Below are 55,939 nucleotides of genomic sequence, written 5' to 3' on the forward strand. Positions count from 1 at the left end.
GCGGTTTTGGCCCGTATAAGCGGAGGCTATTGTAAGTAAGGCCAATCATTGTTGCGCCCTTCGTCTATCGGTTAGGACGCCAGCTTTTCAAGCTGGAAAGAGGGGTTCGATTCCCCTAGGGCGCGCCATTATTGACAAAAAACCAGAAGCTTATTCAACGGGTATCATTTTCCTATTCTTATCTGCCAATCCATATTCTGTTGTACTCCACATGGAAAAGAAGCAATTTCTCACTTACCGCTAAATCTTCTTCTTTTCCATAATTTACCCTGCCAGTATAATTCCCCAGACGAACATTGCGTTGATAAAGGACACCAACACCATAGCGCTACCTGTATCTTTTGCCCTTTTTGACAGAGCATGTTGTTCAAGAGAAATTCGATCCACCACGGATTCGATTGCACTGTTGGCCAGTTCCGCTATCAATATGAGAAAGATGCTGCCTATCATCAATGCCGTAGCAACAGTATCAACCTCTAACCAGAACACCAGAGGAATAGAGACACCCGCCAATAGAACTTCCTGCCTGAAAGATGTTTCATGTGTGAATACCTCCTTCAAACCATCCAATGCATGGCCAAAAGCACTTAATATCCGCTTGAGGCCGGTATCCGGGTTTTTCTTATTCATGGCACTGTCCTCCTTTTGATAATTATTTTTTAGGGACTAACACACGGCGGAAAATGATTATGCCGTTATATTGAACATGACATTGCGTATAATTAACCGTAACTCCGCTGGGATTTGAAGCGCGTCAACTACGGCACGCTATTTTCAGACAGGTTTTTGTATGACTCATGGCGTCCAGTGTCGGGGAAGCCATTCCCGTGCCCGCACGATACCTGCAATCCGGGTATCCAGAGGCAAAGCCGCTTGTATCTGTTTTATCTCTTCCTGCGGGCCGGGGATAATGCCCAGAAGACGGTGTATGGGGTTTTCATTGTAGATTTCAATCCACGTTGCCGCAGATAAAGGGTTGTCGTCAGGGCCAAGGCCTGCAGCATAAAGACGAATGAGCGTGTCCTGAGCCTGAAACAGATTAGCATTGGCGGCACGACTGATCCACACTATGCCTTCCTGAAAGTTAGGGTTTTCATAGAGTGTTGCGCGTTTGGGGTGAGTGTGCATGGCATCGACATTCAGACCGCTGGTGGCCATGAGCGATAACCCTAAAGTGTGTTGAGCAAGTTCATAACCCTGGCCCAGTTGAGCTATAGGGCGTAGATTTTCAACGGCTTTTGTGGGGCGGCCTTTGCGGTAATGAATGAAGCCTTCCCAATAGTCCATATCATTGAGGCGCTCTGATTGTAAGACTCTGCGGCGCACATTTATATGACCCGGCTCGCGCTCAGGAAGAGATTCCTCCTGTCCATAAACGGGATGAGGAAAAGAAGACAGCATGGTGGGTAGCATTAAACCAGTTACAACAAAAGCGGCTCCTAACGCCCACAATAAAAAAAGCCGTTCGGTAGGGAGTGAGGGAGGCATCCCGGGAGATACTACCAATGGCCGGTATTGGGCATGGAGACCCATGGCTCGCAAGGGGGAAGGGGTTGCCCTTGTTGTAGTAATTCAACGGAGATATTGTCGGGCGAGCGGACAAAGGCCATACGTCCGTCACGGGGAGGCCGGTTAAGGGTAACGCCCCGATCTACCAGTTTTTGGCAAGTTTCATAGATATCGCTTACCTGATAAGCCAGATGACCAAAGTTACGGCCTTCTTCCAGAGGTTCCGGGTCCCAATTATGAGTAAGTTCAATTTGTGCGTCTTTCTGGCTCGGAGCGGAAAGAAAAACCAGAGTGAAGCGTCCTTCGGAACTGTCAAAACGCCCTTGTTCTACAAGCCCCAGTTTGGTGCAATAAAAATCAAGAGAGGCTTCAAGGTTACTCACGCGAACCATGGTGTGCAGATATTTCATGGGTGATATCCTGTTTGAGGGCCAGAGTAGTATCCGAGGTTACGATTTGATATTTTAGGGTGGAAAGCAACTAAAGTTAAGAGTAGTGCAAATATCTCATGAGTGCCACAAATGACAAATTGCGAACGCTCATCAAGAATTGTGAGCGGATGGTCGTGTTTACGGGGGCAGGGGTTAGCACGGAGTCAGGGGTACCTGATTTTCGTAGCCCGGGTGGTATCTGGAGCCGGATGAGTCCTATAGATTTTCGTGAGTTTGTAAGCTCCGAGGAAGCCCGCCGTGAGTCTTGGCGGCGCAAATTCTCCATTGATAACACCATGGACAAAGCACTCCCCAATGACGGACATAAAGCCATTGCCCGATTGGTAGAGGCAGGCATTGTTAGTGCCGTTATCACTCAGAACATTGATAATTTGCATCAGGCATCCGGGATTATACCCGATAAAATTATTGAACTTCATGGAAATGCCAGCTATGCCGTTTGTCTTTCTTGTGGATTGCGCCATGAGCTGGAGGATATTCGGCCACGCTTTCTGGAAACCAACGAACCACCCGGCTGCCGGGCGTGTGGGGGTATGGTGAAATCGGCTACGATTTCTTTCGGCCAGTCTATGCCAGAAGCGGAAATGGCACGTGCCGAGCAGGAAACGTTGATGTGTGATGCATTTCTGGTTGTCGGGTCATCTCTTCAGGTGTATCCGGCAGCAGGATTTCCTGTATCGGCGCAGAGGAATGGTGCGCATCTGGTCATTTTGAACCGGGAGCCAACCGAGTTGGACCATTATGCCGATATGGTGATTAATGCAGAAATTGGTCCCGTATTAAAAGAGGTTACGGATTTCTTGTGATGTCTTGAGAAAGAGATTGCAACCTTTCTTCTGTATCTATATCCGTCAGGGGTGCATCATCCTCAAAAGGAACCTCCCAGACCTCGTCTTCGTGAATATTCAGCATCGTTCGCGCGCCCTGATCACCGGTCAGGGACAGGATTTCCGGCCAGAACTGCGCTCCCCACAATACCGGGTTTCCCCGCCGTCCCCGTACCGTAGGTACACAGATGGTACGGCCGTCTACCGGGTTGAATTGGCTTATCAGATGGTCCAAATGAGCCGGAGTAATGAGAGGCATGTCGCCAAGGCATACAAGAACTCCGGCGGCCTTTTGGGGCAAGGCCTGAAGTCCTGCAACAAGAGACGTGCTCAATCCCTGTTGATAGTCAGGATTGTGAATGAAAGTAACGGCTAACCCCTCAAGAGCCTTTGTGATAGCAGGAGCATCATGGCCGGTTACCACCACAACAGGGTGAGCCTGACTGGCAAGGGCAGCTTCAGCTACCAGCCGCACCATGGGAGTGGTTTGAGGTAATTTCCGTACAGAAGAGAGCAATTTATTGGTCGTCCCCATGCGTCGGGATTGCCCGGCGGCCAAAACAAGGGCCGCAATGGGAGCGTGCGGGGTAGGTTTGGGACGATGGCGGGGTTGGGGGCGTGAGGGTATTTCTTTGAGCAGGCCACCTGCACCCATGGCCATAATATCGGTGGGGGAGATATCTATATCTGCCATGAGGCGCTCAAGAACCCAGTCAAATCCGTTGAGTTTTGGTGAGCGGGCACATCCGGGCAGACCAATGATGGCGCATGCCTGATGCCGTGCCAACAGGAGAAGATTGCCCGGGTCAACAGGCATACCAAAATGCACAATCTCCCCGCCGGCCTCTTTAATCCCCAAAGGAATAACGTCTTGCCTGTCGGTGATGGCAGAAGCCCCGGCAATCAAAATAAGTGTGTATCCGTTTTGGACCGCTTGAAAAATGGCCTCTGCGACGGCTGCTTTGTTGTGGGGGATGTTATCTTGTCGGGTGAGATGTCCGCCAAGGGGGGTCAGACGGTTTTTTGTGATGGTGCTCAATTTCTCCTGAGGCTTGGTGTTGTTCTGACCTTCGTCGTGAGTGGTGCTGATGAGGGCAACATGGCGGGAGCGAAACGGTTTGACGGTGATAAGAGGGGTTGGGTGATGGGCGATATGTTGCGTTGCTTCCACAATAGTTCGTGCACAAGCAAAAGGAATGAGTTTGATGGTTGCCAGTATTTGTCCGGCGCGAACCCGGGCATAAGGGGGAAGAGTTGCAAGGGTCATGGCTTCATCAACGCTGTTGAGTGTCTGTATCCGCTCAGGGTTGAGCAGGACGATGCCGTCGGTTTCAGAAAATATATTAGCCCGTCCGGTAAAACTTGTGTCCGTACGGGTCAGGGGACCGGAAGCCGCTTGGGCTACGGTAGCGGCGGCTTCATTTTCAGGTACGTCATCTGCTTCCAGTTGGGCCACGCTTATCTGATTTATGCCGGACTCTATCAGCAGTTGCACCGTGGCAGCCTCCAGAACCGTACCTTTTTTTAAGGTACGGTCACCAAGAGTCAGACTATGAGCTAAAATAGCACCCACGGATTGATCAGGGCTCAGGTCATGAAAAATCACGTCCGCAATACCTCCGTCATTTGCGCCAGAATGGAGATGGCAATTTCCGCAGGGCTACGCGCTCCCAGAGCCAAACCCGCCGGACCACAAATACGCGCCAGAGCCTTATCATCATGTCCGGTCTTCTTTAAGCGCTCAAGACGGGCCTGATGAGTCTTCCGGCTACCGAGAGCGGCAATATAAAAGCATTCTCCTCCAAGAGCCTGACTTAAGGCCGGGTCATCAAGTTTGGGGTCATGGGTTAAGGTCACCAAAGCGGTCCTGTGGTCAGGGGCTACAGTTTTAAGAGCCTCGTCCGGCCATTCATTCATCAATCTGGAGTTGGGAAACCGCTCCTGCGTGGCAAAGGCTTCTCTGGGGTCAATAATAATGACCTCATAACCTGTCAGGGCCGCCATGGCACTTAAGGCTTGGGCAATATGAACTGCCCCAATAATGACAAGGCGCAAGGGCGGGTTAAGAGCCATGGTGAACCATTGCCCACCGGTACTATCGGCGGTGAGAGCGGTATCGGTCTTCAGGGTTTGGGCGGCCTGAGTTGTTATCTCATTTATTTCTTTTGTTTCAGTAGGATATATGAGTTTTTGGGTATGGTCGGTTAGATTCGTTGCCAACACCACAGGCCGTCCATGTTCCTTATCACTCACAATCTGCTTTAGTAAAGACCGTCTCATGGGCAAGGAATCCGGCTTAGTCTTCCGTAACAGGCTCAATGTAAACTGCAATCTGTCCGCCGCAGGCCAGTCCCACCGCCCAGGCAGCAGTATTGCTCACGCCATAATCTTGTAAGACAGCTTTACCCGTTGACATGACCTCTTGAGCGCGGACGATAACGTCACCCTCAATGCAACCACCGGATACAGAGCCAACAAAGGAACCATCATCCCGCACCGCCAACTGACTACCTGCAGGACAAGGTGCTGACCCCCACGTCCGGGTCACCGTAGCAAGAGCTACGCGGTGGCCTTCCTCCAACCAGTCAAGAACTGCCCGCAAAGGTTCCTGTTGAGGATCAGGAGAATGGTGGCCAGAAACCATAGAGACGTTTACAAAGTTGCCGCTACGGCCCGTTTCGCCATAACAGTGATCAGATGAGCACGATAGGTGGCATCTCCATGTATATCTGCCGTCATCAGGTCAGGAGATGGAGTAAGAGTAGCCACGACCTCCGGCGACCAGTTTGCAGTCAGCGCCTGCTCCATATCATGAGCGCGAAAAACACCATCAGCACCGGCTCCTGTTACTGCTACCCGAACGCCATCCGGTCCTTGTGCTACAAAAACACCGGCCATGGCATAGCGGGAAGCAGGGTTGGGAAATTTCATATAGGCTGCCCGTGCGGGGTGAGGAAAGGTGACATGAGTGATGATTTCATTGTCTTCCAGAGCGGTTTCAAACAGGCCGGTGAAGAATTCACCGGCATCGATGATGCGGTGGTTGGTATGGATTTTAGCATCCAGCGCGAGACACGCTGCGGGGTAATCTGCGGCGGGGTCGTTGTTGGCGATAGAGCCTCCCAATGTCCCTTTGTTACGCACATGGGGATCTCCGATATGAGTTACCAATTCTGCCAGCGCTGGTTGAAGACGCTGAACCTCTGCGTGGGTTGCAACATCGTTATGGCGCGCACATGCTCCAATCACGAGAGCCTCTCCTTCGGCACGGATGGTTTCAAGTTCAGCAATCCGGCCTATATCAATGAGGCATTCGGGAGCCGCCAGACGTTGCTTCAAGGTGGGAATAAGCGTTTGCCCTCCGGCCAGCAGTTTGCTCTCCGGCGTTTCCGCTAACAAACGCACTGCCTCCTCAAGAGATGTAGCGCGACGATAAGAAAACCCATACATGAGATTATACCGCTTTACTTTTAGCCGCCGCCTCAATGGCATCAACGATATTGTGGTAGCCGGTGCAGCGGCATAAGTTACCTTCCAGTTCACGGCGTATGGTGTCGCGGTCGCAATCAGGAATACGGCGAATAATATCTATTGCCGTCATAATCATGCCGGGTGTGCAAAAACCGCACTGTAAGCCATGATGCTCTCTAAAAGCCGCCTGAACCGGGTGCAATGTACCATCATCTTGTGTCAGACCTTCTATGGTGACAACATCGCAACCTTCCGCCTGTGCAGCCAACATGGTGCAGGATTTTACCGCGCAGCCATCTACATGAACAACACAAGCTCCGCATTGACTCGTATCGCACCCGACGTGGGTTCCTGTCAATTTTAGCCGCTCTCTGATATAGTTAACCAGTAGGGTGCGCTCTTCAACATCTGCTTTAACGGGGTCGCCGTTGATGGTCATGGAGACAATCATGGGTTACCTTATTGTTTATGTTCTTTTGTAGGCCTCAATCTGTAATAATATAGGTTATGCCTAACAGCGCAAGTGCTACGGCGGGTCCCCATATCCATGGAGAAAGGCCGGATGGCGTTGAAGTGTTGCTATCGGGCGTTGCCTGAGATGACCCTCCCATCAGCTGATTAAAATTTTCAAAGAAAGCAGTGGACATCTTGGCCGCTGCACTATCTATAAAGCGCTGGCCAATCTGCGCCAGTTTACCACCCACAGTGGCATTGACCTGATAGGTGAGCAGGGTGTGAGAACCATCCTCAACAAGGCGTATTGTCGCCGAACCCTGAGCAAACCCTGCAGAGCCGCCTTCACCTTTACCTGTCAGGGTGTAGCCGTTAGGCGGGTCAATATCAGACAGGCTAACGGTGCCCCGAAATCTGGCATTAACCGGTCCTATTTTTACACGGGCTATGGCTGAAAATTCCGTATCGCTTGTGCGTGCTACCGATTCAGCGCCCGGGATAATCTGTCGGAGAACCTCAGGGTCATTGAGCGCATCCCAGACAGATTGACGCTCGGCGGGGAGGCGGTATTCACCGGATAAATCCATGAGGAGAGTGCCTTTCTGTTAGAGAGCATTAAGCGCAAGGGTAGCGGTTAGCAACAATGCTATAATAAGCACCATAAAACCAGGCCGCCACGTGCGGGCAAAACTACCGTTAGAGCCAAGTATGGAATGGTAAATAGTCTGATTCAAGGTCTCGACTCTTTTTGTCACCCTTTGCGTTATCCCTGCAAGGGAAGCGGAGGTTTGTCCGTAGCGCACACGTCTTATAAACCCGGGGATGAGGCGGCGGTAAAGCCAATCGCTATCCAGATTAACTGAGCGCAACTCAGGCGGATAAAGCCCCATCTTCATCAACACACCAAACGCCAGTGCCGAAAAGAGCAAGAGTTGCATCTGGGCTATCACATGGTCTGTCGTGTAAGGGTGATAATCTACCGGGTAAGGCAGAAGAGCATAAAGAGGGTCAGGAAAAACACCGATAGCTATACATAAGGCAGCCGTTAATCCCATAGCCAGTAGCATATTCCATGGGGCTTCCTTGCACCGGATTCCGCTATCGTGGGCGAAGAAAGCAACGTAAGGAATTTTGATGCCCACCTTCATCAATGCGCCGGCGGAAGCAAACAATAAAACAAACCAGACCCAGACGTAATGATTGTCTGCGGTAGCACTTAAAATCAAACTCTTGGCAATGAAGCCTGAGAATAAAGGGAAGGCTGAAATAGAGGCGGCTCCTATGATGCAAAACACCATGGTCCAGGGCATGGACTTATAAAGCCCACCAAGTTCCGAACCTTTTGTTGTCCCTGCCCGAAACAACACCGCGCCCATGCTCATGAACAACAGCGATTTGTAGAGAATATGACAGAAGGCGTGAGCGGCGGTTCCATTGAGGGCGAGGGGAGTGCCGATACCGATGCCAACCACCATAAATCCCAACTGATTATTGAGGCTATAGGCGAGTACCCGCCGCAGGTCATTTTCAATGACGGCATAAAAGATAGGAAAGAGCGCCATGATGGCGCCGATATAAATGAGCGCTTCCGTTCCCGGAAAAGTCCGCGCTAAAGCATAGACGGCCAGTTTGGTTGTGAAGGAAGATAATGTAACCGCGCCGGTAGCTGTGCTGGCGGGGTAGGCATCCTGAAGCCAGTTATGGAGCAGGGGAAAGGCACATTTAATACCAAACGCAAAGAAGATGAAAAGAGCACCCGGTGCGGCGAGGTCTAACCGGTCAAAAGAGATAGAGCCGGTAGAGCGTAAATAAAGCGCAGCCCCGGCCAACAAAAGAACACCGGAGGTTATTTGTATAACAAGATAGCGCAGGCCGGTGTAGTATGCTCCGGGTGTGCGTCGCGCCCATACGAGAAAAGCCGAGGCAACGGCTGTTATCTCCCAGAAGATAAAGAGCGTTATCAGGTCACCTGCAAAGACAGCCCCAATTGTAGCCCCCGCATAAAGCAGGGTTGTAATATGCTCGACACTATCGCGCACATGCCAGGCGAATATGATAGACAAGAACGCCGCAAGAGAGAAAATCAACCCAAACATCTGGCTAAGCGCATCAACCCGCATCAAAATGAGGTTTTGACCCATGAACGGAACGACTCCATACGTATCCGGCGTTATAGTCCAGAAATGCACCGCCGCGATCACCGGTATGGAGAGCATAAAAAGAGAACGCAGACTCCCTTTGGGAATAAACAGTGTTAAGGCTGCCCCCAGAATATAAATGAGTGCGGGGTTAAACTCCGTCATGGGGTGTTATCTCTCAAAGGGTTTTCCGGCTCTTCCGTATCTGTTGTGTATGGGTGGTAATAATCTTCAGGCCGCTTTAGGATGCGCCGTAAAAATTTGGACACCAGCACCAATAAGATGCACATGATAAAACCGAAAAGGCCGTAAAACCCTATGACGGATTCTATGGCGTAGTGCCCATGGAGGCTGGCAACATATCCGGCGATGACAAATCCGATGGCAATAACAAACAAACCGTACAGTATACGGTCCGGTGTTTTTTTATGGTCAATCCACAAGAGTTTGCGGCTCAACCATGGCAGGGAGGATGTATCTTTTGAGGAAGGAGCAGGCGTGTTGTGGGTCATCTGAATGCTTATTGCGGAACCGTTTCAGGGATTAAAATAGGGGCGAGAAAAGTTTCAATATCGTGTGCGTAAAAGAAGAGAGCAAAACAGCCAAGAGCGGTTAAGCACAAAGGGACAACGCAAAACAAAGGTGCTTCTTTTATGCCGGAGGTTTGAAGTTTTTCAGGAGCGGGCATGAAAAACGCTCTTGCCACAGGCATAATAAGATAAGCGGCGTTGAGCACTGAACTGATGACAAGCACTAAAATAACGACGATATGATAGCCCTCGGCTGCTCCTTCCAGTAGACGCCATTTGACCAGTGCTCCTCCCAGAGGTGGGATGCCGGTCACGCTAAGAGCACCGATGAAAAATGCCGCAAAAGTAAACGGCATAACCCGCCCAAGGCCCGCGAGCTTGTCGACTTCGTTTTCATGGGAGGCTACATAGATAGCCCCCGCGCTCATAAATAGAGTGATTTTGCCCATAGCATGCATGGCGATTTGCATAGCTGCTCCTAGAACAGCAAGAGGACTTGCCAGTGCCATGCCAAGGGTCACATAAGCCAATTGGCTAACGGTGGAATAGGCGAGCCGGGCTTTGAGATTGTTTTTGGTTAAAGCGATGAGGGAGGCAATCAGAATAGAGGCGCATGCAACCCAGATCAGCCATTGAGAGGCTCCGGTTTGTTGTAAAAACTCTAACCCAAAAATATAAACACCCACTTTGAGTATGGTGAAGACACCGGCTTTAACGACGGCTACTGCATGAAGCAGGGCGCTGACAGGTGTTGGGGCTACCATGGCAGACGGTAACCAGCGGTGGAAGGGCATAAGAGCTGCCTTGCCGATGCCAAAGGCATAAAGGCCAAGTAGCAGAGCTACAAACGGTCCGTCTATGGAGTCATGTAAAATACCTCCATTGGTGAAGTTCAGCGTGCCGGTAATAAGCCATGTCCAAATAATGGCGACCAGTTGAAAGCAGATACTGGTACCAAGCAGTAAAATAAGATACGTACGCCCCCCCTTGCGTGCCTCTTCCGTTCCTTTGTGAGTAACAAGAGGCCAGGTCGAAAGGGTTAAGGTTTCGTAAAACAAAAACAACGTCAACATATCAGCAGCAAAGGCAATCCCCATAGCGCTGCCAATGGCAATAGCAAAGCAAATATAAAAACGCGTCTGGTGAGTTTCATGAGTGCCACGCATGTAACCGATGGAATAAAGAGAGTTGACAATCCATAAGCCGCTGGCAACAACAGCAAACAACATGCCAAGAGGTTCTACGGAAAACCGCAAAGCAAAATCCGGCGTAAGGGTAACCAGCACAAGAGATGCTCTTGTTTCGGCAGCGCCGGCATTGAGTAGCCAGAGAACCGTTGCAAACAAGGCGCAGGCCGCAAACAGAGTGATGGCCTCTCGTACGTTGGGATGTCGGCCCGTAAGGCCGATAAACACAGCAGCCCCCAGAGGGATGCCAAGAGTAAGCCACAAAGCAACAGTCATGGTTGAAGGCTTTCAATAGCAGGGGAGAGGTCTGTCATCAGAGCTACGGTTGCTTGTCGGGCCGCTTCAACAGGAAATGTTCCGTCAAGACCAAACCATATATTAGCGAGGGCAAGAATAAATGTCGGCATGAGCAAACTGAAAGGTGCTTCCTTTACGGGAGGTGCATTGTCCGGCGCCTGACCAAACCATGCGGCTTCTACAATGCGGCCAACATAACCAAGGGCTATCAGAGATGATAAGCCAATAGCAAACACCAAAGGCCATGCTCCGCTATTGAGCGTAGCCTCAATCAAATACCATTTGCTGATAAACCCCGCTGTTAGGGGAACACCAATAAGGCTCAAGCCTCCCACAATAAATGCAGCCATAGTCCAGGGCATAGAACGTCCGGCACCGGAGATGCTTTCCAGGGTTACAACTCCCAGCCGGTAGACAAGACATCCTGTGGCTAAAAACAAAGTGCCCTTCATGAGAGCGTGATTAAAAAGATGCAAAATAGCCGCTGTGAGGCCCGCAGGTGTGGCAAGGGCAATGCCAAGCAGGATATAGCCAATTTGTGCAATACTGGAATAAGCCAGCATGCGCTTTATGTTGGTTTGGAAAAAAGCAACGGCTGACATAATCACCATGGCGACGATGGCCAATGATCCCAGCATGACATCAAGAGGGATGGTGATAAAAGAAAAGTCAATTCCAAAAACATTAAGGATAAAACGTAGCAGCACATAAAGGGCGGCTTTTGTTGCGGTAGCCGCAAGAAAGGCGGAGACGGCAGAGGGCGCATAGGCATAAGCATTAGGTAGCCAGCCATGAAGGGGAAAGATGGCCACTTTAAGTCCTAACCCTATAACAATGAAGGCGAAAGCTACGCTGATTGTACGGGTTTGAGTGGTCTCAGGAATTAAAAGCGCAAGGTCGGTAAGGTTCAGGGTTCCGGTTACAGCATATAGAAAACCAATACCAATAACGAAAAAAGTAGTCCCTACCGTACCTAATATAAGATAATTATAGGTGGCGGTTAGAGCTCGTCGGTTATTTTTTTCACCGGTAGCAATCAGGATGTAGGTGGAGAGGGATGAAATCTCTAAAAAAACGAAAATGTTAAAAGCATCTCCCGTGATGACAACACCCAGCAAACCCGCCAGACATAAGAGAAAACAAGTATAGAAAAGAGGGCGTTGTCGGGCGGCGATTTCTTGCTCGACACTGCGTCGCGCCCACAGAACGATAGGCAGACTTACACCGGAAATTAAGAGCAAGATGAGGGCGTTCATGGCATCTATGCGATATTCAATACCCCAGGGCGGAGCCCACCCGCCCATGTCGTAATGAATGGGACCGTTCTCAATGACGGAAATATACAAAAGGATAGAAATAACAAACGCAGCAAAACTGGCAAGGAGAGTAATAAACCACGGTCCTCGTCCGCGCCCTAGCAGCGCACTAAGAGGCGCGGTAGCAAGGGGAAGCAATACCTGCATGATGGGCAGGTGAGACCATAAAGCCGCGCTTACCATCGGGTCGTATCGCGGGCTTCTTCCGCATCCATGGCGTGTTCAATGACCAAAATCTCATCTTCTTCGATGGTGCCGTATTCCTCGCGAATACGTACCACAAGCGCTAACCCCAGAGCGGTTATTGAAATACCGACAACAATGGCCGTCAGGATCAACACATGGGGCAGGGGATTGGAGTAAATCTCACCTCCATTGTCAGTCAAAATAGGTACGGTGCCTCCGCTCACTTTACCCACGGATATGTAAAGCAAAAACATGGAGGTCTGAAATAAAGTAAGTCCGACAATTTTTTTAATAAGATTGCCATGAGCGGCAATTACATAAATACCGACCATCATCAGAACGATAATCATCCAATAATTGTAATGAGCCATGATATAGGTGATGAGGGTATCTGACATTTCTATAACCGCCATTTCTACCATTCTTCGTCAGGGAGGTGACGTGTGCGTGCGGCGAAAAACAGGTAACAGGCAATCATCACGGCTGTGACAGTTATGCCAACGCCGAGTTCTATGATCAGAATACCAATATGCTGACCGGCCTGGGGGTTGGTAGCCAGAACGGAATAATCTAAAAATGTGCCTCCTGCTATCATGGATGCAACACCAACGGCCATATAAAGCAGAACACCGCAAGAGGCTACGGCCACGATTAGCCATTGAGGCATGAGCCGTTGAGCATTTTCAATACCGAAAATCAGCCCATAGAGGATAAACCCGGCGCCAAAAATGACACCGGCCTGAAAGCCACCGCCCGGTCCATAATCGCCGTGGAATTGTACATAAAGAGCAAACAGCAGAATGGGGGGAATGAGAAGCTTAGCAACCACCCTGAGGATAAGATGATGGTGCATCATGCATCTCCCGTGTCTACGTCGGGGGATGTTGGAGAATGGTGTCTTTCCGGACGTCTTTTTTGTCCGAGAAGCATAATGACGCCTATACCGGCGGTGAATATCACAACCACCTCTCCCAGAGTGTCATAGCCACGGTAACTGGCAAGGACAGCGGTAACGAGATTGGGTATGGCGATATCGTCAGGTGTGTGGGCAATATAGTCGGCACCTACGTGCAGTTGTGCCGGAGCATTAGGGTCGCCGAAAGCAGGAATGTCCAGACTACCATAAATCAGAGCAGCCCCCAGAACCGTGACAATCACAAGGGCCGCCAGAGGAAAACGCTGTGGTTGTTTCTCACGGTGAACGGTTAGTGCTATGGCGGCGAGCATAAGGATGGTTGAAATGCCGGCTCCCACGGCAGCTTCGGTAAAGGCTACATCGGCAGCGTCCAGCGATAACAACAACAAAGCCACCAGCAGACTATACGTGCCGGTAAGCATGGTGACAGTAAACAAATTCCGTGTTCGCACAATCGCAAGGGCGGTGATTAAAAGTAGTGCAAAAAGGGCAATGTCAATGAGTAGGGGCATGAGTCTATGAACTACGTTTTGGGCCGGAGGTGTTGTGGGGTTCCGGGCGCAATCCGGTCACATAGGCTGCATTGGCAATAGCGTGTGCGGCTGTAGGGGAGGTGAAGAATGTAATCAGTCCGATTAGCAGCAGTTTTACGGCATCAAGACTGAAGCCCGCCTGGGTGATAAGACCCAGAATAAGGAGTTCTGCGCCGAGGGTATCGGTTATGCCTGCGCCGTGAAGACGGGCATAAAATCCGGGTAGACGAATGAGTCCCAGCGCACCGGTGAAAATAAAAAAAGCGCCGGCCAACATAAGTCCCCAACCGGCTGCATGCACAAAGAGCAGGAGCATTGAGGTCATCTATCCGCTCCCCATCGTAACGGGCGGGTTTGTATCCGGCCAAAGCTACGATAGCGAAAAAATTTTAATACGGCTATGGTGCCTATGAAGTTGAGCAGCGTATACATCAAGGCTACATCCAGCAGGAACAATCGCTCGGATAAAAACCCCATAACGGCAATTATAAGAACTGTCTTGGTGCCAAATGAGTTGACCGCCAGCACGCGGTCATAGACCGTAGGTCCGGTGAACAGTCGCACCAGCACAAGGCACATAGCGACCAGTAGAGCAATGGCGGCGGTAATCATCATAGTCATGATGCATGCGAGCCTTCAAAAAGTGTGACTTTTTGGTCCATGGCAGAGAGAGCCGCTTCATCGGCGGCTTCGTCTGTGAGAGCGTGAACCAGCAGAGTGTTTTCTTCTACTTCGACGGTTATGGTGCCGGGGGTCAGGGTTATGGAGTTGGCCAGAATGACTCTGCCCAAATCAGTTTTCTGGGATGCTTTGACGCGTATGATACGTTGGTTGGTTTTGATGGTTGGCGAGAGAATGATCCGGCTTACGGCAATGTTGGCTTTGAATATTTCATTGAGTAGCCATGGCCAGTAGAAAAAGCTGCGTCTGAGGAGGTGCAGAGGCCATCCTTCGCGGTCTAATGTTTTCATGCGTCCCGCTACGATGGTAACCAAAATGCTGGAGCCAAGACCAAGGCCGATAAAGAGCGGCGTGAACATACCCGATAGCAATAACCATAAACCGAATAGCGCAAGGCAAAGGGATAGGCTGTGGATTACGGATTTCATGAGTTGGGTATTATTTTTATGCTACATCAGTAATTGGGGGATAATAAGAGAGCCGGACGATAGAGTAAACAAGCGATAGGATTAAAGAGAGATGCTAACCCTTGCGTGTGATATGTCCTCAGTGTGGCAGAATTGTGTAAGCACTGGCGGGAAGTGGTTTTTGAATAAGGCCTTGTTTGGCTAGAAAGATAGCAAAATGTTCGTAGCGTTTTGTGTCGATGGCGGCGGGTCTGAGCGCTAAGCGGGGTAGAGTATCACGCCACGCCCGACGGTTGAGTTCATCATCGAGTTCCGGTTTCAGGTTGGAGAATAGCTCCCAACTTTCCTCCGGATGATTAATGGTATAGAGCACGCCACGTTCCAGAGCACGCACAAAGGCGCTCATAGCCGGTTGGTTTACCTTATCGGTATGAGCTACCACAATAAGTTCGTCATAGACTGGCACACCTTCTTCTTCAACATAGAAAGCGCGTCCTGAGGCATTGTTGAGGGCGAGCTGGTTGAGTTCGAAATTACGGAAGGCTCCAATCACGGCACTTACTTGTCCGGATAATAAAGCGGGCGTTAGAGAGAAATTGACGTTAACCAGTTCAATGTCATCCAGAGAAAGCCCGTGGCGCTCTAGCATGGCACGCAGGAGAGCATCTTCAAACCCACCGACGGAAAAACCCACTTTTCTTCCGGACAGGTCGGCAATGGATTGCACCGGCCCATCATCCAACACCACCAGAGCATTTAAGGGTGTTGCTACAAGAGTGGCAATACGCTTAAGGGGTAATCCGGCATCTACATGCAGATGTAACTGTGGCTGATAAGAAATGGCAAGGTCCATGCGTCCTGCGGCCACAAGTTTAGGGGGGTCATTGGGGTTTGCCGGCTCAATAATTTCTACGTCCAGACCTTCGTCGGCAAAGAACCCTTTTTGTTGAGCAATAATAATAGGCGCATGGTCAGGGTTGATAAACCAGTCTAATGCCAAAGTTATTTTTTCAGCACTCGTGGCGGGGGTGGGTGCGCTTACTAAGAGCGCTACAAGGGCGGAGGTTATAAGACGCATAGGTGAAAGCATTATAATATGTCTTCCTGAAGTTTCAGTGTATCGGCTTGCCATGGTAACGCCCGACGCAAAACTATATCAACGAGGCTATACAACCCGACGGCCATGACCACAAGACTAAGCAAAGCAGCAAACATAACATCTGCTTGCGCGCGACCGCTGGCATGGAGCATCATATAGCCGAGACCGGCGCTTGAACCAACCCATTCACCGACTACAGCGCCGATGGGTGCAACGGCGGTAGCGACCCTCAGCCCGGAAGCCATGGGGGGTAGAGCGGCGGGAATGCGTATAAACCATAAAATCCGCTGAAGCCGGAAACGCTGACCACCGGTCATAACATGCGCCATATCCAGCCATCCGGTTTCCGTGCGCCGCAGGCCGTCATAAAAGGATGCTGCAACGGGGAAAAAGATGATCAAAACTGCCATGGCGATTTTAGAGGCCATGCCATAGCCCAACCACAGCACCAACACGGGTGCCAGTGCAAAAACCGGTATGGCCTGACTGATAACAAGTAGCGGTAAGAGCCATCGACGGGCGCTACGCAGGCTAATCATGACGAGAGCGCACAGCAATCCGAGCAGGCTACCAAGGATAAGGCCGGAAATGATTTCCACGGCGGTGATTCCGGCGTTTTCCAGCAAGCCGGAGCGATACACCCACCAGGCGCGGACCACAGACAGAGGTGAGGGGAGAATATAGGGCGGGGCGTCCGTGAGGTACACAATCAGAGCCCACAAACCGAGCAGCCCACCGGTGAGAATGGTAAGGCGAATAAAGAGGGTGGCCGGTTTCATGAAGTGCTTGTCATTGTTGGTGGAGAGGATAGTTGGTTCATGAGGTCGCTATGGGCTGTCCGGAGAGCAGCGAGGTTAAGATCGCGAGGAGGTGGTTTACCGGGCACCGGATAGTAAACAAGATGCGCCGGTGTGCCCACCATGACGTAAATTTGATGGGCTGCCCGCAAAGCCTCCAGAGGATCGTGAGTGATCAGTAACACGGTGCGATCTGCCAACAAAGAAAGGGTGAGTTCCTGAAGATGCTGCCGGGTTACCGCATCAAGAGATGAAAACGGTTCATCCATGAGAACAATAGGCTGGTCTTCATAAAGTGTACGCGCCAGCATGACCCGTTGACGCATACCGCCGGAGAGTTTTTCCGGTCTGTCATAAGCGCACTCCAACAATCCCACAGCATCAAGCAAAGCGCGTGCACGGTCTGCGTCAACACGTTCCGCACGTAGTCGTGCACCAATAACAACATTGTCCAGAACGCTGGCCCACGGCAATAGGAGATCACGCTGGTCCATAAGAGCAATGTGACCTGTAGCAGGAGTGTTGTCTCCCTGAGTGACAATACCATCATATATCATGGCAGAGCGGGGCGGTGGTGTGAGGCCGGCCAACAATCTCAACAGGCTTGATTTTCCAACCCCGCTACGGCCAAGCAAAGCCGTTAAGCGGCGGGCAGGTAGACTTAAGGAGAGGTTATGAAACAGGCAGGCTTCTTTTTTACGTATCCCGTGACGCACCGTTCCTGCGGTTAGGTTTAATCCTGATGAGTCAATCCCGATCATGGATTTATGGTATCATGGAGAACAAATGACATATAGCCGTATGACCAAATGACCAACTCCGGAAAAGATGATGTCGCACCTGATGACAATGTGCCGGAGGGTTATCGTTTAAGCACCACACGGGGGCCATATACGTCTCATAATGGTCCTTTTTATCATAAGACGGTGGGAAATGATTTTTGGCATGGGGTGCGTATATTGCCACGTCATTGTAATTCGCGGGGGATTGCCCATGGAGGCATGTTGATGACGTTTGCCGATGGATTGTTGGGTACGTGTGTATGGCGGGAGACGGGTTTGGCGGGGTTGACTATGCGCTTGACGTCGGATTTTTTAGCTCCCGTTCGTCGGGGGGAGTGGCTGGAGGGGACCGCCTGGGTTATACATGCAAAGCCATCGGCGGTGTTTTGTAAGTCGCATCTTTTTATTGATAAACGGGTCGTGCTAACCGCAGATGCTGTTTTTAGACCTATGGTGCGACATAAAGTCCATAAGCCTGTGAAGGAATCGGCTATGGTGGAAGGTAAGACTTGATGCTACCTTGACGGTACATTGTCTGCAATCATAACAAAATATGTTAATAGACGGGGCATGGCGCAGTCTGGTAGCGCACCTGCTTTGGGAGCAGGGGGTCGCAGGTTCGAATCCTGCTGCCCCGACCATAGTTATGAGTTGGTTTGTTTGTGGATAATTAAAGGTCTTAATATACGATCGTGCCCAAAATCTAGAATTCCCCTCAACCCTTCCTTTGGATGTCAATGACTATGAAAAAGAGCGGAGTGGAGGGACATCGTTTTGGATTAATTTTTTTCATCATCGTGAGTGTTGTTATTGCGGGTGGTTTTGTCGGCACTGATAGTTTTTTTGCACCCAGATCATATCTCTGGCCCTATTGGGAGGCGCATAATCCGGCTAACCAGGTAGCTATTGATCATGAAACGTGGAATAGGTTATTGGCCCGCTATCTCGCGGAGGATGAGGGTGGCATTGCGCGGTTCGATTACGGGGCGGTGACGGAAGCCGACAGGCACTCTCTGGATGAACAGATAAGCGCATGGGCCGAACTATCCATTTCTGATTACAGGCGTGACCAGCAGCTGGCCTACTGGATAAATTTATACAATGCGCTAACTGTTGCAGTGGTATTAGATCATTATCCGGTGGCTTCTATTAAGGATATAGACATATCGCCCGGTCTGTTTGCGTCGGGTCCGTGGGATGGTGAGGTAGTGACGGTGGAAAGCAAGGCACTTACGTTGAATGATATTGAGCATCGGATCTTGCGTCCGGTGTGGCGGGATGCACGTATTCATTACGCTGTGAATTGCGCCTCTGTCGGGTGCCCTAATTTAGCGTCTGTATCGTATACGGTGAAGAATATAGAGGTTATGCTTGATGAAGCGGCGCGGGCTTATATTAACCATCCTCGTGGCATTAGTGTGACGGGAGACGAAATAAACGTATCAAGGATTTACTCTTGGTATGTAGATGATTTTGGCGGGGATGCGGCGGGTGTCCTGTCTCATGTGCGAAAGTATGCATCGCCTGCATTGTTTGAGAGTCTTAAAGGGCTTGATATGATTGACGGTGTTCATTATGACTGGGCTCTGAATGATGCCAAATAGGAGACCCCATAGGAACCGTCATGACTAAGAAAGCACGTATTTACCGTCCGGCGCGGACGGCGATGCAGTCCGGCAGAGCTAGGACACGCCAATGGGTGCTGGAATATGAACCGGCCGGACAGCGATTTACGGAGCCGCTTATGGGTTGGACAGGCTCCGCTGATATGAACAGTCAAATTGTGCTTCGTTTTGACACCCTTGATGAGGCCATAGCTTATGTACGGCATCATGATTTGCCTTATCAGGTTTATGAACCTCCTGCTGAACGGCGGGGAATTAAGTCTTATGCGGATAATTTCAACCCCGCCCGCCGTGAACCCTGGACTCATTAATAGTTTTTTGAGAGCGTTTCCTGCTTGAAAAAGTGATATGGTTTATACTGGGGTCTATGGCCCCGTAGCTCAGCTGGATAGAGCAAGTGACTTCTAATCACTAGGTCGCACGTTCGAATCGTGCCGGGGTCACCATCTCTGTCGAACCTCTAGAAGCAAGGAAATTAAAAGTGATGTGGTCGCATAGAAAAACCGGACTCCTTTTTTATACAGCATTCCGACAACTGATTTTTGCCGTTGTGTTGGTTGGTTTGGCAACAAGCCAAAGCCCTGTTTTGGCAGTCAATGAGGCCGCCGGTGACGCTGCTGATATAGCGAGCGAGGCAAAAGGTGAAGACCTTTACAAACGGGGTTTTTATGAAGAAGCCCTTGACGTTTGGACACAAGCTGCGGCTGTGGGTGATGCAGGGGCGGCCTTCAGGCTGGGTGAAGAATATCTGGATGCCAAAGTGGTAGAGCGTGACATGCGGGCGTCCCTCCGTTACCTGAAACTGGGTGCGGAAGGGGGCGATGCCCGCGCTCAACAAGACCTTGCTACTTTTTATGATAATGGATGGCTCGTGCGTAGAGATTGGAAGCGTGCGGCAGAACTCTATAAAGCGGCGGCTGATCAGGGGATAGCCTCGTCGCAACATAATATCGGCGTGATGTACCGGGAGGGGCATGGGGTCTCACAGGATTTGGTAAGGGCGTATAAATATTTTCTGCTGGCCGTGCGCAACGGGTTTGCACGTTTTGCCACCGCCGAACTGGAGCAAATCTTACCCTTAATGTCGCCGGCACAAATTAAAAAGGCCACCCGCTTAGCTGATGAGGCACAGCAACAACAAGGGCAGTGAACCCGGAGTCGTGAAATCAATAAAAGAGTCAACGCCGTCTGTATGGTGTAATTGGTCCGGCAGTGTACAGGGTCGACCGCGTGTGCGGTTGCATCCGGCAGGGGAGGGTGACCTCGCTCAAAATATCATCCGCGCACCGGCACCGGTCCGGGTTGCGGGTAGTGGTCACTCTTTTACTCCTCTCAATGAAACGGAGGGCAGCCTTATATCTTTGGAGAATATGGCGGGGGTCGTCTCCCATGACGAAAAAACGGCGCAAGCGACAATTACTCCCGGCATTACTCTCCATGATTTAGGGCCGGCTCTTTTTGAGCGCGGTCTGGGGTTGGTGAATCAAGGCGATATTGATGCCCAAACTCTTGCCGGTGCTGTTGGTACCGGCACTCATGGTACGGGGAAGACGTTGGGCAGTCTGTCATCTGCGGTGACGGGGTTTCGGTTGGTCACAGCGGAAGGGGACGTTTTATCCTGCTCGGAAGATGAAAACAAAGATGTGTTTGATGCGGGCCGCGTGTCTTTTGGCACTCTCGGTGTTATGAGCGCCATCACCATGCAATGCCATCCGGCTTATGGTCTTAAAGAAACCGTCGGGCGGTTGTCTTTTGAGGCAACATGCGCCGCTCTGGATGAATTTTGCCAAACATATCGTCATTTTGAATTTTTCTGGTTTCCTTTTTCTGATGAAGTCATCCTGAAAACGCTGGAAAAAACTGATGAAACACCCCGTTTGGTGGCAAAACCTGCCTCTCCTGACAGAGATAGTTATGATAACAAAATCATTCGCTGGTGTTGTGAAATATCCCGTTCATTGCCGTGGTTGCGGGGGCCGTTGCAGCGCTTTTTAACACGGGCTGGAGCTAAATACTATATGATGAAGGGGGTGAATCCTTCTCGTACGCGCTGGTCTCATCAGGCTTTTCCCAGCCCCCGCACCGTTCGGTTTAACGAGATGGAATACGCCGTTCCCGCCGCCGCCGGCCCTGAGTGCGTTCGGGAAGTCGGTGAGGTTATGAAGCGGTCCGGGCACAATTTTATGTTTCCCATTGAATACCGCACCATCGCTGCTGACAATATTTGGCTTAGCCCGTTTTATAAGCGCGATAGTGTTTCTATTTCTATTCACCAATATGCCCGTGATCCATGGCGTGAATTATTTGCTGAGGCGGAAGCTGTCTTTCGGCGCTATGAAGGGCGGCCTCACTGGGGCAAACTCCACACTCTAACAGCTAAAAAAGCGGCAAACCTTTATCCCCGCTGGGAGGACTTTCGTGCCGTGCGGCAACGCCTTGACCCTAAGGGGCATCTGCTAAACACATATCTTAAAACTTTGTTTGCAGCTTAGCCGGTTTCCATAACGGCAAGGGTCTGGTTTTCGCTTACCAGTTCTTCTTCAGAAACTAAAATCTCAACGATAGACCCTGCGGCAGGGGCTGCAACAGGGATTTCCATTTTCATCGACTCCAGAATAATAACAGGGTCGTCCTGTTCTACAGGATCACCGGACTTGACTTTGATTTGCCACACTTTGCCGGCAATTTCAGAAACAATATCAACCCGCGCCATATTCGATCCTCCACTTGTTTACTGTTGGGAATAATTATTGACAATCATGATGCCCGATGCCGCGCCTTATCGCAAATCCATTAGCCCACAGATTGTAATCGTTCATGCTGATTTGCATGATTTAGATTTCTATTTCGGAATTACCCAAAAGAAACCGACTAGTTCCTCACATCCAAATTTCGCGATTACCGCGCCGTTCAACACGGCGACTACAACGCACCATCATAATTTCAGCTAACCCCGTTTCGTCCAGCAGTGCATCCACCGCTACACGTCTCGCCTCATCCAGCCTGTCATAAGCGTCCTGAATGCGTTGCAGCATAAATATCCGATAGGGCATGACACCGGCGGTGACGGTTTGCCCGCTCCAGTCAAAATTGCATGTGCCGATCCCACGTCCCAGACTAACCCCGCCGACAATATCGCCTTCTGCCGGATTATTTTCGGTTAGCCAGTTATTGCTATGGGTAATCATCGCCCTTATCTCAGGCAGATAATCTGTTGCCACGCGCTGCAGCAAAACTTTCAGCGTGTCGGGGATGCCATCATCTTCCAAAAGACTTTCATCGCGGCCAATAAATTCGACCATGTCGGATGACGGATTGCGCATACGTTCGGTCCAGCGAAACAGCATGGGGGCTTTATTCTGCATCAGCCGCAGTGGATGCGGGTCACGCCCTAAATGCGCAAACAGAGCGGCAAACAGGCCGTAATCGCCAATGGTCGGCATCCCACCCAGCAAATAGGGATGATCTGCAAAATGTGCATCAAATTCTACCATCATCTCATGATAGGCCGTTTCAATATGTGGTGCGGTTTCCTCTGTTACACCAAAAATCAATGCCGCTTTGCGCATACGGCCTGCCGCATGCAGCGCCATATCGCGGCGTTCTTCCGGCGGTACTTGCGGCATGGCAAACAGGCCGAATTGCTGCAAAATGAAATCGAGATTATCGTCGTCGAAATTCCATCGGTAATGCATGGCCGGACGCAACATACCCTCGCCGCCAAACATTTCCATGATCAGTGAGCTAATGAGGTGGCACGGCGTTGTCGGATAGGCGGGTAGACGCGCCATTTTGTTGTTTTCAAACCAGTCGATAATATCCGTGCCATCCTGCACGATTTCACCCTGTGGCGTCTCCATGACCGGAATGATCCAACGACCAATGGCCGGGCGAATGACCGCATCATAATGCGGGTCAGCCGGTGAGATATCGTCAAAATCAATGTGCTGTTTGATGAGATAAGCGCGTGCTTTACCTGAATAAAGCGATAGGCTCCAAGTATAGAGTTTATATCTGTCAGGCATTTGTTGTCCTGAATATCAGATAGACCAGATGACCGAGTGCGGCCAGGGCGGTCAGGAGGAAAGCCAGCCAGATGCGCGGTGACATCAACACGCCACCGGCATTGGTTTCCAATGGCATGGCATAGGTTACACTCAGGGCGGCACGTTTATAGACATGCCCACCTTCAAATGACGGGTCAGTGGCCGCTTCCAGCATATCGCGGCGGCTGCGATAGCGGATGATGCCGCCGGCCGACCAACCCGGATTGGCTTGCGCCGCCCAGGCATCCAGATAGCCCCCGACAGCACGTCCGGTATAGGCCGGATAGCCCGCACTCATAATCGTTTTGCCCATAAAGGGCCGGAAATATTCCTGTAGCAAGTCGGGTGGCGATACTTGTTCGCCGGTGTCAGGGTGGGTGACCGTCCCCTTCGGGAAAGCCAGCAAATTGACCATGAAAAATTCATTGCCCGTATCTGTTTCCATAAAGTCTAGCAAAGCCGCACGCTGCATATCATCAACCGTTTCATTGGCTTCAATGCGTGCCATAAAGGTTTCAATTTCAGATTGCGTCAACGGCCCGCGCCAGTTTTCATGCCAGACCAGAAACACCAGATAAAGTGCCAGTGCGATGCCCCAAATGGAAATGGATATTGTGTTCATGCTTCCCTCCTGAACCTCAGATGCAAAACAATATAAATTGACATTATCAATGTCAATTTATATCCTCAACGGAAATGAGGAGAAACCATGCACTATAAAAGTCAGAATTTTGTTTTCAATCCGGATGATTTTCGCGACACAAAATTCATTGAAGGGGCAGCGTTTGACAGCGGGCAGCTCGGCGATGGCGAGGTGATTATCGAAGTTGATATTCTGGCGTTGACTGCCAATACAATTACCTATGGCATTGCCGGTAAATTGGGGATTATTCGTTATCTGGAAAGTTTCCCCACCGAAGCGCCTTATGCGCGCATGCCGTTTTGGGGATTTGGTAACATTGTCGCTTCAGCTCATGCCGATTTGCCGGTCGGTGAGCGGCTTTACGGTTTTTACCCACTGTCAACGTATCTGTTGACCACAATGGATAAGGTCACGGCGGCCAAATGTAACGATGTAACGCCCTGCCGCAAGACAATACCTACTCTTTACAGAGAATATGCGCGAGTTACTGCCGAGCCCGACTATGATCCGGGTTTTGACGAGATGCAAAGCCTGCTGCGTCCGGTCATCAGCACATCGTTTTTGCTGGAACATTATATTAGGCGCCATGATTTTTACGACGCCCGCAATATTGTCATTACCAGCGCGTCAAGCAAAACAGCTTTCGGTTTTGGCCATTTTCTGGTTAATCAACATGATGATAAATGCCGCGCCATTGGCCTTACATCGGCGCGCAATAAAGCATTTGTTGAAAAGACCGGCTGCTATCATCAGGTGTTGACTTATGATGAGGTCAATAAGCTGCCTAAAGAGGCCAGTGTCTTGTTTGATATGGCCGGTAATGCCGAACTGCGGGCCTCTATTCATCATCATTTGGATGATTTGATTGCCTATAGCGGCACGGTGGGGGCCACCCATTGGGATGCCGGTGGTCAGGATGCTTCGGACCTGCCCGGCCCGCGACCGGTTTTCTGGTCCGGTCCTGACGAGGTTGCATTTCTGGCCCGCCGGAGTGACGACCCGCAACAGTTATTGAGCACAATTAGCGGGCATACGGCCAGCCTGATGAGGGAAGCGGCCAATTGGCTAAAGATCAACCGTTTTGCCTCGGCTGATGAAATAAAAAAAGCCTATCTTGATATGCTGGACAGTAAAATGGCGGCGGAAGATGCGACCATCTTCAAAGTCAAAGGAGCCTTGTGATGGGCAGTACCTATCTTTCGAAGCGGGCCAAAATCCTTCTGGCCACGGCCTTGCTGCTGATCAGCTCAATCGCGATTATTTATCTCAATCGCGATTATGTAATTATCAAGGTGGTGGGTTTTATGGCGCGCAATGCCTTTGCGACGGGCCCCAATAAGCCAGTCACGTGGCAGAGTGGCATCTGGCAGGGCACGGGTGAACGCCCGCCCAATATTATCGTCATTCTGACCGATGATATGGGCTTCAACGATGTCAGTTACCATGGTGGTGGGCTCATTGAGACGCCGCATATTGATACGCTGGCCAATCAGGGTGTGCGCTTTGCCAATGGCTATGCTGGTAGCGCGGTCTGCGCCACGTCGCGCGCCATGTTATTGACCGGCCGTTATTCCACCCGTTTCGGGTTTGAGTTCACCCCGACACCAGATCAGTTCAGCCCTATTTTGCAGCAATTGGCGAAAAGCGATCCGATGCCTCGCAAGATGAATTTCATTGAAGTGCATGATACGGCGATGGAAGCCGAAGACCCGCATGCAGAACACAAAGAAATCAGCTTTATGTCAAAAGGCCTGCCGCAACAAGAAATCACGCTGGCCGAAGAATTAAAGCGCGCCGGCTATCATAATTTGCATATCGGTAAATGGCATTTGGGCCGTGACCCCGAGTTTCGTCCCGGCAATCAGGGGTTTGATGAAAGTCTGCTGATGGAAAGCGGGCTTTATTTGCCGGTCGACTCACCTGATGTCGTTAATGCACGCAATGAGTTTGCCGTGCTGGATAAGGTGCAATGGGAAGTGCTGACCTATGCGGCCAGCTTTAATGATAGCGAGCGGTTTGAGCCGAACGGCTATCTGACCGACTATTATACCGATGAGGCGGTTAAGGCGATTGCCGCCAATAAGGACCGGCCTCTCTTCCTCTATCTGTCTCATTGGGGCATTCACACGCCGCTACAAGCCTCAAGGGCCGATTTTGAAGCAGTCGGCGATAATTTCAAAACCCATCGGGCGCGCGTTTACGCAGCAATGATCCGTGCCGTTGACCGCTCGGTCGGCCGCGTGATGCAGGCATTGAAAGATAATGGGCTTGATGACAATACACTGGTCATATTCACCAGCGATAATGGCGGCGCCAATTATATCGGCATGCCGGATATTAATAAGCCCTATCGCGGCTGGAAACTGAGTTTTTTTGAAGGCGGTACTCATGTTCCCTTTATCATGCACTGGCCCGGTAAGCTGCAAGCGGGCAGTTACCCGCATCCGATTTCGCATCTCGATATTATGCCCACGGCATTGGGCGCAGCCGCGCTGAAACCACAAGCCGAAGTGATTGATGGGGTCAATCTGTTGCCTTATTTGACGGGCAAGAAAGCGGGGTGGCCGCACGACACGTTAATTTGGCGCTCGGGCCATTATCAGGCGATTATAAAAGACGGCTGGAAAATGCAGCGCAGTGATCGGCCGGAGAAAACGCGGCTTTATCACCTGACCGACGATCCGTTTGAAAAAGCTGATGTTAGCACGGCGCACCCCGATAAAATCGCCGAGCTGAATGCGCTGCTGGATTCCCATAATAAAGAGCAGGCGTCGCCCATGTGGCCGACGCGTGCCGAAATGCCCATATGGGTTGATAAATCGCTGGGCAACAGACCAACTCTCGATGATGATTATATTTACTGGCCGAATTAGTAAAAGAGTGACTTAATGAGTGGACAACCGAAACTGGAAATTATTGACGGACGCCACAAGCGTAGCGAACGCAGCCGCGCTGCCATCATCACGGCAACGCTCAATCTTGTCGATAATGGCAACCTGTCGCCAACAGCCAGGCAAATTGCCGAAGAGGCCGGAGTCGGTTTACGCTCTTTCTTTCGCCATTTTGAAGATATGGATGCGCTGTTTGACACGATAGACCGCCATTTACGGAAATATTATGAGCAACTTTTCAACCGGCCTTTTAGTAATGGCTGTCTTGAAGAGCGCATCGCTGATATTGTAACCGGTCGGTCGGAAGCCTATGAGCGTTTGAAAAAAATGATGATGAGCACTCAGGCACAATTATGGCGCTCCGGGACTTTGCAAAAGAACTATGCCCGCAATCAGGAGAGATTGCGCAAACATCTGGAAAAATGGCTGCCCGAATTACAGTCTCTGCCAAAAGGAAAACGCGAGGCTGCCCATGCGGCTGCTTCTTTTGATATGTGGCATCGTCTTCGCCATCACCAAAAACTCAATATTAGCGAGGCGCGTGAGGCGATTATCGCCATGCTGCATGGTCTTCTGGGTTGATCTAAATGATGGCGCAATGATGAAACGTATTCTTATCGGCTTTGCCATTTTTGTGCCGGCGCTTTTTCTCATGCTGTTCTGGCTCGTCTTTTTTTCTCCGCGTCCGCCCCTGAGTACTGATGCGGCAACGCTGGCCGGTGATGGCAGCCTTATTGATTATTGCCAATTTCCGAAACTGGACAGCAGCGGCAAGCTGGCCCGCAACATCCCAAAAGGTAACACGCCGGGTTGTGCCTATTCGCATTTTCCGCTACCCATATTGGCTGAATGTACCGAACCTTTGCTGGAAGGCGCAGATGATATTCGCGGCCTGTGGATTGGCGTTGAAGGGGAGCATATCGGTCATGTCGAACGTGTCGAACAATGTGGAAGCCGGACGGTTATCACATCCTCCGGCATTATTCACGATTACGGTTCCAACAGTACCGCCGGTCTCAATACGAATGATACGGAAGGTATGGTGGTTTTTACCATCGGTGATAAGGAATATTGCCCGCGCACCAGCGCCGCCATGATTTGGCGGGACGGTGTGTTGAATTTTCATGCGCTTGGTTGGGGGCCGGTGGTTGTGCGCCGCTATAAGGACGGTGAACAACTGGTTTGGGAATATGCCGATGGCAGCACAACCCGTATGAACCGGTTGTGTAATCTGCCCGAAGCGTATAAAAAACCCCGTCCCAGAGGCCCCCGTATCTCCCTGTTTTAAATGATAATGTAAGAGGACAGTGTAAGAGGAACACCATGACAGATCAGCAACCACTTCGCTTTATCGGGGGTACTGGCTCGCCCTATACGCAAAAAATGCTGGCGCTTTTGCGCTATCGCCGCATTGAGACGGTGGTGATTTGGGGACAGCCTGCTGCGGTGTGCAAAGAATTGGGTATCGAACCGCCGCGCCCGGTGCTGATGCCAACTTTTCTGTTTGAGGACAACGACGGGATGAAAGCCGTCACCGATACGACGCCGATTATCCGCCGTCTGGAAAATGACCATAAAGGCCGTTCAGTCATTCCCGATGATGCGGCGCTCGCCTTTATTGATTATCTCATTGAAGATTTTGCCGATGAATGGGTTACCAAATATATGTTCCATTATCGCTGGCACGCCGATGCTGATGCCGAGAATGCTTCTATACTTTTACCGCTTGCCTTTGATGTCAGCATGGCGGAAGACTCGCTGACCGGCCTCAAGTCCATGATTAAAGACCGGCAGGTCAACCGGCTTTACGTTGTCGGCTCAAACGACATCACTGCGCCGGTGATTGACACGAGTTACAAGCGGTTTCTGGCCGCCATGGAAGCGCATTTAGGTAGCCAGCATTTTATGCTTGGCGGACGTCCGGCGGCGGGTGATTTTGGCCTTTACGGGCAATTGACACAGCTTGTCGGTTTCGACCCGACGCCACGCGCTTTGACCCATAAATTATCGTCTCGCACCGTTGCATGGGTTGATCTAATGCGCGACCAAAGCGGCCATGAGCCAAAGGAAGCGCATTGGGTGACACTGGAAGACCAGCCCGACACGCTGCGCCTTGTGTTGAACGAAATCGGTCACGTCTATGCGCCTGCCCAGCTTGCCAACGCCAAAGCGGTGGTCGATGGGGCGGAAAGCTGGGAATGCGAAATTGACGGCGCAAAATGGACGCAACCGACCTTTAACTATCAGGCCAAATGCCTCAACTGGACACGCGAGCAGTATGCTGCGCTTAGCGATGCTAACCGTGCACGTGTTGATACCTGTCTTGCCGGCACCGGCATTGAAGCCATGCTGACTTAGGTCAGCGGGTGCTCGGCCTTTTGCCCTGATTAAATCGCCCTAGTTAACCTGACGTTCTCTGCCTTCCCAATAAGGGATGCGTAAATCACGCTTCAGCACTTTGCCGGCACCGGACAAGGGCAGCGGCTCATCGCGCAAGGCGATAGAGCGCGGCAGTTTATAGTTGGCAATCAGCGGGCGGCAATGCTCGACAATTTCATCCAGGGTCGGGACAGCCCCTTCTTTCGGGACAATAATGGCATGCACGGCCTCGCCCCATTTATCATCGGGAATGCCAATAACGGCAACTTCGGCCACGGCTTCATGGGTTGAGATGGCACTCTCCACCTCGGCCGAGAATACATTTTCACCACCGGTGACAATCATGTCTTTCATCCGGTCGGCTATAAAAATAAACCCGTCCTCGTCCATATATGCACCATCGCCGGTATGAACCCATCCGTCTTTTAAAGTAGCGGTGGTTTGCTCATCAAGTTTCCAATAGCCTTGCATGGCGCCCATGCCGCGGGCGCAAATTTCACCGACTTCGCCGAGGGTAACCCTATTACCGTCTTTATCGACGATCTTTACTTCCGTGCCGGGCACCGGACGACCGGCCGAGCGCAATTTGGAATTATTGCTCCCCAGAACATGAAATTCCGGCTGCAAGGTCGAGACAATCGGTGCCAGTTCGGTCTGGCCGTAGCCCTGCATGATTTTCAAATCGGGCATGCGCTTAATCAAATCGGTCAACAGCCCTTCCGGCATGGGTGACGCGCCGTACAGCATATACCCAAGGCTGCTCAGGCGCTTCGGGTCAAAAGCTTCGGAATTGAGCAACATACCAATCATGGTTGGCACCAGCAGCGCATGCGTCACCTCATGGGTTTCAATGGCCTGCATGACTCCTTCAATGTCAAACATGGGAATATACACATGCGTCGCGCCGACTGCCGTCTGGCCGCCGCTGGCTGCACCATCGGCCAGATGGAACATCGGAGCGGCGTGCAGATAAATGCTTTCAGGGCGCGCCTCGAGCATTTTCGACATGACCAGATTATTATACCAAAGCGCCCGATGCGGCAGCATCACCCCTTTGGGAAATCCGGTTGTGCCGCCGGTATAATACAGGCCGGCAAGGTCTTCGCCGCCGCGCATGGCGTCTTCACAGGGTTCGCCGTCTTCAACCAGTTCTTCAAAAGCCAGCATGCCTTCCGGCACTTCACCATCATCAAGATAGATGACTATTTTCAGCGCTTTGCATTCCTCTCTGATCTTCTCAACAACCGGCGCAAAAGTCTTATCGACAAAAAGAATTTCCGCACCTGAATCATTGAGCGAGTAGGCGTTTTCCACCGCCGTCCAGCGGATATTCATCGGTACAACGGCAGCGCCTGACCACCAGACAGCGTGGTAATATTCGGTATAGCGGTCAGAGTTTAACGCCAATATGGCAACCCGGTCGCCGGCGCCCGCTCCCAGTTTGCGCAAACTGCCGGCCAGCTTAGCCACCCGTGAGCGGTGCTCAGACCATGTGCGTCTGCGTGCGCCCATAATGGTCGCGATTGCATTAGGCCGCGTATCGGCGGCGGAAGTCATAAATTGTGTAACGCTTGTCATGTCTCCCTTATTCCCTTTTACTTTTGATAGATTGTTTTTGATAGACCATGATGCCCGATGCTGTGCCTTATCGCAAACCCGTCAGTCCACAGACCGTAATCGTTCAAACCCCGCTTCAAGGTCATGAATTAAATCCTTGCTATCCTCAAGGCCAATATGAATCCTAAGCATTGGCCCCGTAACCTCCCATGACCCGGCTGTGCGATGAGGGGTCACGGGAAGTATTAAACTCTCCATGCCACCCCATGAGTACCCCATACCGAAATACGCCATGGAGTCCAGCATAGCCGCCACCGCCCGGGCGGAGCGGGGTTTTAGGATTACGCTAAACAATCCCGATGCGCCGGAGAAATCCCGCTGCCAGAGATCATGGTCAGCGTGGCTTTCAAGAGCCGGATATAAGACCGCCTCCACTTCCGGCCGGGCCTCAAGCCAGCGCGCTACGGTAAGGGCTGACTCCTGATGACGGGGTAACCGCACCCCAAGAGTGCGCATGCCCCGCAAAGCCATATAAATATCATCCGGTCCGGCGGTTAAGCCCAATGCCTGATGGGTATTGTCAACCGGCGTCCATGCTCTTTCGTTGGTAGCAATCGATCCCAACATGACGTCTGCATGTCCGGATACATATTTTGTAAGCGCCTGAATAGAAATATCAACCTCATGATGTAAGGGCTGAAAAAACAAAGGCGAGGCCCAGGAGTTGTCCATGAGCACCCACAGTTCTGCTTTGTGGGCGCTGTCGGCGATGGCGGGGACATCTTGTATATCAAACGTAAGAGAGCCCGGGGATTCAAGAAAAACTGCACATGTCTCGGCGCGAAACAGGTCTGATATTGCTGCTCCGATACGGGGAGGATAAAAACTGACATCTATGCCATATCGCGGCAGAATCTTTGCGCAAAAATGGCGGGTCGGACTATAGACGCTATCGGCAATCAGCACATGATCGCCGGATTTAAGAACACTCAACAGTGCCGTGGTAACGGCAGATAATCCCGATGGTGTAATGATTGCCCCATGAGCGTCTTCCAGTTCGGTAAGAGCTTCCTGAAGGGCGCGCATGGTGGGAGTTCCACGTATTCCATAGCTGAGAGGACGGGTCTGGTTATCCTCTAAATCCTTAACCGTTGGAAACAGGATGGTAGAGGCGTGATAAACGGGCGTGTTAAAAGCTCCTTCATGGGCATGGGGGTTTGTGCCGGCATGCACCAATGTCGTATCGCGCTCTTGATTATTATTTTCCGGTACGCCGTTCTTTTTAGCCATTTTGGGTCTTTCCTGCACCATTGAAACCATGTTTCAGATGTTGTCCGTACGCTACCCGATATAGCATATTGTGTCAGGGAGAACTTATGGTAGTTTGCTACAGTTTGTCAGGCCATAAAAATTTGTTGAGCCGTATAATGAAGGATTATGCGTATGAGCATTCACTCTATTTTATCAAATTTATCAAAAAGCCTGCTGGCCGGTTTTGGTGTTGCGCTTGTGGCGGCCATATCTACGGTAGCACAGGCCCAGTCCACATTGAGTCAGGTGCAAAGCAAAGGCTTTGTGCAGTGTGGTGTGAGTCAGGGTATAGCAGGATTTTCTAATTCTGATGATAGTGGAAACTGGACCGGTCTTGACGTTGACGTCTGCCGGGCGGTTGCCGCTGCAGTCTTTGGCGATGCAGACAAGGTGAAATATACCTCCCTGTCATCCAAGGCGCGCTTTACGGCGTTGCAGTCCGGTGAGATCGATATTTTGTCTAATGTCACAACCGTCACCATGCAGCGTGATACGGCGCTGGGTATCAATTTTGTCGGGGTGAATTACTACGATGGGCAGAGCTTTATGGTCCGTAAAGATCTGGGCGTCACCAGCGCCTTACAACTATCCGGCGCTTCCGTTTGTACCAATACGGGCACGACGACAGAGTTGAATGTTGCTGACTATTTCAGAGCCAACAATATGCCTTACGAAGTCGTGGCTTATGAAAAGATTGAAGAAGGCATTGCCAGTTATGATGCCGGCCGGTGTGATGTGTACACGACGGATCGGTCAGGACTTTATGCCGAGCGTTTAACATTAGAGGACAAAGACGCTCATGTGGTGTTGCCGGAGACTATCTCCAAAGAACCGCTTGGACCTGCCGTTCGTCAGGGTGATGACGAATGGGCCAATATTGTTCGTTGGTCTTTGAATGCCATGCTGAATGCCGAAGAGGCCGATGTTACATCTTCCAATGTTGATCGCATGCTTGGTTCTGACAATCCTGTAATCAGGCGTATGCTTGGTGTAGAGGGTTCATATGGTGAGAACCTTGGCCTTTCCAACAGGTGGGCCTACAACATTATCAAGCAGGTAGGCAATTACAGTGAAAGTTTTGAGAGGAATGTTGGGGTGAATACGCCACTTGGTATTTCACGGGGCTTGAATGCCCTGTGGACCGATGGCGGTATCCAATATGCACCTCCAATCCGGTAACGGCGGACGGTCCGCGATACTTCATCAACTGACTGTTTTATGTCCTTCGGGCATGCAATAATTCCGGTAAATATCCAGATTAACACCCCGGGTGTATCAATCACTTATACACTACTTATCCACAGTGAAGGGTTTATGGGTAGTCCTGCATAATATAGTTCCGTTTTTTTGACTATTGCCACTGTGCAATTTTGTGATAGCCTCAGAGGCTGGAGTGCCGCATCATTAATAGCTTTAAAGGAGCGGAAAGTACAGGTTGTCATAATCTTCCCGGAATTGCGGTATTCTGGATCGGGAGGAATGGTTTGGAAACTTTCGCTTTTCCATTTTCTTGGTAGAAAAAACTTAAGGAGGGACATTCTCGTGAGTATTCGTTCTATTTTATCAAAAATCCTGCTGGCCGGATTTGGCACCGTGCTTGTAGCGGCCATATCTACGGCAGCGCAGGCTCAGTCCACATTGAGTCAGGTGCAAGGCAAAGGCTTTGTGCAGTGTGGTGTGAGTCAGGGCTTGCCGGGCTTTTCTAATCCTGATGATAGCGGAAACTGGACAGGTATTGACGTTGACGTCTGCCGGGCAGTTGCCGCTGCGGTCTTCGGCGATGCAGATAAGGTGAAATATACACCTCTGTCGGCTAAAGAGCGTTTTACGGCGTTGCAGTCCGGTGAGATTGATATTTTATCCCGTAACACGACAATGAGCATGCAGCGCGATACGGCTCTGGGTGTCAATTTTGTAGGCATTAACTATTATGACGGGCAGGGCTTTATGGTCCGTAAAGACCTGGGCGTCACCAGCGCTTTACAACTGTCCGGTGCTTCCGTTTGCACCAATACGGGTACAACGACAGAACTGAATGTTGCTGACTATTTCAGGGCCAACAACATGCCTTATGAAATTGTAGCGTTTGAAAAGGCTGATGAAGGCGTTGCCAGTTATGACGCCGGCCGGTGTGATGTGTACACGACGGACCAATCGGGGCTTTATGCTCAGCGTCTGAAATTGACGGATAAAGACGCTCATGTGGTGTTGCCGGAGCTTATCTCCAAAGAACCGCTCGGCCCCGCCGTTCGTCAGGGTGATGACGAATGGGCTAATGTCGTTCGCTGGTCTTTGAATGCCATGCTGAATGCCGAAGAGGCCGATGTTACATCTTCCAATGTTGACCGCATGCTTGGTTCTGACAATCCTATAATTAGGCGTATGCTTGGTGTGGAGGGTTCATATGGTGAGAATCTCGGTCTTTCCAACAGATGGGCCTACAACATTATCAAGCAGGTCGGTAATTACAGTGAAAGCTTTGAAAGGAATGTTGGGGTGAATACGCCACTTGGTATTTCACGGGGCTTGAATGCCCTGTGGACCGATGGTGGTATTCAATATGCGGCTCCAATCAGGTAAATACGGGCATTTACACATTGATGTCAGGGAAAGATCTTCTCTGGTATCAGTGTGTGTTCGTAATTTATGGGGTCGACTCTGGAGAATAAATCCCGCATGATTGGTGTGGAGTTAAGTGATTAGTCAGGTGGGGTATTGTGTCTAGTGAAGGCAGTTCAGGGCCATCTACCGCTACTTCTGCCGTGGGGCGGAAAAAGGGCTCTATCTCCGCCTTCCTGAATAATTCTTACTACCGTGGAATTATATTTCAAGCCCTCACAATCGCTCTTATTGTGGGGTTCGTCTGGTGGGTTGTTGGTAATACTGTCACTAATCTGGCTGAGCGGAACATTGCATCCGGTTTTGGTTTTCTGAACAGCACTGCCGGATTTTCTATCAATTTTTCTCTTATCGAATATTCCGAGGAGTCAACTCACGGGCGTGTTCTGCTGGTAGGGTTGCTCAATACGATTTTGTGCGCTGCTCTCAGCATTTTCTTCGCAACGATTATCGGTTTTGTTGTTGGTGTAGGCCGGTTATCCAGCAACTGGCTGGTGAGAAAACTGTCAGCAGCCTACGTTGAGATTGTTCGTAATGTGCCGCTTCTTTTAATAATTTTGTTTGTCTATATTGCTGTCCTTCAGGTGTTGCCCAGCCCCAGAAACAGTTTTTCTCTGTTTGGTGATTTTTTCTGGAACAATCGCGGGCTTGTAACGCCGCAACCGGTTTTTGAGTCAGGGTCGGGGTTGATCTTCTTTGTGTTTATTGCCGCTCTTGTTATGTCCTTTTTTGTGCGGATGTGGGCGCGGAAACGGCAGATGGAGACCGGCGCGCAGTTTCCGGTTTTTTATACGGCACTTGGCTTGATTATTGGCTTGCCGGTTATTACATATTTTCTGGCAGGCCAGCCGATATCTTTTGTTTTTCCGGAGCTAAAAGGATTTAATTTTGTTGGCGGTATCAACATTGTCAATGAACTGTTGGCTCTTGTCATAGCCTTATCTATGTATACGGCCTCTTATATTGCCGAGATTGTACGGGCAGGAATTTTATCTGTAAGTCACGGTCAGACGGAAGCGGCATATTCTTTAGGGCTCTCGCCCGGTAAAACCACCCGGCTGATTGTCATACCTCAGGCCATGCGGTTGATTATTCCTCCATTGACCAGTCAATATCTGAACCTGACAAAGAATTCGTCGCTGGCAGCCGCCATTGCCTATCCGGAACTGGTCTCCGTGTTTGCGGGTACGAGTCTTAATCAGGTTGGTCAGGCTGTGGAAGTCCTCTCTATTACCATGGCTATCTATTTGTCGCTCAGCCTGCTGACCTCCCTGTTGATGAACTGGTACAACGCGAGCATGGCATTGAAGGAAAGGTAACCCTCTTGGCAAACGAACGGACAACAAACCTTTATACACGCACCGAAGAAGTGGTCGTTTGGTTAAGGAAGAATCTATTCTCTACGTGGTACAACGCCGTTCTTTCAATTGTGTCCGTGTATGTCATCTGGGTTGTCGCCAGCGGCTTCGTGAACTGGGCTTTTATTAACGCTGTCGGGTTCGATGGTGACCGGGACACTTGTGTAATGTACGCCAAAGGCGCTTGTTGGCCGTTTATTGAAGCGAAGTGGAGCCAGATTATTTACGGGCGTTATCCGGAGATGGAACGCTGGCGGGTAGATGTAACATTTCTGATTGGCGCTCTGGCTGTGGTGCCTATGCTTATGCCGTCCATGCCGTTTAAGCGGGCCAATGCGGTGTTTTTGCTTGTTCCTTACCCGATCCTCGGGTTTTTTCTCCTCAACGGAGGGGCATTTGGCCTTGAGCCTGTAGAGACTCCGTTATGGGGAGGTTTGCTGGTTACCCTTGTTGTGGCAATTGTCGGGATTGTGGCTTCTTTGCCAATTGGTATTCTGCTGGCTCTTGGGCGGCGCTCCGAAATGCCGGTCATTCGCATTTTGTGTGTGGGCTTCATAGAGTTCTGGCGGGGTGTACCTTTGATTACGGTGTTGTTCATGGCGAGTGTCATGTTACCGCTGTTTTTGCCTCAGGGCGTGACCTTTGACAAACTCCTGCGCTGTCTGATTGGCATCGCATTGTTTTCATCGGCCTATATGGCGGAGGTCGTCAGGGGAGGGTTGCAGTCAATACCGCGCGGTCAATATGAGGCGGCTCAGGCGTTGGGGCTCGGATATTGGAAGATGATGGGGTTGATTGTTTTGCCTCAGGCCTTGAAACTGGTCATTCCGGGCATTGTGAATACGTTTATCGGCCTGTTCAAAGATACGACGCTGGTTTTGATCATCGGATTGTTTGATTTGCTGGGTATTGTGCAACTTAGTTTTTCTGACCCAAGCTGGTCTACGCCTCAGACAGCGGCAACCGGATATGCTGTGGTCGGGATTATATTCTGGATATTTTGCTACGGAATGTCGCGCTATTCCCAGTTTATGGAGCGTTACCTTCATACCGGACATAAACGGTAAAGTAAGAGAGGATAATAAAGTGACGGATAATTCGATGAATCAAGATTCAGCACAGGACGGCATGAAAATATCTGATGAGGTTGCTGTCCGGATGGTCGGCATGAACAAATGGTATGAAGATTTTCATGTGCTCAAAGATATCAATTTGACGATTCATACCGGCGAAAGAATTGTGGTTTGCGGTCCTTCCGGTTCCGGAAAGTCCACGCTGGTTAGGTGCATTAACAGGCTTGAGGAGCATCAGGAAGGGCAGATTATTGTCGAGGGTATTGAACTCACTGACGATGTTAAAAAAATTGATGAGATCCGGAGAGATACCGGCATGTGCTTCCAGCATTTTAATCTGTTCCCTCACCTGACAACGCTAGAGAATTGCACTTTAGCTCCTATCTGGGTTCACAAGATGCCCAAGAAGGAAGCTGAGGAAGTTGCCATGCAGTTTTTAGAGCGGGTCAAGATTCCCGATAAGGCGGATAAATACCCGGGTCAATTATCCGGAGGCCAACAGCAGCGGGTTGCCATTGCGCGGGCTTTGTGTATGAAACCCCGTATTATGCTGTTTGATGAACCCACATCGGCTCTTGATCCGGAGATGATTAAGGAAGTGCTGGACGTGATGGTCTCTCTGGCTGAGGGAGGCATGACGATGGTTTGCGTGACCCATGAGATGGGTTTTGCGCGGCAGGTCGCCAACCGTGTTATTTTCATGGATGGGGGACAGATTGTAGAAGAAAACGCACCGGAACCGTTTTTCACCAATCCTCAAAATGAGCGCACTAAACTCTTTTTAAGCCAGATTTTAAATCATTAATTTGCTAGGTTTCGTTGCTTCTTTTCTATCCATTTTGAAGCTTTAATAATCTGCATAAGACGTCCCACGGACGATGCCGCCGGTGTTCGTTCAATAGATCGATAGAGTTCATCAAGGATCTCATTGAGCGTGAGAATTTTGACAGGGTTACCGCGCATGGCTGTTTTAAAAGTATTGTAATTTTCCCATTTCTCTTTATTTGCATTCGGCTTAAGTGTTGTTACGGCTGTAATGTAAGTGAATTTTTTTGACTCTGTAATTTCTTCAACTTTATCTAGGAAGGCTGATGTCCATTTTTCTTTGACGAGTTCTCGGAAGCCTTTCCATGTTTCGCGCCCACTCTCTTTTTTCCCTTCTTCAATCTTTTTTATTATGTTGTCCGGATCGAAGCCACCTTGCCAGCTTTTACAGCTAACAACAATAACGCGCTCTGATCCTTTTAACGTCGGGTTAAATCCTATGACGTCAATATCGCTGGCAACTCTATCTTGCTTTGATTCATATTCCGGATGTGAAGGATCAGGTTTGAATTTGACATTGTGTCTGGTGAAATAGCCTTTATGTTGCAGATATTCATCTACGAGCTGTTCTAAAATATCCTCTTTCATGACTTAGTTCTCTTCTAAGTAATATTCATAATTTAACGACGGGAGTTTTTCTTGTTGCGCAAGACTAAAACATTCTTCCTCCCCAACTTGCAAAAAACCAATTTTTTTCAATAGTTTTGCAGAAGCAATATTTTCACTAAGCACGCAGGCTTTTAATTTTCTAAATGTCGTATTGGTTTTTAGATAGTCAAGAAAACCTCTAACCGCCTCCGTTGCGTAACCTTGTCCCCAATAATCGACTCCCAGCCAATATCCGAGTTCATAAAAACCGTTATCTCTGGGCGTCAAACCGATGCCGCCTACCAGATTATTGTTTAAGAAAATATTTAATGAAAACTTATCATTGTTAACAATCTCTAGCCATTTATCAGCATCGTCTAACGTATAAGGATAGGGAACACTGCTTAAGTTTTTTGAAACCCTGAAATCACCAATCAGGTTAACCAACCGTTCTTTATCGGCATGACCTAATTTTTTTAAAACCAGTCTGTCCGTTCTAATTTCAGCCATTTTATAATCTATTCGCAGTTGGCGACGGCCAGTCGGCGGGCTGTTTTAATATGCCGTTTTCCTGTTCATAGGGTGTGAAACCGCAGCGTTGATAGAGGGGCAGGGCATGGGGATGGTCCAGAGTGCAGGTTTGCACAATCAGGCGGTTGATTTCCTGAGACCAGGCAAGGTTAATGGCCTCATGAAGAAGATAAACCCCCAACCCCTCGCCGATTTGTTCGGGCATCAGCCCCAGCATGGAAAGTTCGGCCTGAGGGAACAGGCGAAAATCAAGCTCTGCAAATCCGGCCGGTACGCCATTGTGGTGCAACACATATATTTTGACATCATCATTGTGAATAATGGCGGTGAGTTGCTCGTCCGGCATACGCCAGCGGTCCACCCAATAGTAATCTTTACCGATTGTATCGTAGAGGTAGCGGTAGAAGTGTACGGGCGGTTTTTCGGCCCGGATGAGAGCTACGGTGCCGGAGAGGGTATGAGAGGGGCTTTTGGCCGGATGCGCCAGCATTTCCAGATAGGTGATGGTAATTTCGTGGGGGATATCCATGAGGATTTTATGTCAGCCAGTCGGGGTAGGGCAGGTTCTTTTCTTTTAGGAATGTTGGGTTAAACATTTTGCTTTGATAGCGCGTTCCGTAATCGCACAAGACGGTGACGATGGTATGTCCGGGTCCCATTTGGCGGGCAAGGCGTATAGCTCCCGCAATATTAATGCCGCTGGAGCCACCCAGACAAAGCCCTTCTTCTTTCAGCAGACCAAAAACAATAGGCAGCGCTTCTTCATCGGGAATCTGGAAGGCGTCATCTATGGGGGCGTCTTCCAGATTGGCAGTGACGCGTCCCTGACCGATCCCTTCGGTAATGGATGTGCCTTCTGATTTCAATTCGCCATGTTTGTAATAATGATAGAGCGCCGCTCCCATGGGGTCGGCAGCGGCGGCGACGATTGACGGGCTTTTCGACTTCAAAGCCATAGCGACCCCTGCCAGCGTGCCGCCGGTGCCGATGGCGCAAGTAAAGCCATCTACTTTGCCTTCCGTTTGCTGCCAGATTTCAGGACCGGTAGTCTCAACATGGGCCTTGCGGTTGGCTATGTTGTCAAACTGGTTCGCCCAGATCGCCCCGTTGGGTTCTTTTTCGTTGATCTCTTCGGCCAGACGGCCTGAATATTTGACGTAATTATTGGGGTCTTTATAAGGAACGGCCGGTACTTCAATGAGTTCTGCACCGGCAAGACGTAGCATATCCTTTTTTTCCTGCGATTGAGTGTCGGGAATAACAATCACGGTTCGATACCCCAAACTGTTGTTGACCAGCGCCAGGCCAATACCGGTATTCCCTGCCGTTCCTTCAACAACGACGCCGCCTTCGCGCAATTGACCCTTCTTGATGGCATCCTGCACAATATAAAGGGCGGCGCGGTCTTTGACGGACTGTCCGGGGTTCATGAACTCGGCTTTGCCGAGAATCTCACATCCGGTTTCTTCCGAGGCGCGCCGCAGGCGAATAAGTGGCGTATTGCCAATAGTTTCTATGAGATTATTACGAATTTCCATACCATAACTTTACAGTGCCGGGCTATATTGTTCAAGATTACAGACAGTATGAAAGAGATACACTATGGAAAAAGACGCAGTAATTTATATGGTGCAATCATGGGTTAAGCCGGGCGAGGGTGAGGCTTACCTGCGTTGGCTTGAGGACAAGCACATGAAAGACGTGCTTAACGTTAAGGGCATGATGTGGGCACGCAAGGTGATGCTGGAACAAAAAGATGAAGCGCGGGGATGGGATGGTGTTCTTTTAATATACGGTGCCGCTTCCCGTTCTGCACTGGAGAGTTATTTGAATAGCCCTGAGCGGGATAAATTTTGGGACGAACTAAAGGCGTTTACCGATGTTCACTATTCAACACGGGTTTATGGGCAGGTAGATTTTGTCCTTAATGATATTCGGTGAGTGCGGTGATGGGAACTAGAAATTTCCATAGATGGAACTACGAACGTTATCGAATGACTTAAGTTTTTGTGAAAACTGTTTTATGCGTTTAATAAGATCGTCTGATGGATTGAGGGTAATGAACCATCTTTCCGAGGGTACTTTTCTACCAGTTTCAGTAGGGATGATCGTTAAAATCTTCAAAGTGATTGGATTGAAGAGATAAAAGTGTTTATTGATATCGAAGATTTGCTCATCATAATTTTTGTGAGCTGGGAATTTGATACAAACTAAAGGTCTTTTATTGGCTGCAAGAATTTCAATCTCTCTTTTTAATGCATGTTGTTTTGAAGGTTTTTTAACACCGATATCGGGGCCAGTATCGGGGTCTATAAATACCATGTCACATCTAGACAAAGTTGTTACCATATTCTGAGCCCAAGCGTCTCGACTTGCCGATTTCAAAGGCTTAGGAACTGCTGAGTAATGAAAAACGGTACTCTTATTCCAGATTTCTGCTTTCTGAAGCTTGTTTATGCTTCGTTCAGGAAGTTTTGCAAGATGATCAAATAATTCGGGATCTAAGGCCCTATAATCCTTTTGTTGCAGGTATTCCTGATGTTTCCCGTCCGCAGGGTCATCACGACAGTCGACGTAATACCAGCCAACTCCCAGTTTCAATTCTGTTCCATGAACTAATGCCCGTAAAAACGAGAATTTAAAAAAATCGGAAATATCTCCTGCGTATTGGTCTCTCATGCAAAGCTTCTTTCGGGTAATCCTGTTTGACTATTTGGAATTATCCTCCAACAAGCCTCCTACATTCTGCACGAGCAGATTGCACTTCTTTAATTTTTTTTGGATTATGTTTGATATTCAGGGATGGTTTATATTTACGGATTAATTCTCTTTCAAGGTCTTCCGTTTCACTTTTGGCAACTAAAAGATAAGTAAAAAGGCAGTTCTCGCGTATCCATGCTGTGAGTATATCTTCATTTTTGAAACTCTATTTAGAGGGTTTTGCTGATCGTAAAGTTAACTTTAGCTGTAAATATTCACGTAAAACAGCACCAACAGAACGCCGGAATGTATCGCTTGTTGAGTGAGGCCCTGTAAAATGAGTTTCCAATCGATCATATAAACCTGAGGCCCCCATTCCGATGTAGATCATCTTGTCATCACGACCTAGAATCGGTTGCCACTCTTCCGGCAAAATATCGATACCCAGCAGAAATATAGCATATACTCCAGCATCTTTTGGTAATGCCATGCCATCAGACCATTTCTTTGGTGGTGTATTAAATGGGAACTCTTTCATCATCAAACACCTTTCGCAAACCACACAATATCCTCACCATGGGGATGTGTGTGCGCCAGAATATTGTTATTATAAGATAGCACAAACCTTCCTCTAGGAACTTCTAAGGCCGGATCAAGTAAGTCGGGGAATATCAGGCTGTGCTCCTGCAAAATCCAGTTCACCGGTAGGTCGTTCATGAGGGCCCTAAACCGTTTAACCTCTTTTGGCGGCATGTAATTCATGACAGCCGAATGATAGATGACGATATCGGCCTCTTTTGGTGCCGCCGAGATAGACGCTTCCAGATGATCCAGTAAATTTCCTCCGGTAATTTCCAGCCTGTGTTGCCGTGCCTCGGCAATCGCGGTTTGCAATCTGTGCAACCGGTCTGTCTGTCCGGGCCATACAAGAGTTTCCAGCCAGTCGCATGACTCTTTATCAGATAAATCTATCGGGTTCAGGTCAATCCCTTTCCGCCAGACAATATTGAGGTTTTTATTGATTTCCGGCATTGGCCCGTCAAAACCGCACGTGATGAGGGGTGATTGGCCGGAGGCAGAGTTTGGCACAATTTTTGTGCCGTCAAAACTATATTGATAGTAGTCGGGAATCATGCACAGTCCGGCAGAGGCACCCACCTCAATGAGGGCAATCTTTTCTTGTTTCATTTGCGATAAGGCCAGAAATAGTGCACCGCAACGTGCCGGTTCATTGGTCTGGGTGATTTTTGTGTTGACCACCTGTGTTATGGCCTCACGGTTTTCATGAATGATCCGCTCAAATTCGTGTAAAGAGTTTGGAACGCCATAAACTTTCCGGACAGCGGCAAAAATCAGGTTGGGTTGTCTTTTGTTGTCATGAAAATTGGAAATAAACTGAAGAAGTATATCGCTTTCTGTCACCCAACGGGCCAGATCAAAATATGCCTGACACCTGCCTTTTGCCTCGTATTTCGCAAAGTTCAGATATCGTTTTTTCAGTTTTTCAATATCGTCTTCCATCGATTGCTTTCACGTTCTTGGTGTTTCAATCGTGGATAGTATAACCTTGCCCCCGGCAATTCCTTACTTGGAAATAAGGGACAAAAAGGCAGAGAAAGTAATAGGAAGACTAGCTGAATAAATGCCGGGAAGGGTCAAAATGAAAAATGGCTCCCCGAGCCGGACTCGAACCAGCGACCCAGCGGTTAACAGCCGCTTGCTCTACCAACTGAGCTATCGGGGATTAAGCCTGTCTTTAGGATTAGCAAAATCACGGAGCCAATACCAGCCTGAAATAGCCCGGTCATGGCTTCAGAGCAACTATAGGGCTAATTTGGATCGGCCAAAATCAGGCGGAATTGGGGGAGGTGAGGACCGGGAGGGGTTGTGGAGGCCACGCCCGGAATCGAACCGGGATAAACGGATTTGCAGTCCGCTGCGTCAACCATTCCGCCACGTGGCCTACAATCTCTAGGATTTGCCGTATCATTCCTGCGATTACCAAGAATTGCAATAGCCTTTATAGGGGGTTATGTACAACATCAATTCCAACTATCTTTTTTGTGATTTAAAGTTGATTAGGCTCCTATACTATTCTGCAATAGTATCATAATTGATGTGCGCCGAATCTTCCGGAATTTTTCTGGAGGTTAAGAAAAAGGAGTATGATTCGGAAGTTAACAAACGTTTTGAGGAGATCTAAAATGAAAACACTAACAACTCTTTCAATTGCTCTTGTGATGGCCTTGGCTCTTAGCGGGCCGGTGTTTTATACATCTACTCCCGCTCATGCCCAGTCGTGGGCTGATTATAACTTCTGCTGGATTTGGGGATGTGGGGATGAAGACCTCGGCCCCGCCTCTGACGGCGACGGTGGCGTATTTGGAGAATAAACGGCTCTAAATTCCAGCCTCACCGCAGGTGCACTAGCGCTTTTGGTGATGCCTCAGGTGAGATAATGGCAATAACGGCAGGCCAAAACGCTTGGCTTGCCGTTTTTATAAAGGCTGTGGTTTGCAGGGGATCAAAGCATTGGCGCAGACGCTATTCTTCACGGAGTGTCTGCGACAGGTTGTGTATAATCTGGCATTGACATTGTTCAATGACAAATTATTACTTGTGTTCGCAGATTTTCAGGCCTCACCGCAAGTGCTCCGATAGGATTTCTTTCCATTCTTGTATATAATCACCCATTATAGGTCATAGATCCTTAAACGATAGTGGGGACAAGCGGTTTGAAATGACAGATTTCACCGAACTCAGAAATACCATGATTGAAAGTCAAATCCGCACCGATGGAGTGACGGATCCTGCAGTACTGGGGGCGATACGAAAAATTTCCCGTGAGCAATTTGTGCCGGATGAATGTATTCCGTATGCCTACGCCGATTGCCCTATAAGGTTATCCGTTAAGCCTGTAGCACGGGGGTTGCCGGCGCCCCGTGATTTTGCGTTGTTGGTTCAGGCGGCGGGTATTGAACCTTCCGATGTGGTTTTGGACATAGGGTGCGGGTCGGGGTATTCCACGGCGGTTCTGGCGCGTCTGGCCGATACGGTTGTCGCTCTGGAGGAAGACAACATATTGGCAGAAAAAGCCATGGGGACGTTGGCTGAGCTGGGGGCGGATAACGCCGTTGTTGTTAAGGGGGATTTGAAGGAGGGATATCCGGGGCAAGCTCCTTATGATATTATCATGTTGAGTGGGGCGGCCTGTAGAATACCGGAAGGGCTGTTTTCGCAGTTGGCGGAGGGAGGCCGTCTGGTTGCGGTTGTTTATGGAGCCGTGAATGGTAATGTCAGGGTGTATGAGAAGACTGGAGGGGGCGTTTCTTCCCGGACAATATGCAAGGCGACGGCATCGGTTTTGCCGGGGTTTGAGGCGGAGCCTGATTTTGTTTTTGCATCGTAGAGCCTTACCCTGCCAGAGTCTGATTTCGGCAAGATTTTAGTTTCGGGCAGATATTGGTTTTGAGCCGGATGTTAGTTTTAAGATAGTGGAGTTATAAGGATTTGTGAGATATTCAGGTGAGGATCGTATGAAAAAGAACAGTGGCGTTGCCTTGAGGGTTTTTTGTGGCCTTGTAGGCGTAATGATAGCGTTTCCGGCGCAGGCGGATACGCTGGAGGAGGCCCTGTCGGCGGCTTATACAAGCAATCCGGTCTTGTTGGCGGAACTGGCGGCGGCCCGGGCAGCAGATAAGGGTGTATCTGTAGCCTATGCTGGATTTCACCCTGAAATTAGGTCAAGCGGAACTTACGCATGGCAACAAAATGCCATCAAGCGCACGGTGGGGACTTCTGCCTATCAAACTACCAATACTACTCCGCTAGGGGTGACGGGTAGTGTGAGTCAGAATCTGTTTAGCGGATTTCGGACCATCAATGAGGTTAAGCAGGCTAAATCACTGGCGAGAGCGGGTCTTGCTAATCTTTTGAATGTAGAGCAGCAGGTGATGCTGGATGCCGTAACGGCTTATTTTGATGTTTATCAGAATGAGGCGGAGGTCCGGTTGAATCAGGGTCAGGTTGAGGTTTTAACCCGTCAGTTGAAAGCGGCACAGGACCGCTTTGAGGTTGGAGAGGATACAAATACGGGTGTAGCCCAGTCCAATGCACGGCTTGCTTTTGCAAAATCCAGCCTAATCCGGGCAGAAGCCTCGCTGGTGAGCGCCCGGGCGGCCTATGAGAGGGCTATCGGACAAGCTCCGGGCACTCTTGAATTGGGAACTTTACCGGATATACCGGCAACTATAGAGGACGTTCACAAGATTGCTTTGGGTAATAATCCGGCCCTGCAGACGGCACAACATGTTGAGAGGGCTTCCGATATCGGGATTAGCATGGCGAGGGGAGCATTGCTGCCCACGCTGGACGTCACTGCGCGAACCAGTCACGCTTGGGATCGGACTGATTTTACTGAAAGAAATATAGACAATACGCTGACCGTCGAGTTGTCGGTACCCTTATATAACGGTATTGTATATCCGGGTATTGGCCAACTCTCGCAACAAAACGCTCAGGATCGTCTTATGGTTGCCGCCGCGGGACGGCAGGTCATAGAGGGTGTGCAAGGTGCATGGGTTGGGCTGAAATCGGCAGAGGCGCAGATTGCTTCAGACCGGGAACAGGTCACCGCTAATGAAATTGCGCTGGAAGGTGTGCGCCAGGAAGCGCAGGTGGGCTCTCAGACCACGCTGGATGTTCTCAATGCCGCACAGGATTTGCTGAATGCGCGGGTTTCGTTAACCCGTGCCGAGCGCAACCGTTATGTTGCGTATTATTCTTTATTGTCAGTCATGGGTGTTTTAACGGCACGCGATCTTGAACTACCGGTTGAGTATCATGACTCCGCTGATTATTAATACCAATGTTAACAATAAATAGTTTGGTTATAGAAATCTGAAAGATGCCCATAGCGATGGAGCGCCGTAACATCCGGTTTGCCGGCTGGTATTACGGGTTACACGGAAAAATCCCACCCGATGCTTGAAAAAACGTATAATTTTAGCGAGGTAGAGCCACGCCTTTATGAAGTATGGGAGACCTCCGGTGCTTTTCGGTGTGGTGTTCCGGAAAAATTTCAAAGCGGCGCGGAACCCTATTGTATTGTTATTCCTCCGCCCAATGTTACCGGCGCTTTGCATATGGGTCATGCGCTCAATAATACGTTGCAGGATATTCTGGTGCGTTTTGAGCGCATGCGCGGGCGGGACGTCTTGTGGCAACCGGGCATGGACCATGCGGGGATTGCTACCCAGATGGTTGTTGAGCGCCAATTAGCGGCTGAAGGCAATGTAAGCCGACGTGAATTGGGCCGTGAGGCTTTTGTGGATCGCATTTGGCGTTGGAAGGAGGAGTCGGGCGGTCTTATTGTCCGCCAGTTGCGGCGTTTGGGGGTTTCGTGTGATTGGAGCCGGGAGCGTTTTACTCTGGATGAAGGACTATCCAAAGCGGTTGCTAAAGTTTTTGTACAACTTTATCGTGAGGGGTTGATTTATAAGGACAAGCGTCTGGTTAACTGGGATGTGGAGTTAGGCACGGCCATTTCAGACCTTGAGGTGGTCTCCCGCGAGACGGATGGGCATTTGTGGTATGTCCGCTACCCTTTAGAGGGGCGGGAGGGTGAGTTTATCACCATTGCTACGACGAGACCGGAGACGATGCTGGGGGATACGGGTATCGTGGTACATCCGGACGATGAGCGGTATCAGGGCTTGATCGGGGGATATGCGGTGTTGCCTTTGGCGGGGCGCCGGTTGCCGATTATTGATGACACTCATGCAGACCCGGAGCAGGGGTCAGGGGCCGTTAAAATAACGCCTGCCCATGATTTTAATGATTTTGAGGTTGGGCAACGTCACAATTTTGAGTGCCTTAGTATTTTTGATGAGAAGGCATGCGTCAATGAGAATGCGCCGGAAGCCTATCAGGGTATGGACCGCTATGAGGTCCGCAAGAAAATCGTGCAGGATTTAGAGGCGGCAGGATTATTAGACCGCATAGAACCGCATCGTCATATGGTGCCCTACGGCGACAGGTCAAACTCCGTAATTGAACCGTATTTAACGGAGCAATGGTATGTGAATGCAGGGCGTCTGGCGGTTCCTGCCATGGAGGCCGTCAAACAGGGGGATACGATTTTTGTGCCACGTACGTGGGAGAAAACGTACTTTGACTGGCTGGAGAACATTCAACCGTGGTGTATCTCCCGGCAATTATGGTGGGGTCATCAGATCCCGGCATGGTATGGGCCGGATATGCACATTTTTGTCGCTCACGATGAGGTGGAGGCAACGGAGCATGCTACAGAGCACTACGGTAAAGCCGTTACGCTAACCCGTGATGAAGATGTGCTGGATACATGGTTTTCATCTGCCCTGTGGCCTTTTTCTACGTTAGGCTGGCCGGATGAAACGCCTGAACTCAGGCGTTATTACAAGACGGATGTTTTGGTTACGGCTTTTGATATTATATTTTTCTGGGTTTCCCGAATGATGATGATGGGACTGCACTTTATGAAGGAAGTGCCGTTTCACACGGTTTATATTCATTCTCTGGTGCGCGATGAAAATGGGCAGAAAATGTCTAAGTCCAGAGGAAACACCATGGATCCTCTTGAATTTATGGACAAATATGGCGCGGATGCCTTGCGCTTTACCTTGACGGCCATGGCGGCTCAGGGCCGTGAGATTAAACTGTCTGAAGCCCGGGTAGCAGGTTACCGCAATTTTTGTACTAAATTATGGAACGCCGCCCGGTTTTGTGAAATGAACGAGTGCGTGGTGGAGCATGATTTTGACCCTGCCGATTCCACATTGCAGGTAAATCGCTGGATTGCAGGTGAGACGGAGCGCACGGTTCAGACGGTAACACAATCATTGGAAGCGTATCGTTTTAATGAGGCGGCGGCCACTCTTTATTATTTTATCTGGCATGTTTTTTGCGATTGGTATCTGGAGTTTATCAAGCCGCTTTTAAATGAAAGCAGCCAACAGGAGCGTGACGAGACCCGCGCTATGGCGGCGTGGGTATTGGAGAAGATTCTGGTTGTGTTGCATCCGATGATGCCATTCATTACGGAAGAGTTGTATCAGCGCCTTGTGGCAGAGGTCACCGGCAATAAAGAGATGCTGATTAATGCACCGTGGCCGCAGTTTAATAAGACCCTTCAAGATGAGGCAGCAGATGCGGGTATGTCATTTGTGATTGAACTGGTCGCTCAGGTGCGCTCCGTGCGCTCCGAAATGAATGTACCGGCGGGGGCGCGTCTCAATTTGATTATTAAGGAAGCTGGTGCGGACATAAAAAACCGTATAGAGCGCCATAAGGGTATTATTGAGCGTTTGGCGCATCTTGGAGGTATTCATATTGGGGGGGGGGCACAGGCTCTCTCAGGGTCGGCACAGATTGTTTTGGGGGATGCACTTTTTCTGTTACCTTTGGGAGAGACTATTGATGTTGAGGTTGAACTCAAACGTCTGGATAAGAAAATCCAAAAGGCGCAAGGCGATCTTGAGCGGATAGAGAAACGTCTTGGTAATGAAAAATTCGTAGAGCAGGCACCGGCGAGTGTTATTGAAGACAATAAGGAGAAGAAAGAAGCCGCCGCACTGGTGTTAGCCAAACTCCTTGGGGCCCGTCAGCGAATGAGTGAATGACTTTATGCAGGGATGGATAAAATGAACGTTCATAAATTTGATAAATCAAAACTACCCAGCCGTCATGTAACAGAGGGGCCGGAGCGTGCCCCCCATCGCTCTTATTATTATGCTATGGGGTTGACGGAAGAAGAGATCAACCGTCCGTTTGTCGGGGTTGCGAGCTGCTGGAATGAGGCTGCGCCTTGTAATATTGCTCTGATGCGGCAAGCGCAATCAGTTAAGGTGGGCGTGAAGGAATCTTTTGGTACGCCACGGGAGTTTTGCACCATAACGGTAACCGATGGCATTGCTATGGGTCATCAGGGCATGAAGTCCTCACTGGTAAGTCGGGAGGTTATTGCCGATTCCGTAGAGTTGACCATGCGGGGTCATTGTTATGATGCGCTTGTGGGGCTGGCGGGGTGCGATAAATCTCTGCCCGGTATGATGATGGCCATGTTGCGGTTGAATGTGCCCAGTGTGTTTATTTATGGGGGATCTATTTTACCGGGCCAGTTTAAGGGCCGTGATGTAACGGTGCAGGATGTGTTTGAGGCAGTTGGACAACACGCTGCCGGACAGTTGGGGGAGGATGATTTGCGTGAGCTGGAGTGTGTTGCGTGTCCGGGGGCCGGCGCATGTGGGGGGCAGTATACGGCCAATACGATGGCCTGTGTTTCGGAGGCTATAGGTTTGGCATTGCCTCATTCAAGTGGTGCACCGGCGGTTTATGAGAGTCGTGATGCCTATGCAGAGGCGAGCGGACAGGCTGTTATGGCACTTGTGGCCGATAATCTGCGCCCAAGAGATATTGTAACCCGCAAGGCGTTAGAAAATGCGGCGGCGGTGGTAGCCGCAACAGGGGGGTCTACCAATGCAGGGTTGCATTTGCCGGCCATGGCTCATGAGGCGGGGATTGATTTTGACTTAATGGAGGTTGCTGAAATCTTCAAACGCACGCCGTATATCGCTGATTTGAAGCCCGGGGGGCAATATGTAGCCCGTGATATGTATGAAGCGGGCGGGGTGCCAATGTTATTAAAGGTATTGCTGGAGGGTGGTTATCTTCATGGCGATTGTTTGACGGTAACGGGTAAGACATTGGCTGAAAACCTTGAGGGTATAAGTTTTGACCCTGAGCAGAAAGTCATTTATCCGGTATCGGCACCCTTGTCGCCTACAGGCGGTGTTGTGGGGTTGAAAGGCTCTCTTGCGCCGGAGGGGGCGATTGTAAAAGTTGCGGGGATGACATCACTCAGGTTTTCAGGGGCGGCACGGTGTTTTGACTGTGAGGAAGATGCCTTTGCGGCTGTAGAGCGTGGTGAGTATGAGGCTGGGGATGTTTTAGTGGTCCGTTACGAAGGGCCACGTGGGGGTCCGGGTATGAGAGAGATGTTGTCCACCACTTCGGCTCTTTACGGTCAGGGGATGGGAGATAAAGTTGCGTTAATTACGGATGGCCGTTTTTCCGGAGCTACCCGGGGGTTTTGCATAGGTCATGTAGGACCGGAGGCTGCTATGGGGGGGGTTATCGGGTTGTTGCGCAATGGCGATATGATTCATATTGATGCTGGGGAGGGTGTTTTGGATGTTGATTTAGATGAGGCGGAGTTAGAGCGTCGTCGTGAGAGTTGGCAGCCGCCGGAGAGAGGTTATACATCGGGTACATTGTGGAAGTATGCCGAGCAGGTTGGTCCGGCGTACAAGGGTGCGGTGACTCACCCCGGTGGTGCGGTGGAGCGCCAATGCTACGCAGATATTTAAAATGCATCCGGCACTATAGGTAGAAACCGGAAAAGCAAACTTAAGGTCTCAATTCAACGATGACCGGCACGTGATCAGAGGGTTTTTCCCAATCCCGTACTTCCCGGTGAATAATGCATGACGCAAGCGTATCCGTTGCTTGTGGTGAAAGTAACAGATGGTCTATGCGTATGCCATGATTACGCCGCCATGCTCCCCCTTTGTAATCCCAAAAGGTGTAGGCTGGCGCTTCATCATTGCAAGCCCGCAGAGCATCCGTGAAACCAACGTTCAATAAAGATCGAAAACGATCACGGATAGAGGGCAAAAACAGCGCATCAGACTCCCAGGCCGGGGGGTCATAAACATCCCGCTCTTCCGGTATGACGTTATAATCTCCGGCTAAAACAAGAACTTCTTCATACTCCAGCAAATTTAAAGCGTGGGCATGAAATGCCTCCATCCACTCTAACTTGTAGTCATATTTGGGGCCGGGTGCCGGGTTGCCATTGGGCAAATAAAGTGAGGCTACCCGTATCGGAGCCATTCCCGCAGGTGCGATAACGCCTTCTATATAACGGGCCTGCTCGTCCTGTTCATAATCTGGAATTCCCCGTTGGATATCCTCGATGGGAAAACGGGACAATAAAGCGACGCCGTTATATGTTTTTTGTCCGTGGGTGACGACGTTATAACCCAAATCATCAAACGGTTGGTGAGGGAAGTCTTCGTCCGTACATTTGATTTCTTGCAAGCAGACCACATCGGGTTTTTTCTGCTCAAGCCATGTAACTACCTGAGGTAAACGTGCCCGAACCGAGTTCACATTCCATGTCGCGATAGCAATGTTACTCACAAGCTTATATCACAGAGAAAAAGACGTCCCACAGCCACACGACGCTGTTGCCTGAGGATTACGCACTTGAAAGGACGCCCCAATAATATCCTCAACAAAGTCAATCTCAGATCCGGCCATATAATCAAGGGATACGCTGTCTATCAAAACAACCGCACCTTGTTTTTCAATAACATGGTCATCATCCTGACGGGTTTCCTCCAGCGTGAATCCATATTGAAAGCCGGAGCAGCCTCCACCGGAGACCGAAACCCGCAACATGGCATCCCGCTCTTCCGAGGCTAGAATGGTAGCAATCCGCCGGGTGGCAGAATCAGACAGGGTAACAGGGGCGGGAGAAGTCGTAGTATCCATCAGGGCATAATCCTATTTCAGAGACATCTATAATATAGTATCTCTTACCCATCATTATAACCCGTTTTGGTTAAAATTTCATATCGCCTGTCTGGCCTGTTTGAGCTAGACATTATACAGGGGTAGACAACAGGGTCGATGAACGTTTTTGCCGTTTTTGAAAATTACCTCTACGAGGGGTTGGATAGTCTAGTGAAGGATGGCGTATTGCCTGAGAACCTTGACTACACCCGTATTACCGTGGAGCCCCCCCGTAATCCTGACCATGGTGATATTGCGACCAATGTAGCCATGGTGTTGGCAAAACCTGCCGGTCTGAAACCTCGCCATATTGCTGAGGCTTTAGTAGAGGGTCTTAAGGGTCGCGAGATGATCGCGGGCATTGAAATTGCCGGCCCGGGATTTTTGAACATTCGTCTTTCAGAGACATCCTTGCGCGATATTGCTGGTTATGTGTTGAAGGCCAACCGGCGTTTTGCGGCAAATTCTTTCGGAGCGGGGCATAAGGTAAATGTTGAGTATGTTTCCGCTAATCCCACCGGCCCGTTGCATATAGGTCATACACGGGGCGCTATTTTTGGAGACGCACTGGCGAATCTGCTGGCATGGACGGGCCATGAGGTGTGTCGTGAGTATTATATTAATGATGCGGGGGGACAAATAGACACACTTACCCAGTCGGTCTGGTTGCGGTACAGGGAGGCGTTGGGTGAGGATATAGATTCAATGCCGGAGGATAGCTATCCGGGAGATTATCTAAAACCGGTTGGAGCGGCGTTGGCTGATCAATATAAGGATACGTTGCTTAGTAAGCCGGAAGATGAGTGGCAATCTGTGGTGCGGGATGCGGCGGTTGAAGCTATGATGGCGCTTATCAAGGAAGACATGGCTACGCTTGGTGTACACCATGAGGTGTTCTCTTCTGAGCGGTCCATGATTGGAGATGGCAAACTTGAGGCTGCCATTGGCATTCTGCAAGAGAAAGGCTTGCTTTACAGGGGCATCCTGAAGCCACCAAAGGGCAGGGAGTCTGATGAGGAGTCCGGTGAGGAGTGTGCGCCGGAGCCGCAGTTGCTCTTTCGGTCAACCCAATTCGGAGACGATAGAGACCGTGCCGTTCAACGCTCCAACGGGTTGTTTACATATTTTGCGTCTGACATTGCCTATCATCTGGATAAATTCCGGCGAGGATATTGTAACATGATCGGTGTGTGGGGCGCTGACCATAGCGGTTATATTAAGCGGTTACAGGCAATGGTGACGGCCATTACCGATGGCGAGGGGGCGGCTGAAATCAGGATTTGCCAGCTGGTCAGGTTTTTGCGGGATGCGCAACCCGTCAAAATGTCAAAACGGGCCGGAGAGTTTGTAAGCGTACGGGATATCGTCAATGAAGTGGGGGGGGATGCGGTGCGGTTTATGATGTTGTATCGCCGTAACGATGCTCCGCTGGATTTTGATTTTGAGAAGGTTAAGGAGCAGTCGAGAGACAATCCTATTTTTTATGTGCAATACGCCCATGCGCGCATTTGCTCGGTTTTGCGGGTTGCGGTGGAGCCGGAAAATGGTTTAACACTGCAAGAGATAGAACCGGAAGTGCTGGCAGGGGCTGATTTTAAACAAATTTCTGATGAGTTAGAAATGGCTTTACTTAGGCAGGTGGCGGCCTTTCCACGCCTTATTGCCAGTAGCGCCATGACACGGGAGCCTCACAGAGTGGCCTTTTATCTCTATGAATTAGCCTCTACCTTTCATGCTCTCTGGAATAAGGGCAGAGATGATTCTGCTTTGCGCTTTATTAGACAAGATAATAAGCCGCTTACGCTGGCACGTCTCGGGTTGATAACGACAGTTGCCTTTATTCTGGCTGAAGGGTTAGAAATTTTGGGGATTACGCCTGCCCGTGAAATGTGATTTCCTGAACGACAGGGGTGTTATACTATCTGTAGGGCAATAGATTCGTTCAGGAGAAAACCATGACCATGCCAGATGACTTACCGCCTATGAAAAGCGGCTATGACTACGCCAGAGATGCAAAGTCCGAGCAGGGCAAATCGGGTCGGCCTGTCTATTGGCTATCTGCGGCAGTTGTCGTGGTGGTGGTGTTTTTTCTTGGGTTTTATACAGGCCAATCAGGGAGGTTTTCGGACCCGGAGGGTACAGGGCTTCCTGTTATAGAAAGCCGGAATGAGCCGGTTAAAGTAAAGCCGGAAGATCCGGGTGGATTGAAGATTCCTCATCAGGATAAAAAGATATATGAAAGAATTACCGGTGGGGAGGACGCTAGTGGTGCCAGTAAGGATAGCCTTACCGCTTCCCGGATAACGGAAGATATGGAAGAGATGGTTAAGGAGGTGGATGCGGGCAACGGGCCTGTTTCGGCTCCTCCCGTTTCGGCTTCTGTTGCCACACAGGATGCTATTGCGCCGGCAAAGCCAGCCGTAGCGTCTTCAAATAACAAAAAGACACACTACCGGGTGCAGATTAGCTCCTGGAGAAGTGAGTCTGATGCTCAAAAAGCTTTGGCAAAGGCTCTGTCTCAGTATCCGGAAATTAAAGATATGGAAGGCGTGATTCTCAAGGTTAATATTCCTGAGCAAGGTGTTTTTTATCGCGCTCAGTTGCAATCATTTACACACAGTAGCGATAAGGCTTTTGCACAAAGCAAGTGCAATTCTCTCAAAAGGGAAGGTGTAGACTGCTTTGTAGTGTCTTTGTCGTCTGGTTCCTGACTTCCCGGGCGCCGTTTCGTGCCCGAAGCGTTTATTGCCGCCAAAGCATTCATTGCAGGATGTAGGGGTGCGCAACTGACGCACACGGAGCGTGATTTTTTTCGCGAAGCTAATCCATGGGGTTTTATTCTGTTTTCCCGTAATTGTGCGTCTCCTGAGCAGGTTTATTCATTAACACAGGACTTGCAGGATTCTGTTGGACGGAATGCCCCCGTTCTCATAGATCAGGAAGGGGGGCGGGTTGCACGGTTGAAACCTCCGCACTGGTCTTTGTTTCCACCGGCGCAGATCTATGGCACTCTTTATGAGCAAGATCCTGAGCGGGGCATGGAAGCCGTTTATCTTGGTGCACGGCTTATGGCTCATGAACTATGCACGGTGGGGGTGAATGCGAATTGTTGGCCGGTGCTTGACGTGCCGGTTGAGGGGGCTGATCCGGCCATTGGTGATAGGGCTTTTGGAAATAATCCGGATGTTGTAACGGCTCTTGGGCGGTCGGCGGGAGCTGGATTGTTGGAGGGCAGTGTTCTTCCGGTTGTAAAACATATACCTGGTCAGGGGCGGGCACTGAGGGATACTCATAAGTCATCGGCTTGTATTTCAGCCTCGACGGATGAACTTTTACAAACCGATTGGGTGCCATTTCGGGCATTGAATGATTTGCCCATGGCCATGACGGGGCATGTAACGTACGAAGCCATTGATTCAGATAATCCGGCAACATTATCGTCCCTAATTATTGATTCTGTTATTCGGGATCAGATAGGCTTTGATGGTCTTCTTTTGAGTGATGATATCAGCATGAGGGCTTTGTCGGGAGATTCAGCGGAGCGGTCTCTTATGGCCTTAAAGGCCGGGTGCGATGTGGTTGTGCATTGTAACGGCGA

The 55,939-nt window shown here is 50.0% G+C and carries 60 protein-coding genes, 5 tRNA genes and 1 pseudogene (1 of these 66 cut by a window edge); 28 read left to right on the top strand and 38 right to left on the bottom strand.

The genetic code is table 11. The features are described 5' to 3' along the window. Positions 1–53 precede the first annotated feature (53 nt). Positions 54–128 (top strand) — tRNA-Glu (locus tag V6Z81_02230). A 136-nt stretch (positions 129–264) separates the two neighbouring features. On the opposite strand, the gene V6Z81_02235 is transcribed toward V6Z81_02230, so the two are convergent. The 3 genes from V6Z81_02235 to V6Z81_02245 form a co-directional block, all read right to left on the bottom strand. Further along, entirely contained in the window at positions 265–630 is a 366-nt protein-coding gene (locus V6Z81_02235; GenBank protein ID MEG9861314.1) for a diacylglycerol kinase, read from the bottom strand. Positions 631–795: 165 nt separating this feature from the next. Next, positions 796–1,488, bottom strand: a complete 693-nt coding sequence (locus V6Z81_02240) for a hypothetical protein (GenBank protein MEG9861315.1) — start codon at positions 1,486–1,488, stop codon at positions 796–798. 11 nt (positions 1,489–1,499) lie between these two features. Then, the gene (locus V6Z81_02245) at positions 1,500–1,919 is read right to left on the bottom strand and encodes a VOC family protein (GenBank protein ID MEG9861316.1); all 420 of its coding nucleotides are present in this window, start codon (positions 1,917–1,919) and stop codon (positions 1,500–1,502) included. A gap of 98 nt (positions 1,920–2,017) precedes the next feature. Here V6Z81_02245 and V6Z81_02250 point away from each other — a divergent pair, with 98 nt between their 5' ends. Continuing rightward, positions 2,018–2,767 (top strand): Sir2 family NAD-dependent protein deacetylase, encoded by a 750-nt coding sequence (locus tag V6Z81_02250; protein MEG9861317.1) that lies wholly within the window; start codon positions 2,018–2,020, stop codon positions 2,765–2,767. Here the strand turns inward: V6Z81_02250 and V6Z81_02255 are convergent. The 19 genes from V6Z81_02255 to V6Z81_02345 all read right to left on the bottom strand — a co-directional run bounded on the left by V6Z81_02255 (position 2,751) and on the right by V6Z81_02345 (position 17,560). Further along, positions 2,751–4,394: a molybdopterin-binding/glycosyltransferase family 2 protein gene (locus V6Z81_02255; GenBank protein ID MEG9861318.1), complete on the bottom strand. Its 1,644-nt coding sequence runs from the start codon at positions 4,392–4,394 to the stop codon at positions 2,751–2,753. The two genes, V6Z81_02250 and V6Z81_02255, sit on opposite strands and share 17 nt — an antisense overlap. Then, positions 4,391–5,068: an XdhC family protein gene (locus V6Z81_02260; GenBank protein MEG9861319.1), complete on the bottom strand. Its 678-nt coding sequence runs from the start codon at positions 5,066–5,068 to the stop codon at positions 4,391–4,393. The genes V6Z81_02255 and V6Z81_02260 overlap by 4 nt, the downstream gene beginning before the upstream one ends. A 16-nt stretch (positions 5,069–5,084) precedes the next feature. Next, positions 5,085–5,432, bottom strand: coding sequence for an XdhC family protein (locus V6Z81_02265; GenBank protein ID MEG9861320.1), 348 nt, complete (start codon positions 5,430–5,432; stop codon positions 5,085–5,087). Positions 5,433–5,440: 8 nt separating this feature from the next. Further along, positions 5,441–6,238, bottom strand: coding sequence for a xanthine dehydrogenase family protein subunit M (locus V6Z81_02270; protein ID MEG9861321.1), 798 nt, complete (start codon positions 6,236–6,238; stop codon positions 5,441–5,443). Positions 6,239–6,242: 4 nt separating this feature from the next. Then, on the bottom strand, positions 6,243–6,698 hold the full coding sequence (locus V6Z81_02275; GenBank protein MEG9861322.1) for a (2Fe-2S)-binding protein: 456 nt from the start codon (positions 6,696–6,698) through the stop codon (positions 6,243–6,245). 46 nt (positions 6,699–6,744) lie between these two features. Then, the gene (locus V6Z81_02280; protein MEG9861323.1) at positions 6,745–7,299 is read right to left on the bottom strand and encodes a carbon monoxide dehydrogenase subunit G; all 555 of its coding nucleotides are present in this window, start codon (positions 7,297–7,299) and stop codon (positions 6,745–6,747) included. Between the two features lie 18 nt (positions 7,300–7,317). Next, a complete protein-coding gene (locus V6Z81_02285; protein MEG9861324.1) occupies positions 7,318–9,015 on the bottom strand; it encodes a Na(+)/H(+) antiporter subunit D in 1,698 nt (565 codons plus the stop codon). After that, on the bottom strand, positions 9,012–9,362 hold the full coding sequence (locus tag V6Z81_02290; GenBank protein MEG9861325.1) for a hypothetical protein: 351 nt from the start codon (positions 9,360–9,362) through the stop codon (positions 9,012–9,014). Before V6Z81_02290 ends, V6Z81_02285 begins: the two co-directional genes overlap by 4 nt. A gap of 8 nt (positions 9,363–9,370) precedes the next feature. Then, a complete protein-coding gene (locus tag V6Z81_02295) occupies positions 9,371–10,843 on the bottom strand; it encodes a proton-conducting transporter membrane subunit (protein ID MEG9861326.1) in 1,473 nt (490 codons plus the stop codon). After that, positions 10,840–12,363 carry a monovalent cation/H+ antiporter subunit D family protein gene (locus V6Z81_02300; GenBank protein ID MEG9861327.1) on the bottom strand — a complete coding sequence of 508 codons (1,524 nt, stop codon included), beginning with the start codon at positions 12,361–12,363 and terminating at the stop codon, positions 10,840–10,842. The genes V6Z81_02295 and V6Z81_02300 overlap by 4 nt, the downstream gene beginning before the upstream one ends. Continuing rightward, complete coding sequence (locus V6Z81_02305; GenBank protein ID MEG9861328.1) at positions 12,357–12,779, bottom strand: cation:proton antiporter subunit C; 423 nt, start codon at positions 12,777–12,779, stop codon at positions 12,357–12,359. The genes V6Z81_02300 and V6Z81_02305 overlap by 7 nt, the downstream gene beginning before the upstream one ends. Before the next feature lie 2 nt (positions 12,780–12,781). Further along, on the bottom strand, positions 12,782–13,222 hold the full coding sequence (locus V6Z81_02310; GenBank protein MEG9861329.1) for a Na(+)/H(+) antiporter subunit B: 441 nt from the start codon (positions 13,220–13,222) through the stop codon (positions 12,782–12,784). Continuing rightward, positions 13,219–13,794 carry a DUF4040 domain-containing protein gene (locus V6Z81_02315; GenBank protein MEG9861330.1) on the bottom strand — a complete coding sequence of 192 codons (576 nt, stop codon included), beginning with the start codon at positions 13,792–13,794 and terminating at the stop codon, positions 13,219–13,221. Before V6Z81_02315 ends, V6Z81_02310 begins: the two co-directional genes overlap by 4 nt. A gap of 4 nt (positions 13,795–13,798) precedes the next feature. After that, positions 13,799–14,140, bottom strand: coding sequence for a monovalent cation/H(+) antiporter subunit G (gene mnhG, locus V6Z81_02320; GenBank protein ID MEG9861331.1), 342 nt, complete (start codon positions 14,138–14,140; stop codon positions 13,799–13,801). Further along, entirely contained in the window at positions 14,137–14,436 is a 300-nt protein-coding gene (locus V6Z81_02325; protein ID MEG9861332.1) for a monovalent cation/H+ antiporter complex subunit F, read from the bottom strand. Before V6Z81_02325 ends, mnhG begins: the two co-directional genes overlap by 4 nt. Further along, positions 14,433–14,924: a Na+/H+ antiporter subunit E gene (locus V6Z81_02330; protein ID MEG9861333.1), complete on the bottom strand. Its 492-nt coding sequence runs from the start codon at positions 14,922–14,924 to the stop codon at positions 14,433–14,435. Before V6Z81_02330 ends, V6Z81_02325 begins: the two co-directional genes overlap by 4 nt. 118 nt (positions 14,925–15,042) lie before the next feature. Then, positions 15,043–15,993: an ABC transporter substrate-binding protein gene (locus V6Z81_02335; protein MEG9861334.1), complete on the bottom strand. Its 951-nt coding sequence runs from the start codon at positions 15,991–15,993 to the stop codon at positions 15,043–15,045. Next, the gene (locus tag V6Z81_02340; GenBank protein MEG9861335.1) at positions 15,993–16,781 is read right to left on the bottom strand and encodes an ABC transporter permease; all 789 of its coding nucleotides are present in this window, start codon (positions 16,779–16,781) and stop codon (positions 15,993–15,995) included. The genes V6Z81_02335 and V6Z81_02340 overlap by 1 nt, the downstream gene beginning before the upstream one ends. Continuing rightward, entirely contained in the window at positions 16,778–17,560 is a 783-nt protein-coding gene (locus V6Z81_02345) for an ATP-binding cassette domain-containing protein (protein MEG9861336.1), read from the bottom strand. Before V6Z81_02345 ends, V6Z81_02340 begins: the two co-directional genes overlap by 4 nt. 48 nt (positions 17,561–17,608) lie before the next feature. On the opposite strand from V6Z81_02345, the gene V6Z81_02350 reads away from it, so the two are divergent. From V6Z81_02350 to V6Z81_02380, 7 genes are all read left to right on the top strand, one after another. Then, entirely contained in the window at positions 17,609–18,094 is a 486-nt protein-coding gene (locus V6Z81_02350; protein MEG9861337.1) for a PaaI family thioesterase, read from the top strand. Positions 18,095–18,145: 51 nt separating this feature from the next. Next, positions 18,146–18,222: transfer RNA gene (locus tag V6Z81_02355), tRNA-Pro, on the top strand. Positions 18,223–18,324: 102 nt separating this feature from the next. Next, positions 18,325–19,185: a DUF547 domain-containing protein gene (locus V6Z81_02360; GenBank protein MEG9861338.1), complete on the top strand. Its 861-nt coding sequence runs from the start codon at positions 18,325–18,327 to the stop codon at positions 19,183–19,185. 20 nt (positions 19,186–19,205) lie between these two features. Further along, positions 19,206–19,517 carry an ETC complex I subunit gene (locus V6Z81_02365; GenBank protein MEG9861339.1) on the top strand — a complete coding sequence of 104 codons (312 nt, stop codon included), beginning with the start codon at positions 19,206–19,208 and terminating at the stop codon, positions 19,515–19,517. Positions 19,518–19,575: 58 nt separating this feature from the next. Continuing rightward, positions 19,576–19,652, top strand: a tRNA-Arg gene (locus tag V6Z81_02370). A gap of 38 nt (positions 19,653–19,690) precedes the next feature. Then, positions 19,691–20,356 (top strand): tetratricopeptide repeat protein, encoded by a 666-nt coding sequence (locus V6Z81_02375; GenBank protein MEG9861340.1) that lies wholly within the window; start codon positions 19,691–19,693, stop codon positions 20,354–20,356. Between the two features lie 10 nt (positions 20,357–20,366). Next, entirely contained in the window at positions 20,367–21,698 is a 1,332-nt protein-coding gene (locus V6Z81_02380; protein ID MEG9861341.1) for a D-arabinono-1,4-lactone oxidase, read from the top strand. Here V6Z81_02380 and V6Z81_02385 read toward each other — a convergent pair. From V6Z81_02385 to V6Z81_02395, 3 genes are all read right to left on the bottom strand, one after another. Continuing rightward, the gene (locus tag V6Z81_02385; GenBank protein MEG9861342.1) at positions 21,695–21,919 is read right to left on the bottom strand and encodes an acetyl-CoA carboxylase biotin carboxyl carrier protein subunit; all 225 of its coding nucleotides are present in this window, start codon (positions 21,917–21,919) and stop codon (positions 21,695–21,697) included. The genes V6Z81_02380 and V6Z81_02385 overlap by 4 nt on opposite strands. 166 nt (positions 21,920–22,085) lie before the next feature. After that, positions 22,086–23,231 carry a glutathione S-transferase family protein gene (locus tag V6Z81_02390; protein MEG9861343.1) on the bottom strand — a complete coding sequence of 382 codons (1,146 nt, stop codon included), beginning with the start codon at positions 23,229–23,231 and terminating at the stop codon, positions 22,086–22,088. Next, positions 23,224–23,874, bottom strand: coding sequence for a hypothetical protein (locus V6Z81_02395; protein ID MEG9861344.1), 651 nt, complete (start codon positions 23,872–23,874; stop codon positions 23,224–23,226). The genes V6Z81_02390 and V6Z81_02395 overlap by 8 nt, the downstream gene beginning before the upstream one ends. Positions 23,875–23,961: 87 nt before the next feature. Between V6Z81_02395 and V6Z81_02400 the strand changes: the two genes are divergently transcribed. Genes V6Z81_02400 through V6Z81_02420 form a run of 5 tightly spaced genes read left to right on the top strand, consistent with a single transcriptional unit; the run spans position 23,962 to position 29,144 of the window. Further along, positions 23,962–25,077, top strand: coding sequence for a DUF2855 family protein (locus V6Z81_02400; protein ID MEG9861345.1), 1,116 nt, complete (start codon positions 23,962–23,964; stop codon positions 25,075–25,077). Further along, entirely contained in the window at positions 25,077–26,768 is a 1,692-nt protein-coding gene (locus V6Z81_02405) for a sulfatase-like hydrolase/transferase (protein MEG9861346.1), read from the top strand. Before V6Z81_02400 ends, V6Z81_02405 begins: the two co-directional genes overlap by 1 nt. A 15-nt stretch (positions 26,769–26,783) precedes the next feature. Then, positions 26,784–27,368 (top strand): TetR/AcrR family transcriptional regulator, encoded by a 585-nt coding sequence (locus V6Z81_02410; protein ID MEG9861347.1) that lies wholly within the window; start codon positions 26,784–26,786, stop codon positions 27,366–27,368. Between the two features lie 16 nt (positions 27,369–27,384). Continuing rightward, on the top strand, positions 27,385–28,074 hold the full coding sequence (locus V6Z81_02415; protein MEG9861348.1) for a hypothetical protein: 690 nt from the start codon (positions 27,385–27,387) through the stop codon (positions 28,072–28,074). 35 nt (positions 28,075–28,109) lie between these two features. Then, positions 28,110–29,144, top strand: coding sequence for a hypothetical protein (locus V6Z81_02420; protein MEG9861349.1), 1,035 nt, complete (start codon positions 28,110–28,112; stop codon positions 29,142–29,144). 39 nt (positions 29,145–29,183) lie between these two features. On the opposite strand, the gene V6Z81_02425 is transcribed toward V6Z81_02420, so the two are convergent. Both V6Z81_02425 and metC read right to left on the bottom strand, forming a co-directional pair. After that, positions 29,184–30,743 carry a long-chain-fatty-acid--CoA ligase gene (locus V6Z81_02425; GenBank protein ID MEG9861350.1) on the bottom strand — a complete coding sequence of 520 codons (1,560 nt, stop codon included), beginning with the start codon at positions 30,741–30,743 and terminating at the stop codon, positions 29,184–29,186. Between the two features lie 81 nt (positions 30,744–30,824). Then, positions 30,825–32,012: a cystathionine beta-lyase gene (metC, locus tag V6Z81_02430; protein MEG9861351.1), complete on the bottom strand. Its 1,188-nt coding sequence runs from the start codon at positions 32,010–32,012 to the stop codon at positions 30,825–30,827. 153 nt (positions 32,013–32,165) lie between these two features. Here metC and V6Z81_02435 point away from each other — a divergent pair, with 153 nt between their 5' ends. The 5 genes from V6Z81_02435 to V6Z81_02455 all read left to right on the top strand — a co-directional run bounded on the left by V6Z81_02435 (position 32,166) and on the right by V6Z81_02455 (position 37,888). After that, positions 32,166–33,212 carry an amino acid ABC transporter substrate-binding protein gene (locus V6Z81_02435; protein ID MEG9861352.1) on the top strand — a complete coding sequence of 349 codons (1,047 nt, stop codon included), beginning with the start codon at positions 32,166–32,168 and terminating at the stop codon, positions 33,210–33,212. 363 nt (positions 33,213–33,575) lie between these two features. Next, positions 33,576–34,613 (top strand): amino acid ABC transporter substrate-binding protein, encoded by a 1,038-nt coding sequence (locus V6Z81_02440; GenBank protein ID MEG9861353.1) that lies wholly within the window; start codon positions 33,576–33,578, stop codon positions 34,611–34,613. A 137-nt stretch (positions 34,614–34,750) separates the two neighbouring features. After that, positions 34,751–35,971: an amino acid ABC transporter permease gene (locus V6Z81_02445; GenBank protein MEG9861354.1), complete on the top strand. Its 1,221-nt coding sequence runs from the start codon at positions 34,751–34,753 to the stop codon at positions 35,969–35,971. A gap of 5 nt (positions 35,972–35,976) precedes the next feature. Continuing rightward, entirely contained in the window at positions 35,977–37,077 is a 1,101-nt protein-coding gene (locus V6Z81_02450) for an amino acid ABC transporter permease (protein ID MEG9861355.1), read from the top strand. 19 nt (positions 37,078–37,096) lie between these two features. Beyond that, entirely contained in the window at positions 37,097–37,888 is a 792-nt protein-coding gene (locus V6Z81_02455; GenBank protein ID MEG9861356.1) for an amino acid ABC transporter ATP-binding protein, read from the top strand. Here the strand turns inward: V6Z81_02455 and V6Z81_02460 are convergent. From V6Z81_02460 to V6Z81_02475, 4 genes are read right to left on the bottom strand one after another with little or no spacing between them, the layout of a single operon-like run. Beyond that, on the bottom strand, positions 37,885–38,496 hold the full coding sequence (locus tag V6Z81_02460) for a hypothetical protein (GenBank protein ID MEG9861357.1): 612 nt from the start codon (positions 38,494–38,496) through the stop codon (positions 37,885–37,887). The two genes, V6Z81_02455 and V6Z81_02460, sit on opposite strands and share 4 nt — an antisense overlap. A gap of 3 nt (positions 38,497–38,499) precedes the next feature. Beyond that, positions 38,500–39,006: a GNAT family N-acetyltransferase gene (locus V6Z81_02465; protein MEG9861358.1), complete on the bottom strand. Its 507-nt coding sequence runs from the start codon at positions 39,004–39,006 to the stop codon at positions 38,500–38,502. Position 39,007: 1 nt separating this feature from the next. Continuing rightward, positions 39,008–39,556, bottom strand: a complete 549-nt coding sequence (locus V6Z81_02470) for a GNAT family N-acetyltransferase (protein ID MEG9861359.1) — start codon at positions 39,554–39,556, stop codon at positions 39,008–39,010. 7 nt (positions 39,557–39,563) lie between these two features. After that, complete coding sequence (locus V6Z81_02475; protein MEG9861360.1) at positions 39,564–40,565, bottom strand: cysteine synthase A; 1,002 nt, start codon at positions 40,563–40,565, stop codon at positions 39,564–39,566. 64 nt (positions 40,566–40,629) lie between these two features. Between V6Z81_02475 and V6Z81_02480 the strand changes: the two genes are divergently transcribed. Beyond that, on the top strand, positions 40,630–40,968 hold the full coding sequence (locus tag V6Z81_02480) for a hypothetical protein (protein ID MEG9861361.1): 339 nt from the start codon (positions 40,630–40,632) through the stop codon (positions 40,966–40,968). A gap of 15 nt (positions 40,969–40,983) precedes the next feature. Here V6Z81_02480 and V6Z81_02485 read toward each other — a convergent pair whose 3' ends face one another. The 5 genes and pseudogenes from V6Z81_02485 to V6Z81_02505 form a co-directional block, all read right to left on the bottom strand. Then, entirely contained in the window at positions 40,984–41,706 is a 723-nt protein-coding gene (locus V6Z81_02485; GenBank protein ID MEG9861362.1) for a hypothetical protein, read from the bottom strand. 40 nt (positions 41,707–41,746) lie between these two features. Then, positions 41,747–42,268, bottom strand: a pseudogene (locus V6Z81_02490) (hypothetical protein). After that, positions 42,268–43,248 (bottom strand): DUF2332 domain-containing protein, encoded by a 981-nt coding sequence (locus V6Z81_02495; GenBank protein ID MEG9861363.1) that lies wholly within the window; start codon positions 43,246–43,248, stop codon positions 42,268–42,270. The pseudogene V6Z81_02490 and the gene V6Z81_02495 overlap by 1 nt, the downstream one beginning before the upstream one ends. A 147-nt stretch (positions 43,249–43,395) precedes the next feature. Beyond that, positions 43,396–43,471 (bottom strand) — tRNA-Asn (locus tag V6Z81_02500). A 144-nt stretch (positions 43,472–43,615) separates the two neighbouring features. Next, positions 43,616–43,690 (bottom strand) — tRNA-Cys (locus V6Z81_02505). A 241-nt stretch (positions 43,691–43,931) separates the two neighbouring features. Here V6Z81_02505 and V6Z81_02510 point away from each other — a divergent pair. From V6Z81_02510 to ilvD, 5 genes are all read left to right on the top strand, one after another. Next, positions 43,932–44,120 (top strand): hypothetical protein, encoded by a 189-nt coding sequence (locus V6Z81_02510; GenBank protein MEG9861364.1) that lies wholly within the window; start codon positions 43,932–43,934, stop codon positions 44,118–44,120. A 347-nt stretch (positions 44,121–44,467) separates the two neighbouring features. After that, positions 44,468–45,136: a protein-L-isoaspartate O-methyltransferase gene (locus V6Z81_02515; GenBank protein ID MEG9861365.1), complete on the top strand. Its 669-nt coding sequence runs from the start codon at positions 44,468–44,470 to the stop codon at positions 45,134–45,136. Between the two features lie 127 nt (positions 45,137–45,263). Further along, a complete protein-coding gene (locus V6Z81_02520; protein MEG9861366.1) occupies positions 45,264–46,589 on the top strand; it encodes a TolC family outer membrane protein in 1,326 nt (441 codons plus the stop codon). A 120-nt stretch (positions 46,590–46,709) separates the two neighbouring features. Next, positions 46,710–49,385 (top strand): valine--tRNA ligase, encoded by a 2,676-nt coding sequence (locus tag V6Z81_02525; protein MEG9861367.1) that lies wholly within the window; start codon positions 46,710–46,712, stop codon positions 49,383–49,385. 21 nt (positions 49,386–49,406) lie between these two features. After that, on the top strand, positions 49,407–51,131 hold the full coding sequence (gene ilvD, locus V6Z81_02530; GenBank protein ID MEG9861368.1) for a dihydroxy-acid dehydratase: 1,725 nt from the start codon (positions 49,407–49,409) through the stop codon (positions 51,129–51,131). 40 nt (positions 51,132–51,171) lie between these two features. Here ilvD and xth read toward each other — a convergent pair whose 3' ends face one another. After that, entirely contained in the window at positions 51,172–51,966 is a 795-nt protein-coding gene (gene xth / locus V6Z81_02535; GenBank protein ID MEG9861369.1) for an exodeoxyribonuclease III, read from the bottom strand. 9 nt (positions 51,967–51,975) lie between these two features. Further along, the gene (erpA, locus tag V6Z81_02540; protein MEG9861370.1) at positions 51,976–52,320 is read right to left on the bottom strand and encodes an iron-sulfur cluster insertion protein ErpA; all 345 of its coding nucleotides are present in this window, start codon (positions 52,318–52,320) and stop codon (positions 51,976–51,978) included. A 138-nt stretch (positions 52,321–52,458) separates the two neighbouring features. On the opposite strand from erpA, the gene V6Z81_02545 reads away from it, so the two are divergent. From V6Z81_02545 to nagZ, 3 genes are all read left to right on the top strand, one after another. Continuing rightward, positions 52,459–54,234, top strand: a complete 1,776-nt coding sequence (locus tag V6Z81_02545; GenBank protein MEG9861371.1) for an arginine--tRNA ligase — start codon at positions 52,459–52,461, stop codon at positions 54,232–54,234. A gap of 62 nt (positions 54,235–54,296) precedes the next feature. Next, positions 54,297–55,052, top strand: a complete 756-nt coding sequence (locus V6Z81_02550) for an SPOR domain-containing protein (protein ID MEG9861372.1) — start codon at positions 54,297–54,299, stop codon at positions 55,050–55,052. A gap of 18 nt (positions 55,053–55,070) precedes the next feature. Then, on the top strand, positions 55,071–55,939 hold the 5' portion of the coding sequence (gene nagZ, locus V6Z81_02555; protein ID MEG9861373.1) for a beta-N-acetylhexosaminidase. The gene runs 172 nt beyond the window's last position; the window shows 869 of its 1,041 coding nt (coding positions 1–869); its start codon is at positions 55,071–55,073; the stop codon falls past the right edge of the window.

This window comes from Parvularculales bacterium, from assembly GCA_036881865.1.
In the GTDB taxonomy this organism is placed as follows: domain Bacteria; phylum Pseudomonadota; class Alphaproteobacteria; order JAPOUT01; family JBAJNM01; genus JBAJNM01.

Bases quoted from the DNA above. Each gene is read 5' to 3' on its own strand.
- V6Z81_02280 (MEG9861323.1), bottom strand. From the start codon at position 7,299: ATGGATTTATCCGGTGAATACCGCCTCCCCGCCGAGCGTCAATCTGTC.
- V6Z81_02375 (MEG9861340.1), top strand. From the start codon at position 19,691: ATGTGGTCGCATAGAAAAACCGGACTCCTTTTTTATACAGCATTCCGA.
- V6Z81_02400 (MEG9861345.1), top strand. From the start codon at position 23,962: ATGCACTATAAAAGTCAGAATTTTGTTTTCAATCCGGATGATTTTCGC.
- V6Z81_02545 (MEG9861371.1), top strand. From the start codon at position 52,459: ATGAACGTTTTTGCCGTTTTTGAAAATTACCTCTACGAGGGGTTGGAT.
- V6Z81_02405 (MEG9861346.1), top strand. From the start codon at position 25,077: ATGGGCAGTACCTATCTTTCGAAGCGGGCCAAAATCCTTCTGGCCACG.
- V6Z81_02480 (MEG9861361.1), top strand. From the start codon at position 40,630: ATGGAAAAAGACGCAGTAATTTATATGGTGCAATCATGGGTTAAGCCG.
- V6Z81_02335 (MEG9861334.1), bottom strand. From the start codon at position 15,993: ATGCTTTCACCTATGCGTCTTATAACCTCCGCCCTTGTAGCGCTCTTA.
- V6Z81_02350 (MEG9861337.1), top strand. From the start codon at position 17,609: ATGACCAACTCCGGAAAAGATGATGTCGCACCTGATGACAATGTGCCG.
- V6Z81_02235 (MEG9861314.1), bottom strand. From the start codon at position 630: ATGAATAAGAAAAACCCGGATACCGGCCTCAAGCGGATATTAAGTGCT.
- V6Z81_02245 (MEG9861316.1), bottom strand. From the start codon at position 1,919: ATGAAATATCTGCACACCATGGTTCGCGTGAGTAACCTTGAAGCCTCT.
- V6Z81_02385 (MEG9861342.1), bottom strand. From the start codon at position 21,919: ATGGCGCGGGTTGATATTGTTTCTGAAATTGCCGGCAAAGTGTGGCAA.
- V6Z81_02250 (MEG9861317.1), top strand. From the start codon at position 2,018: ATGAGTGCCACAAATGACAAATTGCGAACGCTCATCAAGAATTGTGAG.
- V6Z81_02240 (MEG9861315.1), bottom strand. From the start codon at position 1,488: ATGCCTCCCTCACTCCCTACCGAACGGCTTTTTTTATTGTGGGCGTTA.
- V6Z81_02330 (MEG9861333.1), bottom strand. From the start codon at position 14,924: ATGAAATCCGTAATCCACAGCCTATCCCTTTGCCTTGCGCTATTCGGT.
- V6Z81_02360 (MEG9861338.1), top strand. From the start codon at position 18,325: ATGAAAAAGAGCGGAGTGGAGGGACATCGTTTTGGATTAATTTTTTTC.
- V6Z81_02345 (MEG9861336.1), bottom strand. From the start codon at position 17,560: ATGATCGGGATTGACTCATCAGGATTAAACCTAACCGCAGGAACGGTG.
- V6Z81_02290 (MEG9861325.1), bottom strand. From the start codon at position 9,362: ATGACCCACAACACGCCTGCTCCTTCCTCAAAAGATACATCCTCCCTG.
- V6Z81_02475 (MEG9861360.1), bottom strand. From the start codon at position 40,565: ATGGAAATTCGTAATAATCTCATAGAAACTATTGGCAATACGCCACTT.
- mnhG (MEG9861331.1), bottom strand. From the start codon at position 14,140: ATGACCTCAATGCTCCTGCTCTTTGTGCATGCAGCCGGTTGGGGACTT.
- V6Z81_02325 (MEG9861332.1), bottom strand. From the start codon at position 14,436: ATGACTATGATGATTACCGCCGCCATTGCTCTACTGGTCGCTATGTGC.
- V6Z81_02305 (MEG9861328.1), bottom strand. From the start codon at position 12,779: ATGGCGGTTATAGAAATGTCAGATACCCTCATCACCTATATCATGGCT.
- V6Z81_02315 (MEG9861330.1), bottom strand. From the start codon at position 13,794: ATGCCCCTACTCATTGACATTGCCCTTTTTGCACTACTTTTAATCACC.
- ilvD (MEG9861368.1), top strand. From the start codon at position 49,407: ATGAACGTTCATAAATTTGATAAATCAAAACTACCCAGCCGTCATGTA.
- V6Z81_02420 (MEG9861349.1), top strand. From the start codon at position 28,110: ATGACAGATCAGCAACCACTTCGCTTTATCGGGGGTACTGGCTCGCCC.
- V6Z81_02515 (MEG9861365.1), top strand. From the start codon at position 44,468: ATGACAGATTTCACCGAACTCAGAAATACCATGATTGAAAGTCAAATC.
- V6Z81_02260 (MEG9861319.1), bottom strand. From the start codon at position 5,068: ATGAGACGGTCTTTACTAAAGCAGATTGTGAGTGATAAGGAACATGGA.
- V6Z81_02265 (MEG9861320.1), bottom strand. From the start codon at position 5,432: ATGGTTTCTGGCCACCATTCTCCTGATCCTCAACAGGAACCTTTGCGG.
- V6Z81_02465 (MEG9861358.1), bottom strand. From the start codon at position 39,006: ATGGCTGAAATTAGAACGGACAGACTGGTTTTAAAAAAATTAGGTCAT.
- V6Z81_02295 (MEG9861326.1), bottom strand. From the start codon at position 10,843: ATGACTGTTGCTTTGTGGCTTACTCTTGGCATCCCTCTGGGGGCTGCT.
- erpA (MEG9861370.1), bottom strand. From the start codon at position 52,320: ATGGATACTACGACTTCTCCCGCCCCTGTTACCCTGTCTGATTCTGCC.
- V6Z81_02495 (MEG9861363.1), bottom strand. From the start codon at position 43,248: ATGGAAGACGATATTGAAAAACTGAAAAAACGATATCTGAACTTTGCG.
- V6Z81_02470 (MEG9861359.1), bottom strand. From the start codon at position 39,556: ATGGATATCCCCCACGAAATTACCATCACCTATCTGGAAATGCTGGCG.
- V6Z81_02390 (MEG9861343.1), bottom strand. From the start codon at position 23,231: ATGCCTGACAGATATAAACTCTATACTTGGAGCCTATCGCTTTATTCA.
- V6Z81_02275 (MEG9861322.1), bottom strand. From the start codon at position 6,698: ATGACCATCAACGGCGACCCCGTTAAAGCAGATGTTGAAGAGCGCACC.
- V6Z81_02510 (MEG9861364.1), top strand. From the start codon at position 43,932: ATGAAAACACTAACAACTCTTTCAATTGCTCTTGTGATGGCCTTGGCT.
- V6Z81_02415 (MEG9861348.1), top strand. From the start codon at position 27,385: ATGATGAAACGTATTCTTATCGGCTTTGCCATTTTTGTGCCGGCGCTT.
- V6Z81_02425 (MEG9861350.1), bottom strand. From the start codon at position 30,743: ATGACAAGCGTTACACAATTTATGACTTCCGCCGCCGATACGCGGCCT.
- V6Z81_02410 (MEG9861347.1), top strand. From the start codon at position 26,784: ATGAGTGGACAACCGAAACTGGAAATTATTGACGGACGCCACAAGCGT.
- V6Z81_02310 (MEG9861329.1), bottom strand. From the start codon at position 13,222: ATGATGCACCATCATCTTATCCTCAGGGTGGTTGCTAAGCTTCTCATT.
- metC (MEG9861351.1), bottom strand. From the start codon at position 32,012: ATGGCTAAAAAGAACGGCGTACCGGAAAATAATAATCAAGAGCGCGAT.
- V6Z81_02270 (MEG9861321.1), bottom strand. From the start codon at position 6,238: ATGTATGGGTTTTCTTATCGTCGCGCTACATCTCTTGAGGAGGCAGTG.
- V6Z81_02460 (MEG9861357.1), bottom strand. From the start codon at position 38,496: ATGAAAGAGGATATTTTAGAACAGCTCGTAGATGAATATCTGCAACAT.
- V6Z81_02525 (MEG9861367.1), top strand. From the start codon at position 46,710: ATGCTTGAAAAAACGTATAATTTTAGCGAGGTAGAGCCACGCCTTTAT.
- V6Z81_02485 (MEG9861362.1), bottom strand. From the start codon at position 41,706: ATGAGAGACCAATACGCAGGAGATATTTCCGATTTTTTTAAATTCTCG.
- V6Z81_02550 (MEG9861372.1), top strand. From the start codon at position 54,297: ATGACCATGCCAGATGACTTACCGCCTATGAAAAGCGGCTATGACTAC.
- V6Z81_02395 (MEG9861344.1), bottom strand. From the start codon at position 23,874: ATGAACACAATATCCATTTCCATTTGGGGCATCGCACTGGCACTTTAT.
- V6Z81_02435 (MEG9861352.1), top strand. From the start codon at position 32,166: ATGAGCATTCACTCTATTTTATCAAATTTATCAAAAAGCCTGCTGGCC.
- V6Z81_02520 (MEG9861366.1), top strand. From the start codon at position 45,264: ATGAAAAAGAACAGTGGCGTTGCCTTGAGGGTTTTTTGTGGCCTTGTA.
- V6Z81_02300 (MEG9861327.1), bottom strand. From the start codon at position 12,363: ATGGTAAGCGCGGCTTTATGGTCTCACCTGCCCATCATGCAGGTATTG.
- V6Z81_02285 (MEG9861324.1), bottom strand. From the start codon at position 9,015: ATGACGGAGTTTAACCCCGCACTCATTTATATTCTGGGGGCAGCCTTA.
- V6Z81_02340 (MEG9861335.1), bottom strand. From the start codon at position 16,781: ATGAAACCGGCCACCCTCTTTATTCGCCTTACCATTCTCACCGGTGGG.
- V6Z81_02365 (MEG9861339.1), top strand. From the start codon at position 19,206: ATGACTAAGAAAGCACGTATTTACCGTCCGGCGCGGACGGCGATGCAG.